The organism is Gallintestinimicrobium sp., assembly GCF_046968865.1.
GTDB lineage: Bacteria > Bacillota > Clostridia > Lachnospirales > Lachnospiraceae > Gallintestinimicrobium > Gallintestinimicrobium propionicum.
The window spans coordinates 1-57,641 of sequence record NZ_JBKVPW010000020.1; the positions used below are offsets into that span (position 1 = coordinate 1).

Here is a 57,641-nt window from a genome sequence, read left to right on the forward strand (position 1 = left end):
CGCATAATAAAGAGCTATTCATATCTCCCCATTTGCGTAGGTTCTGGACTTACGTAAGCTTTGTTATGTCATAAATTTCCATTTTTCCGATTTACAAAAGCTAACTGTCAAATCCATCTTTTAAATCAATTCGTTTTGCTCATCTCTCTACTTATTGTAAAACATTGCCCCTGGGACAAGCCAATACATTTTCAAAAAAAATTACATGAAAATTTCAAAAGATTTAATGCATATTAAAATTTTAAACAATTTTTCTGTTGTTAATTTGGATTTCTGCTTGATATACCACCTTGCTATGAATTTATCTACGGGTTTTCCGTTTTTATTTTTGATGATATATTTTACTATTTTATTTACCACACCTGCTAGCTGATACCCAAAGTATATTTTTATCTTTCTTTTGCGTCCATACTTACCATTCTTGCAATTCTACTTCAGAACCAAATGTCATCTCAAGAAGTTCTGCTGCAATATCTTTACTGCATACCCGCATCAAATTGTCCTCGGCATCTTCCTTTGACAGCAGATTCACACTTCCATACCAGACAATCTCATTATCGATTACGGCATAATGCTCACAAGTCTCTTCTACAAGCCTGATTTCAAAACCGGCTTTTCGAAGTCTCTCCATAAGCTCCATCCGGACATCATCTTTGCCATATTTATAGGCATCCGGATGCCATGTAACAATTGTTACCTCAACTCCCAACTCCCGCCGCTTTCCAAGCATGTTTATAATGCGATCCACTTTTTGATTATTTAACCTCGGACTTGATACAACGACCGCGGAATTAGCCTCCTCAAGATCCTTCCAATAAGTTTCTGCATAGTTTTCAATATCATAGATTGCATTTGCCTTCTGCTTTTCGCCGTCCATATTAACGCAAAGTTCATATCCGATCTTTTTATATGCCTTCAGCCTTGCTGAATACATTTTATCGAACTTTGGAATATGACTGTCCACATAATCATAGACGATGACATTTTCTTTACCATCATAATCCCTGTTAAGTCGCCCGACATACTGCTCCACAACATTTTCTCCTGAAACGGGAGTCGCCATGAACAGAGTATCAAGTCGCGGAAAATCGAAGCCCTCTCCAAGTAAAGAGCCCGTTCCCACAAGAATAAGACTGTCCGAATCATCAACTTTATTCAGTTCTTCCACCTGAGCCCTGCGCGCTTTCGTTCCATTTGCCCCCGTTAGCAAGATCAATCGGTCAGCATATGTCTTAAGCCTTTCAGACAGCTTCTTGGCATGATCAACATATTTCGTCAGTACTACCGGAGTTCTTCCAGCTTGCACACAGTCCGCCACATCCCTGATAATCTGTTCGTCACGAACATCATTATTCCTTATCAGTTCATAGGCATCATTACCATATGGTGTTTTTGACAAATGATGCGGCTTTACTGTCCGGGTAAATCGGGGATATACCAGATGATTAATATTCTGCTCCTCGGCTCTGTCTTTTGCTGTAAACCTATACCTGATAGGGCCGAGCAGAAATTCGTTTATCTTTTCCTTACCATCACCACGTTTCGGTGTTGCCGTCACGCCATACACATACTTTGCATTTATCTCCTGCAGCACTTCTATCGCGCTATCCGATGCTGCGTGATGGCATTCGTCAAAATATACTTGAGCATATTCTTTCAGCTTCGGATGAAATCCATCTTTTTTCTTAAGAGAACGTATCATGGCCACATCCACTATTCCGGTCAGTGTATCATGCGCTCCTTGAAGATTTCCAATCAATGATTTTCTTTTTCGTGTACGCCCGGTCTTTGTCTGATATTCAGGTAGTTCTTCATCAATATCCAAAAACTCCTCCAGACGCTTAATCCACTGGTTCATCAGATCTGCCCTGTCTACAAGTATTAAGGTACTTATGCCTCTTCTTGCGATCATATCACAGCAGACTACAGTCTTACCAAACGCTGTTGCGGCGTGCAGTATCCCGGTTTCATTTTCAAGCATAGTTTCCACAGCCGGAATCTGTGATTCACGCAATTCTCCCCTAAACGAAATATTGAGTTCCTGCCCTTTGGTTCTCTTGTCTTCAATCTTATAACTGATCCCCGCATTATCAAACTTCTTTAGAATTTCTTCCCGAAGTCCGCGAGGCAATACAATATATTTTCCTTCGTCACTTCCAAGGTAAATGAATCTGGATTCATCGTAATTTGGCATATCCATAGCCTGATTCTGGAAATACTGCTTGTTTGAAAATGTTGCCATACGGCGAAGCTGTCTTTTTGTCTTATTGGACATTCCTGTTGAGTCTATGTAAATGCGGTCAGCCAGCACGATACGCACCACGCCCTTAACACTGCCTGCTTCAATCTCAGAATTCTTATCCCATGGCGCATCAGTACCGTTGTCTTCGCTGGTGGATCCCGTACTGTACCATAAAGAAAGATAGTCCTCTATCCCCTGTCTGGTCAGTCGCCTTGTCCCGGCAAGAACATTTAACTGATCTTCATATGCGTTCCAATTTTCATCAATAAAAGCACTGTTTCCGGACTTCAAGGCCATTCCTTGTAAAGGAAGTGCAATAACATTTCCAAGTCCGCCCTCAGGGAGCGCATCCTGCGTCGGTATCATGCGATCATAGTATTTGAAGGACTTAAGATTGACGGATTCAGCTCCTTTCTCTAGCAACGCAAAGCCAAATCTTCTCGCCAATCTGGCAGGAACCATTTCCTTGAAGAATATCCAAAGATGCGCACCGCGTCCCGACCTTGACCGTTCCACCGCAGCGTCCACATCCAGATTCTTACAAATGTGCCGCAAAGCATTTATTTCTTCTTTCCAGCCATCATCAATATTCGCATAATCTTCCTGCTCCGCTCCCTTTGCATGGTTATCAAAATCAAATACAAGTAACTGACAAAGGTTATTTTCAAGCATCGGATATATCGCCACGACATCATTGCCATTTGGATCTGTCCCATTCATATGCGCCTTTATCAAAGGCAGAGTAACCGGCTTGTATGCCCTTAATTCGCAATCCTTACAACGAACTCCATCCTTTTTCTGTATATGGCAGCCACGATCCCAGCGGTTAAAGCACTGCGTATAATACCCGTTCTTCCCCGTTTTGGGATTCGTATAACGAAGATCATACACATCCTTCCTTCCGCGGCAGAACATCATAAAGAAGTCACTTGCAATCTTATCCGTAACATCAAATTTCTTAATACGAGCACCCTGATCAGGATCATACAATTCCACAACTCCTTCAGCGTCGCCTGACACAATATCCGCATACGAAACACCGGCTTCTTCCAAACGCTCTTTCAGAAGTCGGTTTTCATCCTCCAATGCCTGTATCCTGGATTGTAATGATTTGATTGTATCTGAATATTGTTGCGTAGGTTCCTTCATCCTTATCACACTCCCAGTTTCCCCATAACCTCTATCTTCTCGTATTTTCCGGTTTCCGAATCAATAACCATCATCGCAGACTCTCCAATCTGTCTTCCGTCTCTATAGGTAGAGAACACATCTGTCGATATGATGCCGTCTTTTTCAAATATCCTCTCCACCGGAGTATGCCCTACCACCTGTTTGTATATATCTGCTCTGAATATCTCTCTGGTCTCATACTGTGGTCTGAACCATAAGGGTGATTCATCATTCCAGAGATAATTATGTGGAGCATCGTTTACCGCTGCAATAACTTCCTCTATATCAGCATCCAGCAGATCCTTGTTAAGCCATCTTAGGAAATCAGCTGTAAGCCCTCCATGTGAGAAAAGCACATTGTCAATCCGATGCATTATGTTTATCTGTACCGGACTCTTAAGGCGGTTCTCAAGTTCTTCAAGCTTTGACATTACCGTCCTCTCGGCATAGGGAGAATATCCGGTCTCAAGTCTTCCCCACGAGTAGCTGACATCATGATTACCGTAACACCAGAGAGTATCCGGATAGTCCTCAGCAAATGCGATTGCCCGATCAAATGTTTCTTTATATCGTTCTATCTGAAATTCCATATTCCAGTCATCCGGCATATCCATCAGGCACACAGCCCGATCCGCCTTACCGTCTCTTAAGATTTTCTCTGTCCTGTCGAATATCCATGGTTTTAGATGAATATCAGGAATCACAAGTACTCGCATAACTCCATCTCCTAAAATTGATATACAAACTTGTAACAATTTTCTTACAAGTAAATCTCCTTCAACAACTCCACGCCCCTATCTCTGTCAAAAGGCATTCCCATCTGCAAAAGTCGTACCTCCGATTCATCTACTGCACTGATTTCCTCGACATATCTATGTATACTCTCTGTCACCAGCCCTTCTGATTCAACTTTTGTTCCCGCTGTAACAATCTGCAACAATCGGAATACATCGTACTTATGTTTCTTTAAATCCTTTTCATTAACATGCTCGCCGGCTCTTTTTCTGTCCAAAAGGTTAATCCACGCATACATTTTGAACGGAATCAGATGCTCTGCTCCCAGAACACCAATACCATCAACCACTCTGCGTCCGGACATCATAAATTTATAGAAGTCATCGTTCAGAAGAATCGCTGATAAACTGGAAGTATCATCATCAATATGAATCGGAATGATTCCCTCTTCTATTTCAAGATGATATCCCGGCTTTCTTGAAAACAACTCAATCATAGTAGGATAACCGAATTTTCCTTCTGTGAAGCGGTAAAGGTGCATATTCTGTTCATTCTTCCATCCGCACTTATAGCCGCCTTCTTTTATGTATTCCCAGAATACGCTCGCAAATTCCGGGAAGTTATCCTCCATAATCAGGATCATATCAATATCTTTTGTCGCTCGAAATGGCAAGTCTGCCTCTGAGAGTAGAATATCGCAGGCAGTTCCGCCGATAATAGTGTAATAATCCGTATAATCTTTAAATTTTTCTCTAAAAGAGTCTATCCCTGGTACCATTTATAATTCCTCCAACAGTTCCTCAATACTCATTTCTATTCTTTCGTCTTCGTTACCTTTGAATGTACATGCCAGTGAAACAGGATCAACACGCCCTTCTCTTGCAAAATAAGAAGGATTGTATTTCCATAATTGTATCTTCAAGCAGTCGTCTGGGTCTTCAGATCTGGCATCCACAATTTCCAACTGGTCAACAACTTCCTCGCCCTTGTAGATTGCACGTTCCTCTATTCTTGGTGGATTCAATTCTGACTCCTGACTAAGTGCAGTTTCTCCTGCGCTAAATGATTCAAAGGTTGCTTCATATCGCATAATTGTAATCACTTTCTGGACCGGATTAATCAAATATCCTTTTGCATTTTCATAATACTCTTTCCGTGAGTAATTTCTCTTAATAGCAATCTCTGTTCCTGATTTCATCTGCTGGATGAGTCCCATTTCCTCTAATTGCGCTGTTGCTCTTGTAATGGACGTTTTGGTAAGATTCAGCTTGTTCGCAACTTCACTTTTTAACACAGATTCCTCATCACTCATATATAACAATTCAAGGAACACCATCTGTGTTGCCGGCATCATCTTATCCGCTTTGACAAGCTGCTTGCGATACACATCCTGCAATACAATTCCCATAAATGGTAAGAATACATTTCCCGGCAAATTCACAAACGGAACTCCGCTTTTTACCAGAGCATTTCTCATGGATACGTTGTTTAACGCTACTTCATATGCTACAGGGCACTGCAATGCTTCCTCATACTTTGCTTTCTGCTTTTTCATTGCAGCAACACTTAGCTCCGTTTCCTTCATAACATCTATTATGGCAAAGTTAACACCATATATTTCAACTATCATAATATCACGCATAGTCATAAAGATCGGCAATGGTAATTTATTCTTGTATTCTGCTATTTTTACTTTGCAGCCAAAATACTTCTCTAATTGCTTTTTCATATGGCATCTCCTTGTAACACATTTTTATATATAATAACATAATTTATGTTACTTTTCAATTTTTTTGTTATTTCATTGTAATCAGCTTGGTTTCTATGCATGTTTAGGTAAGGTATACGATTATTATTAATAGTACAACCACATAGTATGTATTGCCGTCAAACATCAAATTGATTCCCTTATTTTTATCAATTTTTGATGCAATTACCGGAACTAATAATTATTCTAATAACAATTCGGAACATTTTGATAACATTTCGGTGCATCGTAATGTTCATACTCCTCAACTTCCATCTCGCGACTGCACATGCAACAGTTCCATATAAACAAACCGACATTCAAACCGACATTTTATGCAAACGAAAAGAAGTCCCCGAAGGAACTCCTTTCACCACAAATCATATTCATTTTTATCGAGGGCAGTCCGGTTAATAAATCAGTGAAATATCAAAATAGGGGTACAATGGGGGTACAAATACCATTCTCATTCCCCAAGGGTCTTGATTTCAAGCCATTTCAGGCAAAAGTACGAGTTCTGCCGTGGCAAATAAATAATACTTTTATCTTACCCATTTTATCTCCTCATATCTTCTCAAAGCCTTGTAAATACTGGCTTTCCAGCCTTTATACACTTTTTTCTAAAACGGCTTTTTTTCTCATAAATTCATGCATTTTCTCATGTTTTTTCGGGCATTTTGGTTATAAATGGGTTATTTTTCTTATCCGGAAAGCCTTACGAAATAAGGCTTTCATGAGTTATTTGTGCATATTTTGGGGTTACAAACCGGTTTTTATCCAGTTCTTTCTTCGCTTCTTTCAACCTGGTTCTCTCTTCTGACTGTCATTGACCAGTATCATACCAAGTTCAAATCCGAATGGATTCTTAAGAATCAGATCATCATCTACAGCCATCTGAAATGCCGGTCTTAACACGCCTCTGATCGAATGAATTGAACTGTATCCTCGTCCATCTCTTTGAAGCTTAATCAGAAATACCTTCGCATCAGACAGCTTAACGTCATCCATCTAGTTGTATTTCTAATCATCAATTATTTCCCAGTGTCCATTGGAACCACGACCAACAAATCGGACAATACCTATATCTTTGATGTGACGTTTTACAGTCTTGGAACTTATTCCTAACGTCATTGCCATTTTTTCTGTACTGATTTTATTATCCTTTTTTATCATATTCAATATTTGAATTTCCAACGGATTGCTTTCTTTTTTCTGAGGGACATTCCGAGGGACATTCCGAGGGACATCCTGAGGGACATTGTAATTCAAATTTGGCATCACAACTGTAAACTGGTACCGATCTGATCTAAAAGACGGCTTTTTACTTTCGTCATAGTTGATCTGAAATTCATAGCCGCCGATGATTTTTCCAAATCCACTACCTTTACGTTCCATATATCCCAGCCGATTAAATATATCTGCCAAAACCGGGTTTCTTCTCGTTGACGGAACTGTAAGTGGATCTCTGTCCTGAATAATGGAACCGTCCGGCATGCCTCCTGGCGAATAAATTTCCATACGATCATCGTAAATATCAATATGCACTTCACTACCATTCACCAGATAATCTCTATGAGCCAATGCATTAACCAACGCTTCATGATAACTACGTTCTACATATTCCGGCATTTCTTCTCTGGAATTAGCAGTCTTTCTCCACATTAATTTCGCATTTCTCTTAATAAAAGCTTCTCCATTATCAATTAATGACAATACACTTCCAGAATATTCCGCATCGTCAAATGCATCTATTGTACCACCGCTTTTATTTAATCCATTCCACCGGGTACAAAATAATCTTGACCATCGAATAGGGCTTTCATCTGCAACCAAGGCTCCGGCATTTGTCAAATATCCTTGCTCATTTGCCAACCCAAATGATATAAGATCTTTCTCATCAAAACTATTTCCTGTCCATTTTTTATATCTTTCCCGGAGTTTGGAAAAAGCAAAATCTTCCACCTTATACGTAGAAATCTGTGAATCATAAGATGTATTTCTACCGCGCAATACCAGTCTTTTCAATTCCGTTGATGTTGCTTTCACACTCTCGTTTCCAACACGAACATATGCTTCCAGCACACCATCACCCGAATAATAGTACGGTGTCTCTTCACCTTTGAAGATATCCAGTATAATTAATACTTTTCCATCTTCGACCTGTTCAAATCGAAGACGAAATTCTGGAACTGGATCCATCCTTGTCTTAATGATTTCACTTATTTTCTCAGCATCGCTATTCGGATTCTCAAGTCCTACAATTTCATCATTATCGGCTATTCCAAAGATTAATGTTCCACCAAATGTATTTGCAAAAGCACTTACGCTCTTACACCAACTCTTTGGTTTCTTCGCTTCCAAAGATAGCTTTTTGTCATATTCAGTTGCTTCACCGATTAATTGTTTTATATCCAAGCTTTTCACCAACTTTCTATTAAATTAGACATATTCCCAACTCTTTTCATTATATAAGTCCAACTACATCTTTTGAAAATACTCCTCCGCAATCTTATCCAACTGAGCTGCAATTAATTTAAACTCTTTATTCAAATCCAATGTTTTTACACTAATCTTATTTCCACTCATTACATAACTGCAATCTGGTGTGATTGCTTCCTCTGTTTTTGCATATAACAACATTCCAGATTCTCGGCAGATATATTCCAGTGCTCTTGGAAAGACTGGATTGCCTCCCACTTATACTTTTCATCTTTCCAATGATTTGGAAAATATTCTTTATAAGCAGCAATAACCGCTACTAATTTTTCTTGATCAAACATTTGCATCCTCCATCTAATATATTCCGTCTATAAAGATATAAAAATTATAATCTATCAACATTTTCTTTTCAATTCGATTTATTCACAGAAAAAAGCCATAAGATTTCTCTTTCCAAAATCTTACAGCTTTTCTACCATATTGCGTCCCCAATATCATCTATATTTATATGTAATATCTGCACAAAATACCGTGGGTTATTTTCGGGGTATTTTCTGACCGCCTATGCCCTCCGGTCCGTGATTTTACTGGCTTTTTTGCGAAGCTTTCAAAGAGTGCCGTGGCAAATAAAGAAAGCTTTTATCATTGTTGCATAACCTCGCATTTTTTAGTTTTTCTTGGTATTTCGGGCTTTGTAAGCCTTTGTAAATTTTTGCTTTCTGACATAACCTGAGTATTCCGGGCGATTCTGATTCTTCCGCAATTATCCGTATCGTTTTGCCTTCACATACATTACTTTTGCCGCTAAAAGTACTTTGCTGCATCTTCCATACATAGTACGTTTTACCATTTTTAATTTACCATTTGTTCCTTCAACAAAACCATTTGAAAGTTCACAGGCATCTAATCCAGATTCTTCTGCAGAATGCTAATCAATTCCTCAATAACGATTGGCTTGGATAAGAATCCGTCCATACCGCATTCCAGTGCTTTCTTTTTATCCTCATCAAAAGCATTGGCAGTCATGGCAAGAATTGTAATACCCGCCAGTGCCGGATTATCCAGAGCACGGATCTGCTTCGTGGCCTCATATCCATTCATTACAGGCATCTGCACATCCATCAGCACCAGATCATAATTACCTGGCTTTGAATTCTTAACTTTTTCCACTGCCTCTGCTCCATTTTCGGCAGTGTCAACCAGGAAGCCATATTCATTGAGGATCTCCGCTGCAATTTCACTGTTCAGTTCATTGTCTTCCACAAGCAGTATGTATCTGCCTCTGAAATCCGAACCTGCTGTCGGAAGGATTGCAGTCTCTGCCTCTGCCTGTTTCTGGCCGATCGCAGTCATCAAGGTATCTCTGATATCTGACATGAACATTGGTTTTGCACAGAATGCAGTCACTCCGGCTGCTCTGGCTTCCACTTCGATATCTGACCAGTCATAAGCTGTCAGAATTATGATCGGCGTATCATCTCCAAGGCTGCGGATCTGACGGGTAACTTCAATGCCATTCATATCCGGCAAACGCCAGTCGATGATATAAGCATGGAATGCATCTCCCATTTCCATAGACTGCCGTGCACGGAGAACAGCTTCTTTTCCGGAAAGTGTCCATTCCGAACGCATTCCAACCTTCACAAGCATTTTTGTCACGCTGTCACAGGTATTAAAATCGTCGTCTACAACTAATGCTTTAAGTCCTTCCAGTTCTGCGATCTTCTCTATCCGTTGGTGCTTAGACTGAATCCGAAATGGCAGACGAACAATAAATTCGGTGCCTTTTCCCTGTTCTGTCAAAACCTCAATGGTACCGCCCATCATATTCACAATATTCTTGGTAATGGCCATGCCAAGTCCTGTACCCTGGATCCTGCTGACCGTGGAAGTACGTTCCCTCTCAAAGGGCGAAAAGATCTTCTGTACAAATTCCTGGCTCATGCCGATTCCGTTATCCTTTACCCGGATCTCATACAATTCACTGCCCTTTACTGTCCCCGGGTACTGTCTGATCCGGACAGAAACGGTTCCTCCTGCCGGTGTAAACTTCACTGCATTGGACAAAAGATTCAGCAGCACCTGGTTCAGCCGCGTCTTATCACAATAGACATCCTCATTCGTAATATCCATGGCGTCCATATAAAGTTCCAGCTGCTTCGCATGTATTTGTCCACTGATGATCGTCTTCAGGTCATGAAGTACATCCGACAGACTGACCTCTGTTTCTTCCAGATGGATCTTTCCGCTCTCAATCCGGCTCATATCCAGTATGTCATTGATCAATGAGAGCAGATGGTTGCTGGAGGAAAGGATCTTGCCCAGATAATCCCGAACTCTTTTCTTGTCATCAATATTACTTACAGCCAGTGTCGTAAAACCGATAATCGCATTCATTGGTGTCCGGATATCGTGAGACATATTGGAAAGGAACGAACTCTTTGCCTTGTTTGCTGTCTCCGCAGCACGTACAGCCTCAGAAAGTGCCTGGTTCATTTTCCGGTCAGAGGTCCGGTCTGACATAACCAGGATATATTTCTTTTTCCCGTTTACCTCACTGCCCATTGCAATATTATGGAACCAGCGTTTTTCCCCTGTCTTCAGATGAACATATTCAAAATCCCATTCTCTCTGTTCCTGAACCTGAATTTCCTCCAGATAATTTTTCTCCGGATCTTCCTGTTTCTCTGAATGCAGTTTTCCCAGAATACAAATATCCTTATGAATCTGTTCTACCGTAATCCCCAACAGCTTTTCCACATTTGGACTGACGTAATCTGCCTGATATGTTTTTGCATCCAGCATCAGAAAGACATCATCCACGTTCATGGAAAGCTTTTGAAACAGCTCATCCCGATACAGAATCTCCGTATCCTTTCTTCTGAGATTTGTCCTGTTTTTTTGAATAATAAGACTGATAAAAAGTGCAGCTATACAAAACACGATCGCACTAACAAAGATTATCGTACTACGCTGCAGACGGTTCATGCTGGCATTGACGATATCCGCCTGGACAAGTCCCAGAAACATCCAGTCCTGAATATCTGATTTTTCATAGACCAGATAGTAGTTCCTTCCATCCATATTTAGCAGCATCGCATCGGTACGTCCTGCTTTAAACTTCTCCAAAAGCGCATTGATCTCTTTTTCAGACATATCAGAATGCTCTCTTAGAATTCCGAAAAAATTATACACGTTCCCCCATGCCTCAGAAGAATGATCCACCACAACACGACCATCCGGATGAATCATAAAGCTCTGGGCATTTCCATCGAAAGCAGAAATATCCAGTACATCTACAATATCAGAGTTTTCGTAAGCAATAGCAATCGCATCATATTCAAATCCCTGATAAATTCCATGAGCCTTAGGCGTGGCAAAAATAAGCAGCTGAGATTTTCCGGGAACTGCTGCATTCGCTATCACATCATTTCCCTGCCGGATTTCCTCTTCCATATTTTCCTGTAATCCAAGGTACCCTGTTTCCCCTGTCGCCATCTTGTAGTCCCCGTCAGCTGACAGAAAAAAGAACTCTAAAAATCCTGTATCCTCCTGTGCTTTCTTTATATAGTCACAAATTTCATCTTCGCTCAAAATATCCTGCAGATTCTCTCCCCATATATGAAGATATGTCAGGTTCTTATCTGTCAGTTCTCTCATCATGTTATCAGACTGATGAAAAACCTCCGTCAAATGAGAAACACTTTCCTCATAAACAGTTTTCGACACAAATCTAAAATATCGGAAAACACCCAAAACAATTCCCACCAAAACAGCGATACAGACAACTGCCATGAATTGTTTTCTCCTGACAGGCTTCTTTCTATCCGTATTATGATTTTCAATATCCATTCTTTCCGCTCATTTCTGCGCACGCTTTTTGCGCATGTCGAGTTTGTGTCAGTGCGCGCACACACAAATCTCACGATTGAAAAACTTTATCTTTCAATCTTCTCACCTCAGCGTCATGTAATCTTCAGGCTCTGCAAGAATGGCATTACCATCTGAAACATACCCTGTCCAGGTGTCTTTCACAGTGGTATCTCCTCCATCAAACACAATATTCTCATCTGCCGGATAAGCCTTCATGTGTTTTGATGTCGCGAGACAGGTTACCGTGAAAGTATCCTCGTCCTGAATTTGTTTTCCGTCCTTTGTAACCTTGCTCACGGTGTAACCATCCTCTGTTTCCTTGATTTCCACAGAAATTCCACTGACCACTGGCAGAGAGCCACGATTAAACGGAATAAAGCCTCCCTCATAGCCTTCTACAAAGCTTTTAACTGTCTCTTTCAGTTCAGCACCGCTCATCTTACTGCTGTAAGCCAAAAGATCATTTGGCATGATCATGTCACCTGCCATTTTTTCTGTATAACCGGCTTTCAGCACGTTTCCCGTAAAGCTATTTCCGGTTGCAATCAGCACATCTGACCCATAGATGCTGCGCAGAGTATTTGCCATAACAGAATATGCTGCATTTCCTTCCCTGCTATGAAAGCGGTTGGAATAAGACTTCTGTGAATCCAAAACTACTTTCTCAGAAATGGATTTCTCCTCAAGAAGCTGAGCATTAAACGACTGATAGGCCTGCCCCGCATCGTATTCTCCTGAGATCATCCTGGAAACCACATCCTTGGAAACAGAGAAAAAGTCATTTGACGCAATGCGGATATACATGTGGTTTTCTTCGATCACAGGTTTCACATCTTTCATATATTCTGTAAGCTGAAGAGCTACATCCTGACTGTAGCTTAACAGATCCTGTCCCTCACTGATAATCTGGTTCTGCGCATCCTCTGAAAGCATTGTGCTCAGTACCTTCATTGCTTTCTTTCGACGTGACTCATCCTGTGTCAGATCGCGGTTTAAAGCCACCTGGAAATATGGTGTAGTCATAATCCACTTTTCACCATTCTCCTGAAAGAATGGAAGAAAGGTTGTGTTGATGCCCTGATCCTGAAACATTTTTACACCAGCAGAGCTGCCAAAGTACATGGCAAGCTTGTTACTTTGATACATCTCAACGATATCATCATAATTCATATCCAGATCATCCCGGCTCAGCCCTGTATCCTGGATGAACTGCTCCATACGTTCAAAAGCCTCAGGCCAGACGGTACTGTCCAGGCCTTCTCTCTTTGTATTATCCGGGTCACTGTATGCGGTACGCCACTTGCGTCCGTCTACAGAAGACAATTCTGATGCTGACAGACCCTGCAGTGTCTCCATACAGGTATAATCATAATAATAGTCTGCCGTAAATCCACGAATCCCCACTTTATCAAATGCCTGGCAGGCAGAAACAAAGCTTTCATAATCTGTTGGCAGAGGAATCTCATACTTTTCAAAAAGATCTTTGTTCACTACAAACCCATGGGCATCTGCACACACGGGAAGCCAGTTTACGCTTCCATCCTCATTCATAAAATTGCTGAGGTATGTATCATAGACAGCACCTGCTGCATTGGTTGTAGAAAGATCCATCAGACTGTCTTTCAGGGGACTTGCATCATGCATGGAAAATCGACAACAGGTTATAATATCCGGCAATCCATCGTTTTCCTTAAGGAATCTGTAAAAATCCAGATCATTATTGCCTACAACAAATTCAACCTGGATATCCGGAAGCTGTTTCTGGATGTATGGTGCATATTTTTCATACAGGTTTGTGCTCCATAAATACACAGTGATTGTTTCTGCATCTTCTTTTTCTGCACGCTTCCTGCCACAGCCCGGCAAAAGTGATATAACTGTCACCATCACCAGAAGCACCGGTAAAACTCTGCTCCATTTTTTCTTTTTCATTATGAGCTCTCCTCTGAGTTTCCTTTGTATTTTTCTATTTTACAGCGTCAATTATGTTTCACCAATTTATGGATTACTTTTATCAGTAATTCCACATCAATAGGCTTCGCAACATGCTCATCCATTCCTGCTTCTTTTGCTCTTATTCTGTCCTCCGTAAACGCATTTGCTGTCATTGCAATGATTGGTATTTTTTTTGCATCCTCTCTGTCCAAAGACCGGATCCTCTTTGCAGCTTCATAACCATTTATGATCGGCATCATAATGTCCATAAGAATGACATCAAATTCACCTGATTCACTTTTTCTGAATAACTCAACAATTTCCTGACCATTCCATGCTTTGGTCACTTCAGCACCTTCATTCTGAAGCAAAAATTCAGCGATTTCCATATTCAGCTCATTGTCTTCTGCCAGAAGAACATGCATCCCCTTTATAGATTTTTCGGATACATCCTTCGATTCTTCACGTTTATCCGCATCCAGATCTATTTTAAATGGAACCCGGATCACAAATGTCGTCCCTACGCCTTTTTTACTTTCAAAAGTAATGGTTCCGCCCATTTCCTCGACCAGCTTCTTTGAAATAGCCATTCCCAGTCCGGTTCCGGCAAACTTTGCGCGACTTCCCGTATGTTCCTGTGCAAATGGTTCAAAAATATGCTTCTGGAACTCCTCAGCCATTCCGATTCCGGTATCCCGGCAGACAAATTCCATTGTCGTCATTTCCGGCTGTTCGGACGGGATTTCCACGCAGCTGACATAGATCTGTCCGTTTTCTTTGTTATATTTCACCGCATTCGACAGAATATTCATCATCACCCGTTTCACATATCCCGGACTTCCAATAAAATCACGGTGTGTGATTTCTTTTTTCTCCCACGCAACCCGGATATTCTGTTCTGCCGCCATCTGCTCGATCACAACAAATACTTCCCTGGAAATACTGCTCAGATTAAATGGAATCTCTTCCAGAACAATTTCACCTGACTCCAGCTTACTCATATCCAGGACATCATTTACCAGTTCCAGCAACAGATTCGATGCCTCTTTCACCTTTGTCCTATATTCCGTCTGCCTCTCCATATCATCTGCATAATGGTCTGCCATATTGACCAGGCCTCGAATTCCATTGATCGGAGTCCGGATATCATGGCTCATCCGCTGGAGAAACTCTGTTTTTGCCTCATTGGCAGCCTCTGCCTTTTTTGCAGCTATCAGAAGTTCTGCCTTATATTTTTCGTCTTTTTCCTGTTCCTGTTTCCGGTGTGCCAGATTGGTTCTGTATGTCCAGAACCAAAATATACTGAACATCAGGAAATAAAAGAAAATAACGCTTATCACACCGAATGGAAGGTTATGGAATACTTCCGTATCCGGCAGATACGCATAGATATAATAATCCCTCTGCTTCAGCATGATTCCGTAGCATCCGATTCCTTCATTCTTCAAATGGTAAATGTGCTGACTATCTGTATGCCTCTTCATTGCCTGAACAACTTCGTTGTCAGCCGTATTCTGTCCCAACAAGCTCTCATCATTGCTGGCAACCACTATTCCGTTGTCTGCAACTATAATCGTTCCATCTTTCTGAGTACTATACCCCTTTAAAAGCCCCTGTATTGTCAGAGTATAATTTCTGGTAAATTCAGGAGAGGTGTAATAATAAATCGCAACGATACCTGGCTCATCTTTTCTGGCACAGGCTGCAATGTCAATACGAGATCCGTCTTCCCTGGTAAACCGTTCCGAATAGCTTCTTTCTTCATATCCGGCAAAATCCATGATAATGTCTTTTTGCAAATACGCCGTAATCTCATTGGTCAGAGATTCATCCGTGCTGTATTCACAGTCCGTCTTTCCCTCTGTATCCAGCACAAGGATGCCATCCACCCAGAGAGTTTTCAGGTTTTCTTTCAGGAACTCCCGCCTTAGCTGACCACCGTTTTCAATTTCCATGTCGATATTTGTACTCATCTGTCTGGCACTTTCAATGGCACGAAGAAGACTTTTGGATTCCGAAGATTCATTATAATGGGTGTAGGTGGAACACTGCACTTTTACATAGTTTATAATCTCCACCATTCTTTCTTCTGCTTCCGCCTTTTCTACATGGAAAAAATAAAACAGAGCGACTACAGCTACACAAATTCCAATCAGACCACCGAGCAGATGGATTCGTTTTTCTTTTTTCATTTTCTTAATATCCAAGATCATCCACCTCCAGATACTTTTCCGGATCATCCAGATATTTTCCGATGATTTTCAGGGATGTGCCATCCTGACGCATTTCTTCCAGTGTCTGATCCATCTGCTCACAGATTCCTCTGTCATCCTCTTTTGCGAAAGCAACACCTATTCCGGTGATCATCAGCGGTTCTTCCAGGATGCGGAAGCTTGTGTTATAATCCCCCATATACTGGACAATCGATTCCTCATGTGCGGCAACCGCGTCTACATATCCTTTCCCCAGAAAGGTATAGATCAACTCCCAGTGTGCAAGACTAATCAGATTTCCCAGTTTTGGGATTCTTTCATCTGTCCGGTTCAGAAAGATGCCTTCCGGTTTGGTTGTGGACTGAACAGCCAGGTTTTTTCCCTCCAGGTCACTCAGTTTATAGATATCACTGTTCTCATTTACAGCGACCACCTGACGGCTTGCTATGTATGGTCCTGCCCAGCGATAATCGTCAAGGCGCCCTTCCATGGAAAAACAGCCCATAATACAGTCAATCTCTCCGCTCTCTACCAGTTCCTTTTTCTTCTCCCAGTTGATCTGGACAACGTCCACCTGATATCCCATTCTTTTGAATGCTTCCGTAGCCAGTTCTACATCAATCCCCGTCGGTACACCATCCTCATTCAGATAATTATATGGTGGATAGTTGTCGCTCCCCAGCGTGATGACCGGCTTTTCTGTTTCTGTTTTACTCACATCTGTATGTTTACACCCTGCCAGGGTAACTGTTAAAATTCCCACAAGCAGAATGCCTGCAATCACTCGTTTTCCTTTCATTTTCCTTCCATTCCTGCTTCTATATTTTCATTTTTCATAACTATTCAGAACCCCATTCGTAAAATCGCCGCTCTCAGCTTCTCAATATCAATCGGTTTTGCAATATGTCCATCCATACCTGCATCAAAAGCCTTTTTCCTGTCTTCCTCAAATGCATTTGCGGTCATGGCAACGATTGGAATATTGGCTTTCTTATTATTCTTCAGAGTACGAATTTCCCTGGTTATCATATAACCATCCATTTTAGGCATCTGAATATCCATGAAGATCAGATCATATTTCTTTATTATAGCTTTTACATGTATACAAAAACCTGATTTTATTATACTATAGTGCTCTACTGCACACAAGAAAACATTACCGTTTTAACGCCTAAAAGCAAAAAGAACAGCCGATATCTACATCGAACTGTTCTCCTGCTTTCGAGGTCCAAGCAGCATTGACATCACGGTTTCCTGCTCACCACTGTCCGGATTTCTTTTATAAAAAATCAATCGTAAAAATTTACGATTGATTTTTTTCATCCAACCAAATCTTCTACTATATGTATATTCTCTTTCTGATCCAATACCATAACCTTGCCACTCTGTTACCTCGCCTGTTTCAAAAAAATAAGAACCAGTAAGAGTTTATCTCTTACCTGATTCTTATTATAAAAACTAAGGTGTCCCATAAACACACCTTGTATATCGAATTTATGTTCTTATTTCTTGTATTGTTTTATCAATCTGTCAATTTCCGCATTCATCATTTCCACCACATTATCCGGTCCGACAAGTTTTACTCCCTCTCCGAGACCTATGATCCATGCCAAGAACTGCCTGCTGACTGCTACCTCCACATTAACTGCGAAGCGTTTGTCATCCAATCTGATCATAGATACCTCTTTTCCAAAACGGTCTATCATTACCCCTGCAAATGAATTGTCACACTCAATTCTTACCCATTCTTCTTTGCCTCCATACATGCCAAACATTTTTCTGGCATATGCAGCCATATCAAAAGACTTAAATACCTGCCTTCCCTCTCTTCCTTTTCCATTGGACTTGATATGAAGCATTTTATCTACACGAAAATGTTTGATGATCTTTTCATTACTGTCATACGCAATTAGGTAATAGTTTTCATTATCCCAGGATAAGGACCAGGGGCTGACCTCATAAAGCGCTCCATCATGGCGCAGTTCCATCTTCTTATCCACATTCCATTGAAAATACTGGAATGTTATCCTCGAATTTTCCGCTATTGCAGCATGTATCCTGTCAACATTGTAATAAATGCTTTCATTCATCGTCTTTACACGACCGGCTACAAATACCTGTCTTTGCAGCTGTGATGCTTCGTATTTACTGGCAAACCCCTCTATCTTTTTTATCAGCTCATTTGACTTCTTGGCCGTGATAAATTTCGCTGACTGCACAGAATCCACCAATAATTTTAATTCTGCAAGCTCAAACTGCCTGTTCCCTATATGGTATGAATACGTTCGATCTTCCTGGGTTCCTATAACGTCCAGACCATACACTCTTAAGTTTTCAATATCATTATATAAGCTTTTGCGTTCCGCACTGATATCATAAGCTGCCAGCGCATCAATAATCTCCGGCATGGTAATACTGTGCGTTTCATCCGTCCGTTCCAGTAAAATTTTCATAAGGTATATCAGCTTCAATTTCTGATTTGATGATTTAGGCATATTGTATCCCCCCAACAATAGAATGCACGCTCCGCGAACATTCTATTGTCATGAATAAAACAAAAAACTTCTCTTACAGGATGATGTGACCTTGATGTCTACGAATTATTCCGTGCTGCGCACTCCCACGATCCCAAAGTTCATGATCAGCATTCGCCGTTCGCGATGAGCAGGCTTCGCCTGTTCCCGCTCTCTTGCGCTCATTATATCACGAGCCCGCGCTGACGCGCTTTATCGCCTGCTACGCAGGCTGCTCGTTCTCTAATGGCACAAGAAAAACGAATGCCGCCTTCGGCGTCGCTTGTTTTTCTTGTGTGCTCTCGCTCGCTCACGAGCCCGCGCTGACGCGCTTTACCGCCTGCTACGCAGGCTGCTCGTTCGCTAATGGCACGAGAAAAACAAATGCCGCCTTCGGCGTCGCTTGTTTTTCTTTCGTGCTCATTATATCATGTAAAAAGTTTTTATCATATAGAGAAAAAAGGACGTCCCCACTAAGGAGACGCCCTTTTTTCTTTTACAGCTTATCTGTATTACTTTTCTTCTTTCTTTGCAGCATCCTTTTTGGTATCTGCTGTTGCATCTGCATCTGTTTCCTCTGTTTCTTCTTCAGGAGCATTGTGGGCTCTTGTAACCGTGACAACAACTGCTTCCGGATCTGTCATCAGGTCAATATCCGGATTGGATGCGATCGCAAGATCCTTTACCAGAACTACATCACCAATCTTCATCGACTCTACGTCGATCTCTACTCTGTCTACCAGTGCTGCAGGCAATGCCTTGTAGGAAATCTCTTCCAGCTTCTGCTGCAGGATTCCATCCAGCACTTTCTCATGATTCAGCAAAACTACTTCTGCTACGGAATGTACCTTTTCGTTGCTTACCAGTGCCTGAAAATCAATCTCCGTTACCTGATTCTTCATGGCATCATAATCAATTTCCTTGATCAGCACGTCGTAGGTCTTGCCATCTACTTCCAGCATCAGCTGGCTGCCTTTATTGCTGGTTTTTAACAGGCGCTCCACTTCTCTCTGTCCGATCTTAACCGGAATGGAACCTGTAATTTCTCTGCCAAATACGTTACCAGTTACATAACCTTCTCTTCTGAGTCTCTTTGCTTTTACGTTCTTGTCTCTTGTTTCAGCTTTTAAAGTAGTCATTTATCTTTTCCTCCAAAATCTGAATGCTTAGCGAACCTGGTCATCTATGCGGGTCTGGTTAAGTATCCACTTCTTTGTTACAAATGCATTATAACACCCATTGCATATATGGCAAGTAGAAAATTGTGAAAAATCAGTGAATTCTCAGGCAAGTCTGCCCCACGCTGTACTATCCCCGGCGGCGCCTCGTCTCCCGGTAGCATCTGTCACACACCATAAATGTGCTTCCAACCGGCAGCGGCGCGCCGCAGTAGCGACATTTTCCGATATAATCCTTTTTATTCTTCGCCAGATAACGCATTATCGTCTCTTCGGTCTTTTCCCGCTCCCGCACCAGCCGGTCGGCGTCGATATTTTTCCCCAGTCTCGTTGAAAACTGATAATACAGATCCAGCATCTTATAAAATGTCTCATAGCGCACCAGCCCCGCATCCGTGCACATCATCAGCGCCGGGAAGTGCAGCGCCACATCCGCAGTGTAGGTTTTACAGTAATACAACCACAATGCAACGATATCTCGATTTTTAATATCGATCGAACAGGTCAGCATACGGTACAGCAGATGCTTGTCCTCGAAGCCGTCGATCTCCTTGCGTTCTTTATATGCTTTTTCGTACAGAAAAAGCATTTCCTCGATACTGATCTTTTCAAAGGGAGCAGGTGTCTCCACCGATTTCCAGATTTTCAGCACGGTATCCAGAGGCTCCGCCATATCCAGAAGCACTTGAGGAAAGCCGAGCGTCACATGCTCTACTTCGTCCTCCTGCATCGCCGCGTGTTCCCGGATATAGGAAAGCGCTTCCTTGCCGACCGCATTGATATAGCCCGTATCATAAAGCCCGAACCGTCCCGCGCGCCCGGCGATCTGCCGGATTTCCTCTGTTTTCAGCGGTCTTGTTTCTTTTCCGTCAAACTTCTCTGTTTGCACAAAAACGATCCGCCGCACAGGTAAATTGAGTCCCATTCCGATCGCATCTGTGGAAACGACCACTCGTGTCTCCCCGGCTGAAAACATCCGGATCTGGCGTCTGCGGATTTCCGGCGGCAGACTGCCGTAGATCACACTCGTCCGAATCCCCTGTCGTTCCAGTCTTCCGGCAATATCCAGTACTGCCCGCTTGGTAAAGACGATCAGTGCGTCTCCTGCTCTTACATCATCCGGAAAATCAAACGGCTCTTCTTCGCAGACCAGCGCGGTTTTCCGCTCATAACTGCGGATTTCAAAGGTATCACCGCACAGCTCAATGAGATGTGTCACCACCTTCTGTGCCGCGGGGCTCATGCAGATATGGATTTCCGGGCACTGAATGCCGAGAATCCCACGTGTCCAGGAATGTCCGCGGTCGGAATCTGCAATCATCTGCGCCTCATCGATGACTGCCACATCATAAACCTGATCAATATCGAGCATTTCCACCGTCGAGGAAATCACTCTGCTGTTTTCCTCATAAATCCGCTCTTCACCCGTCAGCATCGTACAGGGGACACCAGATTCCCGCATCTTTTCGTAAACCTCCAGCGCCAGCAGACGCAGCGGACCCAAATAAATGCCCTTGTACGCCGTGCGCAGACGCTGCAGCGCCTGATAGGTTTTACCGCAATTTGTCGGTCCTACATGCAAAATGAAATGCCGCTTCATTTCCAGTGCACGCGGGAATTCCATTTCCGGCCGCGTCGGAACCATATCAATGATCTGGGAACGGATTCCGTTTTCCGCAAAATTTTTCAGAATGCTGCGCATCGGATGCTGGCAGATTTCGCCCGGACGCTCGGTTCTTAAATATTCCAGCAGCCGGCTCGTCACCAGCTCCTGCTCTTCTTCCCGCAGCGTACCGATATCCAGCCGCACCAGCTCCGGCATTAGAATATCTCTGATCTGCATGATTGCATACTGATTTTTCTGTTTTAACGCATAATACGCCATATTCCGGATCTGTCTGTGATATTCCTCCAGATGCGGCTGCGTCAGCTTTCCGGTTTTCGTGCGCTGCATTTCTGTAATCAGACGCCCGATCCGCTGCTCATACGTCTTTTTTCCGTCATTGTTTTTCTTTTTCAGCGCCATCGCGCTGTCTCTATACTGGGAGAAGTAAAACTGCACCAGCTTCTCTTTCTGTATCATGATGTTCCTCTTTCCTTTGGATTGCCATCCGCCGTCTGATCCTAGTACAGCGTTTCGTAAATAACTATACCAATCGCGTAGTATGTGGATTCGAGTGTGCAGGTATAAAAACGCAGGCGTAGCGGGCTACGCTGAGGCTTTTATACCTGTGCAATCGGATTCACAGGCAAGTGAATGGTATAGTTATTTCGAAAACGATGTACTAGCATCGCCCGTTCGCTACAGATTGTCTCTATTTTAAACTTTTTCTCAAAAATATCCACGGGTTCTCATCTTTTTCCGCCTTGTTATCCACTATAAAACCAAGCTTTTTGCACAACCTGAGGGATTTTTCATTGTCCCGGTGCACAACTGCCCGGATTGTCTCAAAAAACAGCTCTTCCCTGGCAACCTGCAGCACGGCTTCACACGCTTCCCGCGCATAACCATGTCCGCGGTACGCAGGCGCAATTACGAAACCAAGCTCCGGCTCTCCATAACCGTCTCTAAGCTGCAGTCCGGCGCGGCCGATTACGGTATGGCTTTCTGCCAGCTCGACCATCCAGATACCAAATTCATAAAATCCGTACTGGTACCGGATTTCATCCCGAATCTGCGCAAGCTGCCTGTCCCGGTCCTCAAACAGCGGTTCCAGAAACGGCGAATCGTCTTCTCCCGACTGTATTTCATATAACGCGTCCAGATCTGCCTCCGTCATTTCCCGCAGTATCAGACGTTTCGTCCGTGCAATTTCCCACGCAATCCCTTCGTGCCGCTGCCACACGCGGTAGAGCCACTGCGCATCCAGGTCGTCCTGCCCACTATCCAGCTCCAGGCACCACCGCGTCTTCGGCGCAGCTTTATCCCGGTTCTGCTCTGTTATCACATACACGCAGCACTGCCCGGCGGCTTCCAGGCGCTCGATCTCTTTTTTTTCATCTGACAGCCAGACGACGGCATCCCGATCGGTCCATTTTCTGATCATCTCTTTACTTCCCAAAACTTTTCCATTACAATAGATACCAGCATAAACAGAAAGGAAACAACAGCCCGAATTACCGGGCTGCGGGTATTTATGATGGCACAGAAAAATCCTATCGTAACTATCACCATGGAAGACGGCAGCATCATGAAAGCGGAGCTTTATCCCGATATTGCTCCCGAATCCGTCAACAACTTCATCAGCCTGATCAAGAAACATTTCTATGACGGCGTTATTTTCCACCGCGTTATCCAGAACTTCATGATTCAGGGCGGTGATCCGGAAGGAACCGGCTGCGGCGGCCCCGGCTACTGCATCAAAGGCGAGTTCAAGTCCAACGGTTTCCAAAACGACTTAAAACATACTGAAGGCGTTCTTTCCATGGCGCGTACCATGATCCCGGACTCCGCAGGCAGCCAGTTTTTCATCATGCATAAGACCTCTCCCCATCTGGACGGTGAGTACGCTGCATTCGGCAAGATCATCGAAGGCATGGAGACGGTAAACGCAATTGCCAAAACTGCTACCAACTACGCAGACCGTCCGCTGCAGGACCAGAGAATCAAAACCATGACCGTCGATACCTTCGGCGTAGATTACCCGGAACCGAACAAACTCAAAGAAAGATAAGACCCTTCACAGGTTACGGCGTGCCCTTTTCGGGTACGCCGTTTTTTATCGTATAGGAAACTTCGTTTCCATACGATAAAAATGCTCCGCGAGGATGCGCACTCGGCGCAAGGGTAGATGGTTGCCGAGGCAACCGCGCCTCGGCGCGAGAATGTGCCAAGGCACTCTTTATTATCGTATAGGAAACTTCGTTTCCATACGATAAAAATGCTCCGCGAGGATGCGCACTCGGCGCAAGGGTAGATGGTTGCCGAGGCAACCGCGCCTCGGCGCGAGAATGTGCCAAGGCACATTCTTTTTATTATTACAGCAGCGGTGCAATCAGACGCAGCACGCACTGTCCAAACTTCATTGCCGCCGACTGCTTCTTCGCATACTGCTCTGTTACTTCCCTGCACACCGGGAAAATATCTTCAAAATCCTCTCGTACCTTCTGCACAGCCTCACACCGATGCAGAAAAACGCCATTTTCAAAATGGAAATACAGACTTCTATAATCCAGGTTGATCGTGCCGACCGTCGCTGTCACATCGTCGCTGACGCACTGCTTTGCGTGGAGAAAGCCCGGTGTATACTCAAAAATCCGCACACCCGCAGACGCCAGCTGTGCATAATAGGAGCGCGTTACCCGATAAACGAGCTTTTTGTCCGGGATGCCCGGCGTAACAATCCGCACATCCACACCGCGCTTCGCTGCCAGGCACAGCTCCCTGCTCATCTCATCGCTGATAATCAAATACGGCGTTGTGAAATAAACATATTCGGAAGCCGCCTTTACAACGCCCATGTACACATTTTCTCCCACCGGCTCGCCGTCCAGCGGGCTGTCTGCATACGGCTGAACGAAGCCGGAGGCACTGTCCGCCGCAATATTCGCATCCGACTGCGCAGCACCAACGTCCCTATCCGCCACGCTGCCCGCCAAACCCGCCTCATGCGGCTGCGCACCATCCTGCAGAAAATACGGTGTATAGTCTGTATCCGTACCTTTAATCGCATTCCACATTTCCAGAAACATCACAGTCAGGCTGCGCACTGCATCCCCTTCCAGCCGGACGCCGGTATCCTTCCAGTAACCATATGGATGCGTGATGTTAAAATATTCGTCCGCCAGATTATATCCGCCCGTAAAACCGATTTTCCCATCGATTACGGTAATCTTTCTATGATCGCGGTTGTTCATAAAAACGTTTAAAACCGGCATCAGACGGTTAAACACGCGACACTGAATGCCTTCCGCTTCCATTCGCTGAATGAAATCCGTATTGATAAATCCGATGCTTCCGATATCGTCATAAAAGAGACGAACCTCCACGCCTTCTTTTGCTTTCCGTGCAAGAATTTCTTTTAACTCCCCAAACGACTGCTTGTCCTCAATCGCATGGTATTCCATAAAAATAAAATGCTTTGCCTGGTTCAGCGCCTGCTTCTGAGCTTCAATCCCCTCCGACGCTTCTTTATAAAAAACGACATCCGTATTCTGATAAATCGGATATTTCGCATAGTTCCAGATATACTCCGCTTCATTCGCCGCCATCCGGTCCGTCTGCTGCAGCTTTATCCGAACCGCTTTGTCCTGTATCAGCAGCCCGTCCAGACTCTGATCAATCCGCTCAAACCGCTCCCGCACCAACTGCGTCGCTTCTTTGCGTCCAAACAACAGATACATGCCGAGGCCCAACACCGGAAACGCCAGAATCAGGATAATCCAAGGCATTTTAAACGCTGCATTTGTCCTGCGGCCATAAAGCAGGATCACGACAACCAGCGTAAGCACGCTGGTCGCAACCGAAATCCATGTCGAATATCGGTTTAATTTCATCGCCTGTACGCAAATCCATATAACCTGTAACAGTACCGACAGCGCAACGAACACAAGCCTTCCAATGCTGTTTTTTACCGCTGTCTTTTGTTCTGTACGCATCTTCATTTTGTCTACCCGTTCCTTTCCATTCCTTTTCTGTCAAACTGCCACGCTCCGAACGCTTTCCACCATCCGCTGCAAAAGCTTCTTCCGCTATCTTAACATGAGTGTACCGCCAGTTCAAGCCGCGATTTACACAGGTCCCCCCGCGTATTCCGAAGGGTTGCGGAATGCGACATGCATGAGTGCTTCATTGATATATGCTGAAATGCCAAAGCTCAAAAGCCGGTCAAGCTCGCACGACAAAGCTTTTAACCCTGGAACCTGTTGATATCTGTTCTGCTCCAACACTTATTTGTGAAAAATACCCCAGAAAAGGGAGGATGCCAGGCAACCCGATGTCGCCTGGCATTTATTATGAAAAAGCTATTTGAAAAGTTGTGTTACTGTCATTGATTGGCTTGCTGTATCTTATGGTTTTAGTATAGAAACGGAAAGTGACGAAACCGTGATGGGCAGAAAAACATTCCGTTAAAGAAATATGAATAAAAAATGAACGCCGCTTATGTGTCCTCGCGGAGCATTTTTATCGTATGGAAACGCAGTTTCCTATACGATAAAAAAGGACGGTCGGAAGATTCCGACCGTCCTGATTGATCTGTTTGAATGATCTGTTACTCGGCTGATGCTCAAGCCTTGTCTACAGAACCGAACAGTTCCATTTTTTCTTTTACAGTAGCCTTGATCGCTTCGAAGCCAGGAGCCAGCAGCTTACGAGGGTCATAACCCTTGCCCTGCTCGTCTTTGCCTTCTTCGATGTACTTTCTGGTAGCTGCAGCAAATGCAAGCTGGCACTCGGTGTTAACATTGATCTTAGCAACGCCAAGGGAGATTGCTTTCTTGATCATGTCAGCCGGGATACCTGTGCCGCCGTGAAGAACCAGAGGAAGCTCACCAGTCAGCTGCTGGATAGCATCCAGAGTTTCAAAGGACAGACCCTTCCAGTTTGCAGGATATTTGCCGTGGATATTGCCGATACCAGCTGCCAGGAAGTCTACGCCCAGATCAGCGATTCTCTTGCACTCGTTGGGATCTGCGCATTCGCCCATACCTATAACGCCATCTTCTTCGCCGCCGATTGCACCAACCTCAGCTTCGATGGAAACGCCCTTTTCATGAGCAGCCTTAACCAGCTCAGTGGTCTTTTCAACGTTCTCGTCGATCGGATAATGAGAGCCATCGAACATGATGGAAGAGAAGCCAGCTTCCAGACACTTGTAGCAGCCGTCGTATGAGCCGTGATCCAGATGCAGAGCAACGGGAACGGTGATGTTCAATTCTTCGAGCATACCGTTAACCATGCCTACAACGGTCTTGTAGCCGGTCATATACTTGCCTGCACCCTCGGATACACCAAGGATTACAGGGGAGTTCAGCTCCTGAGCAGTCTGCAGGATAGCCTTTGTCCATTCCAGGTTGTTGATGTTGAACTGACCAACTGCATAATGGCCAGCTTTTGCTTTGTTCAGCATTTCTGTAGCAGATACTAACATCTTATTTACCTCCATAGAAATAAAATTATTATCTAACCGATGCTATTATACCCTATCTTTTTCAAAAAAGAAATACGGCATACGCATTTTTTTCCTCTTTTTCCACTTTTTCCACTAAACCGCTACATTTCACTGCGCTTCATTTTCTTCTCCCGGCACCATGATATGCAGCGCCTGTTTCTGATTTTCGATGACGATTTCTGTGTGCCTGCCGCCGAATTCGCCGTCCAGCGTCCATGCGACCTCTTCCTCTGTCTCCACCTTCAGCCAGGAGGTTTTAAAGCAATACATCTGCACCGTGTCGATATCGCGCTGCGCCAGGGCAGCAAGCGTCTGATTGAGTTCGTCCAGGCTGCGCGGAACCTTTACGAGCGTCACCTCAAACATTCCATCGCTTAAATCCACATATTTTCCGGTAATTCCCTTAAAACCTCCCACCGAAACAGAATTCGTAATCATTCCATACAAAAAATCGTCCTCGATGACGGTGTCCTGCGTCGTAATTTTCATGTGGTAGGATTTGATATCCCGGAGCTTTTTCATGCCCTCCAGCAGATACGCCATGTGCCCCAGCACATTTTTGACATCCTGACTGGTTTCATAGGACACCTCTGTAAAAAGTCCGAAGGCCGCAATATAAACAAAGGTTTTTTCGTTAAAGGAACCGATATCGCAGGCAAACATTCTGCCGCTGACTGCGATTTTAGCAGCCTCGGCCATGTTTTTCGGAATATTCAGGCTCTGCGCAAAATCGTTTGTGCTGCCTGCCGGAATATACCCGATCGGGCGGCGTCGAACACTCTTCATAATGCCGGTCACCACCTCATCCAACGTGCCGTCTCCGCCGCTGCATACCACGAGGTCATATTTTGCCGTTCTGTCTGCCGCAAGCCCTACGGCTTCCCCTGCATACTGGGTCGGTCTCGCTGTCACGATATAGCCTGCCTTAACGAACGTATCAATGATATCCAGCAGATTATTCCGGATCTGTCCTTTTCCCGCCCTGGGATTATAAATAAAAAGAAGCTTTTTGTCGTCCATCCTTTCCCTCCTTTCTGCTTTTTTATCCTTGTTTCGCCCCTGCGCTCCCGTAAAGTGTACTTGCTTCTATAACAACAAGCTTACTCTGGAAAATAGAAAAAGGGCAGCCACTTTCTGGTGGACACCCTTTCGTTTTCTTTATTCTGCCGCGCTGCTTAAATAATTTTCCATTCCGAAAATCGCGTCGTCTTCATCCGTTCCGTCTGCAATCACGGTTACCTTTTCGCCGGGTGCAAGCGCAAGGCTCATCATTCCCATGATGCTCTTCGCGTTCACTTTTCTGCCTTCAGACTCCAGATAAATATTGCTGGCATGCTTGCTTGCAACCTGCACCAGCATTGCTGCCGGGCGAGCCTCAAGCCCCTGCTTCAGCTTTACTTCCACAGTTTTCTGTTTCATAATAAAACTCCTCCTTTTAAGACCTCATGGCATCCGCCAGTTCACATAATTTCCGCAAACGATGATTTACGCCCGATTTTCCAACTGGAGGATCCAGATACATCCCCAGCTCCTTAAGCGGTGCTTCGGGATACTCCAGACGTACTTCAGCCATCTGACGCAAGCTCACCGGCAATTTTTCAAATCCATATTTTTGCTGCAAAAAAAGAATGTCGTCAACCTGCCTCGCCGCCGCTGTCACCGTCTTGGTAATATTGGCAGTTTCGCAATTGACGCGCCTGTTTACCGTATTGCGGACTTCCCGGACGATCCTGGAATTTTCAAATTCCATCAGCGCCACATGCGCCTCAACCACATTCAGAAAATCCGAAATTCCGGCTCCTTCTTTTATGTAAACCACATAATACTTTTTTCGCTGTACAATCCGCCCTTCGATCTCGAACTCGGTCAAAATCTCCAGAATCTGCTGTGCCTGCAGCGGTCTGCTGCATACAATTTCCAGATGATATCCTTTCCCGGGATTGCTCATCGAACCGGCTGCCAGAAACGTGCCTCGTAAAAACGCTCTCTGGCAACAGGAATTTCGGATTAAAAGCCTGCTCACCGGACATCGTAAACCATCCTGTAGGCTCTCCTCACCGGACGTCGGGCTGCCTGTCTGATCCAAAAATTTGATTCCCTGTAGAATCCTGCGGATCAGTTCCGGGTCATCTATCCGACAGAAATATCCGGTTTGCTGATTTTCCTGTTGTACACGGGTTTCCGTACTTATATTAAATGTTTTCTGTAATAATGTAAAGCATTTTCTCACAACGAGCGCATTTTCCGCATGAATCTGCAGAAAAGTCCCCGTCGCACCGACGCCGATGCTGCCGTTAAAATGAAGAAGTGCTGCCAGCTCCGCCAGCTGGCAGTGCCTTGCCGGACTGATGTGCCGATACAGCTCTTCTTTTACTCCCGATGAAAATGACATATGAAATATCCTTAAATATCCCTGTGGCTCAAAGATACTCCATACTTGGCTTCCCTGTTGCGAAGCTTTCTATAAAGCTCATTGGCCAGCGTTACGCTCCTATGTTTGCCGCCGGTGCAGCCGATCGCCACCACCAGCTGGTATTTGCCTTCTTTAATATAATTTGGAATCAAAAATCGCAGCAGATCTGTCAGCTTGTCCAGAAAAATCCCCGCCTCCGGGAAGCTCATGACATAATCCTGAACGCCCCTGTCGTTGCCGGTCAGATATTTCAATTCATCTATATAAAAAGGGTTCGGCAGGAAACGGACATCAAATACCAGATCCGCATCTGCCGGGATTCCATGCTTGAAGCCAAAAGAAAGAATATTGATCATCAGACTGCTGTACTCTTCATTTTTTACAAAAATCCGATCCAGCTCCTCTTTCAGCTCCCGGGTCAGCAGCTTGGACGTGTCAATCACATAGTCTGCATCCTTCTTAACCTGCTGCAGGATTTCCCTTTCTTTTTCAATTCCGTCTTCGATTCTCGGATTTTCTGCTGAACACAGCGGATGCATCCGTCGGCTCTCTTTATAACGTTTCACAAGTACTGCATCAGAAGCGTCCATAAAAAGAACTTCGAACACCATACCGTTTTGTCTTAAACAGGAAAGTGTTTTTTCTACCCTGGCAAAGGACTGATCCGTGCGGACGTCCACGCCGATAGCAACTTTTGTTATTTCCGTATTCGGTGTGGACAAAAGCTCAACGAACTTGTCGATCAGCTGGATCGGCAGATTGTCCACACAATAGTATCCCATATCCTCCAGCAGTCGCATCGCGGTGCTTTTGCCGCCGCCGCTCATGCCGGTTACCATTACAAATCTCATTTTTCAAAATCTCCCAGGAAAATCACTTCCGGCTCCAGCGTTACGCCGAATTTTTCCTGCACTGTTTCTGTGACTTTCTGAATTAGTCCCGCCACGTCCGCAGACGTCGCATTTTTTCGGTTGATGACAAAACCGCAGTGCTTTTCGGAAACCTGTGCGCCGCCGACACTCGCTCCGGCAAGTCCGGCATCCATAATCAGCTTGCCTGCAAAATATCCCTCCGGACGTTTAAACGTACTGCCCGCACTCGGATATTCCAGCGGCTGTTTTTCCCGACGCTTTGCAGAAAGCTCCTGCATCGTAGCAGAAATTTCGCTTCGGTCGCCTTTTTGCAGCTTTAAAACAGTGCTGAGCACCACACAGGGCTTTGTTTTTACAATGCTCGTGCGATAGCCGAACGCCATTTCTTCCCTGTTGTATACACGACATCTGCCATCCGGTTCCATCACCTCTACCGACTCTGTCACACCCGCAATCTCACCGTTGTAAGCGCCCGCGTTCATCCGGACTGCTCCGCCAATCGTTCCGGGGATTCCCGATGCAAATTCCAATCCGGTCAGCCCTGCTTCCATCGCGCTTCTCGATACAGCGGAAAGCATCGCGCCTGCGCCGCATCGGATCGTAGCTTCGTCGATTTCAGTCTTTAAAAATTCCCCCGCCAGATGCAGGATCGCGCCGCGGTAGCCCCGGTCACCCACCAAAAGGTTACTTCCGTTTCCGAGCAAAAACCACGGCAGCGCCTCTTCCTGCAGCCAGGCAAGCACCTGCGCCAGCTCTTTCCTCGTCTCAATCACAAGAAAATAGCGCGCAGGACCGCCTGTCCGGAATGTCGTATGCCTGTCCATCTGTTCTTCTGTTAAAATCCGCTCTTTCGGCAGAATTTCATTTAATCTGTCACTCAAATGTCCTGACCAGCCCTTCTGCTCCGGCTTTGCGCCGGATACGTTGTTATTTTATGCGGATCTTTTGCAGATGATACCGGTATTACTCCAATACCAGTCTGGCAGCGCCGTAAATACCAGCGTCATTGCCCAGAGTTGCCAGGGTAAACAGTGCGCCGCGGCAGCCCTTGAACGCATATTTCTGGTAATATTTCTGAATGTAATCCAGCAGCACATTGCCGGCTTTGGAAACACCGCCGCCGATTACGAAGATCTCCGGGTTGGAAACATTGGCAACCAGCGCCATCGCCTTGCCCAGATACCAGCCAAAGTCCTCTGCAACCTCGGTTGCTACCGTATCTCCTGCTTTAACCGCATCCCATACGTCCTTTGCACTCAGGTCGTCCTTGCGCATTATGCTCGGACGGTCATCCTTTGCCAGCTTACGCTTTGCCATACGGACAATACCCGTTGCGGAAACATATTCCTCCAGGCATCCGCAGTTGCCGCAATTACAAGGCTCTGTCTCATCATCATTGACATGCATATGTCCGATCTCGCCTGCGGCTCCGGTTGCACCGGCAACCATCTTACCGTTGATGATAATACCGCCGCCAACACCAGTTCCCAGGGTTACTACAACGACATCCTCATACCCCTTTGCGCCGCCCTGCCAGGCCTCGCCCAGTGCTGCTACATTGGCGTCATTACCAGCTTCTACCGGCATATTTAAAAGTGTCTGCAGCTCTTTTTTCAGGCTCATGGTTCCCCAGCCAAGATTGACTGCACCATAAAGTGTGCCCTCAGAGTCAACCGGTCCCGGTGCACCGATGCCGACGCCGACTACCTCTGTACGGTCCATTTTACGCTCATCCATTTTTTTGAGGATGCTCTTTGCACAGTCCGGCAGAATCGCTTTGCCGTCATCCTCTGTCACCGTAGGGATTTCCCACTTTTCCATCAGATCGCCGCTGGTGTTAAAAAGACCAAGCTTTACTGTCGTTCCTCCTACATCTACACCAAAACAATACTTACCCATTTTATTTTCCTCCCGCTTCTCGCGTATTTTCAAAAAGCTTTTCAGCTGTCTGATCTATGATGATGCCTTACTCTTTTGTACGATCCGCCAGCCGCATCGCTGTACGGAGCACTATTGCTTTCATTCCGAACATTTCGATATGCCTGACCGTTTTAGTCCTCATCCTCATCCTCGTCCTCATCCCGCTTGCGCGCAAGGGAATTCTGGACTCTTGTATACAGCTCCTGTGCTGCATTGTATCCCATCTTTTTCTGTCTGTGGTTAACAGCTGCCGTTTCGCAAATAATTGCCAGATTTCTGCCGGGACGGATCGGAATGTTGTGGCAGACAACCTTGTTGCCCAGATATTCCGTATATTCCTCTTCCAGTCCGAGACGGTCGTATTCTCTGTCCTTGTCCCACTCTTCCAGACGGATTACGAGGTCGATATTCTGTGTCTCGCGGACACTCGAAGCACCGAACAGCGCCTTGACGTCCACAATACCAATACCGCGCAGCTCGATAAAGTGCTTTGTGATATCCGGTGCAGTTCCGACCAGTGTTTCCTCACTGACCTTGCGAATTTCTACAACATCGTCCGTTACCAGACGGTGTCCTCTCTTAATCAGCTCAAGCGCCGCCTCGGATTTACCGATTCCGCTCTCGCCTGTAATCAGGACGCCTTCGCCATATACGTCAACCAGTACGCCGTGCACAGAAATGCAGGGTGCCAGCTTGACATTCAGCCAACGGATCAGCTCTGCCGTAAACGAACTTGTCGCACGCTTGGTCATCAGAAGCGGAACGCCTTTTTCAATGGCAATTTGCCGAAACAGCTCATCCGGATGCAGTTCACGACAGAAAATAATGCCGGGAATCGGGTAATCCAAAAGCTTCTCCAGCATCTCCTTCTCTTCTTTTTCCGACATTCTCTTAACATAAGAGTATTCTACGAATCCAATCACCTGCAGACGGGTCGCCTCAAAGTGTTCAAAATAGCCCGCCATAGGAAGTGCCGGTCGGTTGATATCCGGCAACGTAACCTTAATCCCCTTCAGATTGATTTCAGGAGTCAGATTTTCCAGCTTCATTTTTTCCGCAATCTTCAATAAACTGATGCTTGCCATAATCCATCCTCTCTTTTCCAGGACATGCAGACAGTAGTTCCTGACATCAGGAACTCTGTTTTTATGCCATACTTTGTTTTATTTTATCACAGATCATTATTCCCGGCAATCTTCCTCTTGGTGGTTATGAAAAAATTCATAGATTTCTTCCGCCACGGACATTGGCAAATCTGCCTGCATCGCAATCTGCTCTGCCGTCGCGTCCCGGATCTCATAAATCGATGGAAAGCTTTTCATCAGCGCCTTTCTCCGCGCAGGACCCACGCCCGGGATTTCATCCAGCACGCTCTTGACCTGATCCTTGCTGCGCAGTGACCTGTGGTATTCGATTGCAAACCGGTGCGCCTCGTCCTGCACTCTTGTAATCAGCTTGAAGGCTTCAGAATTGCGGTCGATCGGCAGCTCCACATTGTGAAAATAAAGTCCTCTCGTCCGATGGTTGTCATCCTTTACCATGCCGCAGACCGGAATGTTTAAATGCAGCTCGTCCAGCACCTGCTGCGCGATGTTGACCTGCCCGCGTCCGCCGTCCATCAGCAAAAGGTCCGGAAACCGTGCAAAGCTTCCGAACTCCCCGGACAGATTTTTTTCTTCCAGCTCTTTCGTCTCTTTTAAGCCGTGTTCAAAGCGTCTCGTCAGAACCTCGCGCATGCAGGCATAGTCGTCCGGTCCTGCTACCGTTTTGATTTTGAATTTTCGGTAATCGCTGCGCTTGGGCTTGCCCTTTTCATAAACGACCATCGAGCCGACATTTTCAAAGCCGCTGATGTTGGAAATATCGAACGCCTCCATCCGGTCGAGCATCGGTAAATCCAGCAGCTGTGCGATCTGCCGCACCGCACCGACCGTACGCGCCTCGTCGCGCGCAATTCGCTCCCGGTCTTTTTCCAGGACGAGCTTTGCATTTTTTTCCGCAAGCTCCACCAGCTTTTCCTTCTGTCCCTTCCGCGGCACGCGGATATATACCCTCGCGCCCCTGCGTGCGGTCAGCCATTCTTCTAATACCGGTATGTCATCTATTTCTTTCTGTAAAATCAACTCCCGCGGTACGAACGGTGTTCCGGCGTAAAACTGTTTCACAAAATCCAGCAGAATCTGCGCCTTATCCGAATCCTCCACATGCGTCATATAAAAATGCTCGCGCCCGATCAGCTTGCCGCTACGCACGAAAAACACCTGTACCACTGCGTCGCTTCCGTCCTTGTCCAGCGCGATGATGTCCTTGTCCTCCCCGTCGCTGTCCGTGATTTTCTGCTTCTGGGACACCTGCTTTACGCTGTTGAACAGATCGCGGTACCGGGCGGCTTCCTCGAATTCCAGGGCCTCCGCCGCTTCTTCCATTTTTTTCTGCAGATCGTTTAAAATCATATTATAATTGCCGTTTAAAAACTCCAGCGCCTTGTCCACATGTGCCCGGTACTCCTCGCGGCTCACATAATCCTGACACGGAGCCATACACTGCCCGATGTGATAATTTAAGCACGGGCGCTCCAACCCACAGTCCCGCGGCAGTACCCGGTTACAGGTACGCAGTTTGAACAGCTTATTTAACAGCTCGATCGTATCCTTGACCGCCGCCGCAGAGGTAAACGGCCCGAAATACTTCGATTTGTCCTTTTTCATCAGTCTGGAAAACTGCACGCGCGGATATGCCTCCCCGACTGTGACCTTAATATAGGGATAGGTTTTATCATCCTTGAGCAGTGTGTTGTATTTCGGATTGTGTTCCTTGATCAGATTGTTTTCCAGAACCAGGGCTTCCAGCTCCGAATCCGTTACAATATATTCAAACCGGGCTATCTGCGTTACCATCTTTTCAATCTGTGGTCCGCGGTTAATTTTCTCACGGAAATACGACTGTACTCTGCTGCGCAGGCGAATCGCCTTGCCGACATAAATGATATTGTCCTGTGCGTCGTGCATCAGGTACACGCCGGGCTTCTGCGGCAGTTTTTTCAGCTCTTCTTCTATTACAAACATGTCGCGTTCTCCCCTTCTAATACAGCAGGGACTATGTTTCCATAGTCCCTGACAAACGTTCTTTCACTCCGGTTCTGCCGCCATGCTTAACACTTCGTGTATAGCATTTACGATAAGCTTTCCTATTTCTTCTCGTCGTCCGGAAGGGAGGCTCCTGAAAAACGTCCTACCGGTCCTTTATTCTCCGGCTTCGGCGTCGGAGGAATCCAGGGCTTATCCTGTTCCTGGCTCTGTTCGGTGTCAGATGGATCCGCCGGCTGCTGTGTATCTTCCGGCTGCTGTGCATCTCCCGAGAAGAAGCTGTCTTCTCTTTCCTGCTGCTGGCGTGCGAACTCTTCCCATGGCTTCGGCGTGGAAGACTGCGGCTGCGCTGCGGTGTCTGTGCCCGATGCAGGTGCTGTGCCATAGCTGTTTCCTGCGTCGGACTGGCTCGGGTTCTCTGCGTCTGCAGTCTGCTCTGCCGCCTTCATCTGCGCGCCGGCAGTCTGCTCCGGTTCTTCCTGCGGTAGTCCCTTGGCCTGTCTGTAGATCCGCATAAATTCCTTGCCGGTGATCGTCTCTTTTTCAATCAGATGCGCCGCCAGCTGATCCATCACCTCACGGTTTGCGGACAGCAGCTCCAGTGCTTCCTGATAACATTCTTTCAGGATACGCATGACTTCCTGATCGATCTCAGCCGCCGTCGCATCGGAGCAGTTTAAAACCGTCCTGCCGTCCAGATACTGGCTTTCTACGGATTCCAGCCCAATCAAACCGAACTTTTTGCTCATACCGAAACGGGTTACCATAGAGCGTGCCAGACCGGTCGCCTGCTCGATATCGTTCGAAGCGCCTGTCGTTACCGTATCAAATACAATTTCTTCCGCCGCGCGGCCGCCCAGATAGCCGACCAGCATATCATGGATTTCCGCCTCTGTGTTTAAATACTTTTCTTCTTCCGGCACATGCATGACATAGCCGAGGGCGCCCATCGTGCGGGGCACGATCGTAATCTTCTGCACGGGCTCGGAATTTTTCTGCAATGCCGCAATCAGCGCATGACCTACTTCATGATAGGATACGATCTTACGCTCCTGCGCGCTCATGATCCGGTCTTTTTTCTCCTTGCCGACCAGTACCTGCTCGACCGCTTCAAACAGATCCTTCTGGCAGACATATTCCCTGCCCTCTTTGACTGCATTGATCGCAGCCTCGTTGATCATATTGGCAAGGTCAGAGCCGACCGCGCCGCTCGTCGCGAGCGCAATTGCATCGAAATCAACCGTTTCGTCCATCTTAACGTCTTTGGCGTGCACCTTGAGAATCTCTACGCGTCCCTTTAAGTCGGGCTTATCTACGATAATCCGGCGGTCAAATCGTCCCGGACGCAGCAGTGCCTTGTCCAGAATCTCCGGACGGTTGGTCGCCCCCAGAACCAGAATTCCCTTCGAAGTATCAAAACCATCCATCTCAGAAAGCAGCTGGTTCAGCGTCTGCTCACGCTCTTCATTTCCGCCGCCGTATTTGGAATCTCTGCTTCTGCCGATTGCATCAATCTCATCGATAAAGATGATACAGGGCGCATTTTTCGTCGCTTCTTTAAACAGGTCGCGCACGCGCGATGCACCGACACCGACGTACAGCTCGATAAAATCGGAACCGGTCAGCGAAAAGAACGGAACCTTCGCCTCTCCGGCTACTGCCTTTGCCAGAAGCGTCTTACCGGTACCGGGAGGGCCGACTAACAGCGCACCCTTGGGCAGCTTTGCGCCGATCTTCACATAGCGCTGCGGATTGTGCAGGAAATCGACAACCTCCTGCAGCGACTCCTTTGCTTCGTCCTCGCCTGCTACATCCTTAAACGTGATTCCGGTTTCTTTCTGTACATAAACCTTTGCGTTGCTCTTGCCGACGCCCATCGGGCCGCCTCCGCCCATCCGCCGAAATAGCAGACTTAAAAGCAGCCACATAACGACAATCGGAAGCACATAGGTCAGGATCATCGTCAAAATCAGTCCGGAGCTGTCCGGAACATCCTTGCCGTAGCTTGCAACCTTATATTCTTTTAAGTACGCCGTCAATGCATCATCCGACTGTGCCTTACCGGTATAATAGGTTACCTCCGGCATCGCAGAAAACAGTGTCTTCTGGTTTGTCTGCTGCAGTTTGAGATAAATCGTATCGTCATCCCAGGTAACCTCTGCCGCCTTGCCGTCTTCTACCAGCTCCTGAAATTTTCCATAGGTGATTTCCTGATTGGTTGCATTATTGATCATCCGCATAAACAGGCTCATGGAAATCAACGTCACAATCGCCGCAATCGCCAACAGGATCAGGCTCGTCCGCCTCGGATTGTTCTGTTCCGATCCTCCGGAACCGTTCGGTCCCTGGGATCCGTTGCCGGAACCATTTCCATTTCCGCCGTTAAACGGGTTCATATTATTATCCATTCGATTTAACCTTTCTTTTCGTCCGCTTCATGCATGGAAGCCACGATAGTACCATAATTATAGACATTTCGATAGGATAAATCAATACGCAAAGTCCAAAATAGAATTCTGCTCTACGGCTCAAACGCGCTTTTTACCGATATGGATTTCCGGAACCGCCACATTTTCATAAACGATATCCTGATCCTCTCCGCACACCTCTGCAGGGTCTGCGTCATCATCTCCTTTTAAGTGAATCTCCGGAACTGCCAAATTTTCATTTTCCACTTTGTATTTTGCCGCTTTTTCTTTTCTTTTTTCCCAAAACATCATTTCTCCCCCTTGCTTTACAGGAAATTGATAAACAGCGTAATGACAAGGCTGTTGATAAAATCCGCAAACAGGCTGCCCACAATCGGGATCAGCAGATATGCCTTTACAGACGGCACATATTTTTCACACACTGCCTGCATATTTGCCATCGCATTCGGTGTAGCCCCCATACCGAAACCGCAGGTACCGGAACAAATAACCGCCGCATCATAGTCTTTTCCCATGACGCGGAACACTACAAAATAAGTGTACAGAAACATCAAAAGCACCTGTCCTGTCAGCAACAGGAGCATCGGCACAGCCAGCTCCGCCAGCTGCCACAGCTTCAGCGTAATCATCGCCAAACCAAGGAACATGGAAAGGCTGATACCACCAATGCCATTGATTTCCCCCATATAGATAGGAAATTTCCCAGTATATTCACTCAGGTTCCGCATCACGGCGGCTACGATCATCGCACCAATATAAATTGGAAACGTCATTCCTGTCATCGATAAAACCTGAGACAACACCGTTCCGATTCCCATCGCCAGAACCAGCTGAAAGAATGCAGCCGGATACTGTTTTACATGGCGTTCATGTTTTTTATCTTCTTCCAGCAGAAGGCTGTCATCCTCAGGAATCGCCGTTTTCAAAAGATCGCGCTTTTCAACCAGCCGTTCGCCGAGCGGTCCGCCCATCACGCTGCCTGCCACCAGACCAAACGTCGCTGCCGCCGTACAAACCGTCGTTGCCCCTGAAATCCCGAAGTCCTCCAGCACGGGACCAAACGCACCCGCCGTACCGTGTCCGCCCGTCATCGGAATCGAGCCGGTACACATGCCGACCAACGGATCGAGGTGCAAAAACTTCGCCAGGCCTACCGCAGTTCCGTTCTGCAGCACGATCAGACCGATTACCAGTCCCAGAAAGATAATCATGGATTTCCCGCCGCTTTTCAGAACCTTCAGATTTGCCTGAAAGCCTACCGAGGTAAAGAAAAACACCATGAATACTTCTTTTAAAATATCGTCAAATACAAACTCCGCAATTCCCGTCACATAGCAAATACATGTTGCCACTGCAAAAATAACGCCGCCGATTACCGGCGCAGGAATACAAAACCGCTCCAGCAGCCAGCACTTTTTTCTTAAATATCTTCCAAGCATCAGAGCGAGCACTGCAACTGCCATTGTCTGATACATATCCAGTTCAATTCTCACTCTTTTCTCCTCTGCTCTCATAATACCGCTCTGCACCTTTGTGGAACGGAACCGAAATTCCGGCTACAGCAGCGTCTGCGTCCGTAATCAGCTCCACCGGCAGCGCAAAATCCAGCTCCTGCTGTTCCTCAAATAAAAGCGCCGTCAGTTCCTCCACCACCTCTGCAGAAACGCTATCGCTCGCCAACAAGACCGCTTTTACGCCAACCGTCGAAACATCCTCTTCCTGTCCCGGATAGGTTCCAGCTGCAATAATACAGCTGTCATAAACCGGATAGCTCTTTTTCAGACGTGCCGCAGCAGCGCTGTCAACATTCAGGAACCGGATTCCTGTCCGCTGCGCCAGATTCGTAATTGCAGCCGTCTGCACTCCTGCCGTACAGAAAAATGCGTCGATCGTGCCATTTTCCAGCTCCTTCGCAGCCTCTGTGTAATTCAGGGAAACTTCCTCCACCAGCTTTTCGTTCAGACCGTATGCCGCCAGAATCTGCAGCGCGTTCTGCTTCGTCCCGGACTCTTCCTCACCGATGCTGACCCTGTGTCCTTCCAGCTCTTCCACCGTCGAAATTTCAGAGTCTGCGCGCACCACAATCTGACACGCTTCTTCATAAACGCCCGCTACAGCCCCGAATCCACGGATCGGCTCTGTTCCCTGAAACTGCCCGGTTCCGTTCCAGGCATCCTCCAGCAAATCCGCCTGACACAGCGCGAGCTGAATATAATTCTGGGATAAAAGCCGGAGGTTTGCAGCCGATCCGGCGGTCGTACGCACCTCAATCTCCCTGTTGTTCGTCTCGGATTCCAGCTTTGCAAACGCATCAGAAAATGCCTGATACGTTCCTCCAAGTCCCGCAGCACCCATTTTCAGCCGACCGCTGTCCCTGCCGCAGCTAGACAGCAGCAGAAGCGCCGCCAGAAAAATTCCAATTCTTTTTTTCATTCTGTCTCCATTCCTATGCCATCATTTCCACCAAACAATAGAATGCACGCTCTGCAAGCATTCTATTGTCATGAACAATAGAATACACGCTCTGCAAGCATTCTATTGTCATGAACAATAGAATACACGCTCTGCGAGCATTCTATTGTCATGAATCATAGCGGAAAGAGCCTGTAAAATCAAGCGTCAGTTCCTTTCTGCGAAATATCTGCAGATTTTTTCTCAGGAAACGGTAGATTTTTTCTTTCAATGCGTTATATAATTGTGGAAGAGTTTGTCGTGACGAATCCGTCACGATTTTTCAAGTAACTGCTACACTAAAGTTTACACAGGGAGTTTCTTATGAATATCGGTTTTGACAATCAAAAGTATCTGCAAATGCAGTCTGCCCATATCCGCGAACGAATTTCCATGTTCGGGGATAAATTGTATCTGGAATTTGGCGGCAAGCTGTTCGACGACTATCATGCGGCCAGAGTACTGCCCGGATTCGAGCCGGACAGTAAATTGAAAATGCTGCTCCAGTTAAAGGATCAGGCAGAAATCGTCATCGCGATCTCCGCCAGTGCGCTGGAAACCAACAAAACACGCCGTGATCTCGGTCTGACTTATGACCTCGAGGTGCTGCGTCTTACAGAATCATTCCGCAATATCGGTCTTTACGTCGGAAGCGTTGTCATCACACAGTATGCCGGTCAGCCCGCTGCGGACCTGTTCCGCAAAAAGCTCGAAACCCTCGGCATCCGCTGCTATATCCACTATATTATTGAGGGTTATCCGACCAACGTGGAAAAAATCGTCAGCGAAGAAGGCTACGGCAAAAACGATTATATCGAAACCAGCCGTCCGCTCGTTGTCGTAACCGCACCCGGACCCGGCAGCGGCAAAATGGCTACCTGCCTTTCCCAGCTGTATCATGAGCATCTGCGCGGCGTCAACGCCGGCTACGCCAAGTTCGAGACATTCCCGATCTGGAACCTGCCGTTAAAGCACCCGGTCAACCTCGCCTATGAGGCTGCTACCGCTGATTTAAACGACGTCAACATGATCGACCCGTTCCATCTGGAAGCTTACGGCGTTACCACCGTCAACTACAACCGCGACGTTGAGATTTTCCCTGTTCTGAGCGCTATTTTTGAAGAAATCATGGGCGAATGTCCTTACAAGTCTCCTACGGACATGGGCGTCAACATGGCTGGCAACTGTATCATCGACGATGAGGCCTGCAAGGAAGCCTCCAGACAGGAAATCATCCGCCGTTATTACAACTGCTTATGCGACTTAAAGCGCGGAAACTCCACGCCCGCCGTTTTGTACAAGCTCGAGCTTCTGATGAAGCAGGCTGGAATTACCGTTGCAGACCGCAAGGTAATCGCTGCTGCCATGAACCGCGAAGAGGCTACCGGCGCTCCCGCCGCTGCCATCGAGCTTCCTGACGGCACTCTGGTGACCGGCAAGACCTCCGACCTGCTCGGCGCATCCGCAGCCTGCCTGCTCAACGCCTTAAAGATTCTTGCAGGCATCGATCATGAGATCCATCTGGTATCTCCGGATGCGATCCACCCGATCCAGACCCTCAAGATCAACTATCTGGGCAGCCAGAACCCTCGTCTTCATACGGACGAAATTCTGATCGCACTTTCCATCAGTGCTGCAACCAGCCCGGACGCTGCCCGCGCCCTGAATGCGGTTCCGCTCTTAAAAGGATGCGAGGTTCATTCCTCCGTTCTGCTTTCCTCTGTAGATGAGGGCATCTTCAAAAAGCTCGGCATGCATCTGACCTGCGAACCGAAAAATGAAGAGAAAGATGTAAAAAAACAGTAAACAGGATTTCCGGCGGAGTACAAATTCAACATTATTTTGCTCCGCCATGTTTATTATGTAAAAAATGGCACCCACTCTATCGTGGATGCCATTTTTTACAATTTTTCTTTTTACAGCTTCTTTTTATAATGTCCGATGACCGTCACACCCTCGTTCATAACAATAAACGCATGCGGATCGTATTTGAGCACAATGTTTTTCAGCTGACCGACCTCGTACTTGGACACGAGAATGTAAAGCATGTTCGACTTTTCATTCGTGTAAGCGCCCGTGCTTTCCAGACGAGTAATTCCTCTGTCCATCTTCTGCAGGATTTCCTGCTCCAGTTCCATGTCGTCCAGCTTCGTGATAATCCGCACCTCGACGTTAATGTTCTGTGAATGCTCGTGATCGACCGCAAACGCGCTGACCGCCGCGTAGATCAGAGAATAAATCACGGTGCTGACGTCAAACAGGAACAGGCAGATTCCGTAAAGTACAGCGTTCGTGATGATATTGACCTTGCCGACGCTGATATTTTTCTTCCATTTGATCAAAAGCAGCGCAATAATATCAGTTCCACCCAGCGATGCCCCCATCCGAAGCGCCGTTCCCATGCCGAAGCCGCACATCAGGGCACCGATCACCGTGCTGCCCAGAATGTCATTATGTAAAAGCGTCTCCGTCGGAATCGGGATAAACGACAAAAATATCGTCACCGCTGTCAGACAGCAAATCGTTTTTACGAAAAACTGTTTTCCAATATCTTTCATACCGAGTAGAAGCACCGGAATATTGATCGCATAATAAATCAGACCCGCGATATCAAAATTCTGAATCGGCAGATGCAGATAACTGACCAAAATCGTTCGTACAATCTGGGCAAAACCCATAATGCCTCCACTGTACAATCCTGCCGGTACGATAAACAAATTGACGCCCGCTGAATAAATTGCCGCGCCCCCGATTGCGATCGCCAGCCGTTTGGATTCTTCTGCAATTTCTCCTTCCAAACGCTGAAATTGTCCCCGTTTTTCTTCTTTTGTCTTTTCCATTCCTGTCCTCCTGCTTTTCCCTGCAGATTTTTATTGCACCAGGCAATCCCTGTATTCTTATGATGTCGGGGTCAAAAGCCCCTACCTTGATGCCTGCGGATTATTCCGTGCTGTGCACTCCCACAACCCTGGCATCATTCTTATTTTACTATGTCTGCGTTTTAGATTCAACCGTTCCGTCACCGCGAATGGCGCGAGTGAACTGTACAGTTCATCCGCACCTGAACACTGCAATGCTCAGGTGCGAAATGAACCGCCGAAACGTTGTTTCCTGTCATACCGATAAAATTCACTGAAACTGCGTTCGGACTACTTTTCGACGGCTTACGCCTCCTGGTCAACCCTACCCAGAAATGTCAGCAAATAGATGCCGCAGATTCCGACCAGCACATAAATAATCCGGCTGATCCACGTCATATCTCCAAAGATCAGCCGAACCAGATCCAGCCGGAACAATCCGATCAGTCCCCAGTTGACAGCTCCAATAAAGACGACGATCAACGCGATATAATCCAGTGTCTTGCTCATTTTTCAGCCTCCTTTCAGATAGCATGGCACGGCAGCCATGACATAGTCATACAATGCAATGACATAGTCATGAAACGACCCTATCGTTTGAACTGTCTGCCAGCCATTTACAGCGTTTCCGGTTTCCGTCGATTTTATACGCGAAGGGTATAAGTGAACTGTAATGAATTTTGTTACTGTTCACTCGCGCCATTCGCAAAAGCGCATCTTCGATGCTTCCCGCTGCTTTGCAGCTCTTTTTGCTCATAGAATGGCGCTCCCTTCGTACTCTTCTGAGTTCAGATTTTCGTGCAAGCACGGAATCTGAACTCAGAAGAGTACGAGTGAACTGTAACAAATTTTCTCTGCAAAAATACCTTGTCATCCGCTATCCGAAGGGATTATGATAAATGCGCAGCGCCCCTGGCGTATTCCTTATCATGAAAGGAGATTTTTTCCATGGAACAAATGTATATAACACGGCTGGAGCATGTTTGCTCCCGCTTAACCAAAATGGGACTGACTCAGATGATCGTCAGCGATCCTTTGAGCATCCGCTATCTGACCGGCGTATGGGTTGACCCTTACGAACGTCTCTATGCGCTGTACCTGCGCACTGACGGAAAGCATCGCTTTTTCTTAAATAATCTTTTTGTTGTCCCGGATATCGACATCCCGAAAACCTGGTTTTCCGATACAGACGACGGCGTTGCCATTATCGCGGGGCTGGTGGACGGCAACGTAGACATGGGTATCGACAAAAACTGGCCCGCACGTTTCCTGCTCGCCCTGATGGAGCATCATCCCAATGTCCGCTATGTAAACGCATCCTCCTGCATCGACGGCGAGCGCGCAATCAAGGACGAATATGAGCGTCAGAAAATGCGCGAGGCGTCCCTTTTAAACGATGTCTGCATCGAAAAAGCTGCCGCCCACATCAAAGCAGGCATGACCGAGCTGGAATGCGCGGATTATATCCGCTCCCTCTATAAAGAAGCCGGATGTATAGAAAGCTTTTCCACCATAGTTTCGTTTGGTGCAAACGCTGCTGACCCGCACCACGAGCCTGACGACACCGTATTAAAGCCCGGCGACGGCATCGTTATCGATATGGGCTGTGAAAAAGAGGGCTACTGCTCCGATATGACCCGTACCTTTTTCTGCGAAACGGCCGATCCCGACTACGCTGCGATCCATGACCTCGTCCGCAGCGCCAACGAAAAAGCGGAAAGCCTGATTCGCCCTGGAATGCGTTTCTGCGATCTGGACAAGGCAGCGCGGGACGTGATCTCCGAAGCAGGATACGGCGAATATTTCACGCATCGTCTCGGACACTCCATCGGCATGCAGGCCCATGAAGCCGGCGACGTCAGCCAGGGCAATCCGGCAGAAATTCAGGAGGGTATGACCTTCTCTATCGAACCCGGCGTCTATCTGCCCGGCAAATTTGGCGTTCGCGTAGAAGACCTTGTGTTAGTCACTGCTGACGGCTGCGAGGTTTTAAACCACGCCGACAAACATTGGAAAGTCATTGGCTGACCTGCCGCCGCATTCTATTCTCTAAAAAATTTGTACACAACAATAGATGCACGCTCTGCGAGCATTCTATTGTCATGAATAAAAGGTCGCGCTGCGGGCATTCCATTGACACGGGAAAAGGACAGACCATTTTGAATGTCTCACTTTCGGACAGTTCAAAATATCTGTCCATTTTTTTATTTTATGTTCTCATGTAAGCTATAAGTATGTTAGAATAGAAAAAAAACTGATTTTTGTCTATTTATAAACTTACAACCAGTCAAAGGAGCCGTTATGACGAAAAATGACATTACCCGCGGTCTGATCGATTTTGCAGTCAGCCAGTGTCTCAAAAATATAAAAGAAGATCCATACAGAAGTATCCGTCGTCTGGCTGACCTCGGACGTCAGTTTGCCAAGGGACGTTTTCAGGAAGAGCTTTTTTCCCTCTTCCAGAGATTGCTGCTCAACGAAGACGGTCCTTATTATGAAATGCTAAAGCAGCTGGTTTCTTCCGTCGATACCGACTCCCTCAAGACGCTCGGCATCAATATCGGCTATAATTCCTGGACCTGCGGCGCTTCCCGGCTCCGTCAGATCACCGCTGAAAAAGACTATCCGCACTGGCTTGCAGAGATCTCCCTTTCTCCGGAAAGCTCTGCCTCCCAGTTAAAAGAACAGCTCTCCGCCGCCCTGAAAAATGGTACCTACGCGTTCCGTCTCCATATGCCTTCCCAGAGCATTACCACAGACACCAGACAGCTTGGGCTTATCCGTGAATTTCCTGACTGCAGCTTTTTCCTCGACTTCATGGACACCGACTGCACCTACTCGGACGACCTTCTGGAACTCACCTGCAGCTGCGACAACCTCGCATTTCTGGTTCCGTTCGGCTCCCTGCAGAGCCGTCAGCTTGTCGACCTTTTGAATGCGCGCCAGCGTATCTACGGTGTCTGCCGCACATACGACAATACAAACGCGGCTGAAAGGATCTCCGACTCACAGATTTCCGAGATGCTTTCCTGGGGCAGCCCTCTGCTCTTCTTCCTGGCTGCTGCCGATACAACGCAGGATAACCGGCTTCTTGTCGACAATACCATTTTAGACGCCCGTCTTCACCAGACGTATCCGGCGCTTCTCATTCATCTGGACGCTGACGTTGCCCGGATCCAGCAGCTTTTGTTATCGTCCCGGAAAAACCTGTGAAACAATAGAATGCACGCTCTGCGAGCATTCTATTGTCATGAACTATGAGAAACACGCTTCGCGAGTTTCTCAAGTTATCGCGGCAGTCGCCAAGGTCTCGTGCAAGCACGGACTTTGGCTCGTTGCTCGCGTAAATAAAATCTCGCTCCGTTGCTTTACGAAAGCGCAGATTTACCTTTCCATCAAAAAAGTGTATGCTCTGTTGGTTTTCCCAAGAAACCACAGTCCATACACTTTTCTTTTCCCATTTTTAAACTTTTTTATTCTGAAAAAGCGGAATCTCATTCTGCGTGCCGGCTTCCTCCGCAATGATTTTCCGGGCAAGCCCCAGAGAAATATCATGTAAATCCTCTACAAACTCCTCCGGTGTAATCTTACTGCCCTCGCGCAGCCAGTAGACCAGTTCTCCCAAAACGCCCTCGCACAGAAAAGCAATATAAAACTCCTTTTTCCGCCCCTCTTCCACCAGATTCTGTGTCAGGAGCATCAAAACCGGACGAAGCATTCCACAGAAATATTCCCGGAAAGAATTCTGTCCTTCTACCTGAAGCGCGTTCTGATAAAACAGACGCTCCCTGTAAAAATGGCTGCAGAGCGCTTCCAGCATATCCCACTCATTGCGGCAGCTGCTCCACTCCATCCGCTCAATAAAATCCACATAAAAAATCCAGTTTACCAGGTCATATTTGTCCCGGAAATGATAATAAAAGCTTTTCCGGTTCATGCCGCAATCCTCGCAGATATCTCCTACGCTGATTTTGGAAAAAGGCTTTTTCTCCATCAGCTTCTTCATCGATACGGCCAGTGCATTTTTGGTAATGTTGGAATCCGCCATCTCAACCTCCGGATAAAAGCTGCATCAGTAACGGCAGCGCTTTAATAATGCGATACCTGTCGGGTACGGACCGGTATGGACACCGATCGTCGCACCTACATGAAAGACTTCAAATCGTTTGATCTCTCCTTCATAGTCCCTAAACGCAGCCTTCACCTGTTCTTCAAATTTACCGAATTCTTCTTTGTCCAGTCCGCATTCCAGACCTATCCGGTATTCTTTTAAATCAATATGGTCCGCCTCGATATAAGCCTTCGCCTTATCGATCACAGACTGCAGCGATTTTTTTCTTCCTCTGCTGACACCTGCTGAGACCAGCTCTTTATTGACATATTCGATCATCGGCTTGATCTTTAAAACATTGCCGATTGTCGCCGCCGCTCTGCCAATTCTGCCGCCATGCTGCAGATAATCCAGATCGTTCGTTGTAAAAAAGATTCTGCCGGTCGGACGGATCTCTTCCAGAAGCTTCACTGCCTCCTTCAGATCCAGCTCCGCTCCGCGCAGTCTGCAGGCTTCCTCAACAAACATCCCCTGCAGTGCCGTCACTTCTTCCGAATCCACAACCTCGATCTGTGCTTCCGGATAGTCCTCCAGAATCTGGTTTTTCGCATTCATCGCCGACTGAATAGAACCGGAAAATGCTGCATTTAAGCAGATGCACAGAACCGGTACACCATCTTTTACATACTTTTCAAACACATCGACATAATCCTGAACTGAAGGCATCGAAGTCTTGGGGAATGTTCCTGCCCGATCCGCCATCATCTGGTAGAAATCCTCTACGCTGATATCGACGCCCTCTTTCATATAGTTTTCTTCTTCAAAAGAAACATAAAACGGAACAATATCAACTCCCAGTTCCTGCGCACGCTCTTTCGGCAGATCACAGGAGCTGTCGCTCACAATCTGAAATTTCATTTTTCCTTCTCTTTTCTTGCTTTTCTTCGAAAACGACTTATCTCTTGTAGTCAGTCAAACCGTCTTTTAAAATCTCTGCCAGCTGCGCAGGAGTCATCGTCTTGTTCTTCATCTGCTCGATTTCTTCCGCTTTTACACCGATCAGCTGCACCAGCTGTACCTTGCCGAAGGGAGATTCCACCGTTCCAATGTCGTCCTCCTTGGTGATAAATCCGGTGATCGCAGATTTCGATGCGGCATCCAGACCTCTCTGCTGCCCCATCGCCAAAAACTGCCCGGGCGTGAACTGATGTCCGTTGTTGACCGTGATGCCCGCAATCATCTGAAGCAGGCTGCATATATGACGAACCTCCAGAGCAGGATTTCCCAGTCCTTCTTTTTTCAGCTTCAGCGTCAGCTCAAACCCGTATCCGCTCCGCTCCGGGTTGCCGTTCTGCTTCTCGTACAGTTCAGAAAGACCATAGGTTACAAAATGGAAATAGTCCCCGCCGTTATAAACGCTGATCCCGTCCAGCGGCCCCATTTCATCCGGCTTGTAGCTCGCATAACAGCCGAAATGTGCCGGAATCTTCTGATCCGGATAACGCTTTTCAAAGCACGCGGTAATCGCATCCCAACCGGGCGCTTCTTTATAAATAACCTCTTCCGGCTCGCTCTGCAGCATATGCCCCGGATGTACCTTGCCGATCACGCGCTCTGCAACCTTGATCGCCGCCTGTCTCGCATTTTCTTCCCCGGCGCTGACCTTTTCCACACTGCCGACCTTCGGCACCGCGATATCTGCAACAGTTACTGCAAAACACTCCCGGCCAACACAGTCTACATAATAAAAACGGTCTCCGCGGTGCACCGTACCGCACACCACATGACAACCCATCACTACGCTGCCGTCCTTTAACAGAAAGAGATTTTCAATAATTGCCTGAGAAAATTCCTCCTCCCCTGCATTCCGATCCTGAAACTCCATCGGTATTTCCCCCTTTTATCAATATTCCAGTGTATCCAGATACTTCATATAGTTGACGACCATCATCGCAATCTTAAAGGTCATCGCGTCCTCAAAGGTTCTGATATCCAGCCCTGTCGCTTTCTGCAGCTTTTCAATCCTATATACAAGCGTATTTCTGTGTATGAAGAGCTGTCTGCTCGTCTCGGATACATTTAAGTTGTTCTCGAAAAATTTGTTGATCGTTGTCAGCGTCTCTTCATCCAGATCGTAAACCTGATTGCCACCGAAAATCTCTTCGATGAAAATCCGGCACAGATTGACGGGCAGCTGGTAGATCAGACGTCCGATTCCCAGCGTAGAATATGCGATGACATTTTTTTCCGCATAGAAAATTCTGCCAACGTCCATCGCCATCGTCGCTTCTTTATAAGATTTGGAAACCTCTCTCAGCTCCTGCACGACCGTACCGTAGGAAACGCGCACCTTGAGCATCGCTTCGCTGTTCATCATATCGACGATCGTATTCGCGACCAGCTCCAGGGATTCCGGGGAAGCATCGCGCTCCACCGCTTTGATCAGGATAATATTCTTTTCATCCACTGCGGTAATATAGTCACCGTTCTGGCTGCTGAACAGGCTTCGTAACAGCTCCATGCCGCTGCTGTCTTTTTCCAGTCTCGTCTCAACCAGATATACAATTCTCGGTCCCTCCACTTCAATATGAAGCTTCTGTGCCCGGTTATAGATATCTACCAGAAGTAGGTTGTCCAGAATCAGATTCTGGAAGAAATTGTTCCGGTCAAACCGTTCCTTATAAGCAATGATCAGATTCTGAATCTGGCTGACTGCAATCTTGCCAACCATATATGCATCATCATTGTTGCTGCGCGACGCCAGGACATATGCCACCTCGCTATCGTCCAGCACCTTCAGAAAATGATATCCGCCGACCACCTGGCTATCTGCCGGAGATGCGGCAAAGCCCGTAATAATTTCACGGGAAATCTCAATATCCTCAGTCGTTGCAGCCACCTTTATGCCATCCAGGTCGAACACATAAATATCGACCTTGGTAATTGCTTTCAATTCATCGATACTCGTCTGAATGATCTGATTTGAAATCATATCCGTTCCTCTCATTCTGCATTTTCGTCAAAAGTCACAAACTTCTTATCAATTATAATAAAACATCGGCATTTTTTGTGCAAGTTTTTTTTGTTCCGACGGATCGATGCAGCCTTCTGCCCATCCTTTTTCCATCGTCGGTTCACCCTTCTCCGCCGACTTCCAGCTTTACTCCGAAAGTCCTTTCAGGCTTTCCAGAAGATCCAGATCCTCCTGCTGCACTTTGATGTTCGCCATCATCGGTTCCTCCCCCGGACGCTGCAGGGAAATTTCGATTATCGTTCCCGGCTCGATCGGTCTGGAAAGGGCCGCTTTACAAAAAGCGCTGAATTTGGGATGATTTTTTGTAAACGCAGCCTTTGCACTCATTAGTTTTAAAATTGCGGAAGGGTTCATTTGTTTCTCCTTTTCGACTTGTTCTTTTTCCTGTTATTCATTATAATGTAGCAGGACATTGCTGTCTACACAGCTTTCCCAAAATCACGGAGGATTCTGATGAAAAAAACAAATTACCATACACACACGAAACGCTGCATGCACGCCGAGGGTACGGAAGCAGATTATGTAAAAGCCGCCCTGGATGCATGCCTTGACGTCCTCGGCTTCAGCGACCACGGTCCGTTTCCGGACAACCGCTTCGACTCCCGCATGCCCTATGCCGACCTCGATGAATATCTTGCATGTATGGATGCACTGCGCCCGACCGTTCCCTTCCCGATCCTGAAAGGATTGGAAATCGAATACTGCCCTGACAGCCGTGATTATTATTCCTTTTTATTAAAAGAAAAAAAGCTGGATTATCTGCTGCTGGGTCAGCATTATTACCAGGAGGATGACGGTTCCTACGTTCATGTCTTCTCGATTCCTGAAAAAATCGGTACACGCGGATATATCAAATATGCCCATTCCGTCAAAGAAGCGCTGGAAACCGGATACTTCCCGATTCTCGCGCATCCCGATGTATTTTTCAACAATCCCTATTCCTGGGATGACAACTGCGAGGAGGCCTGTGATATCATCCTAAACGCCGCCGTCCAGACCGGAGCTGTTTTGGAATTAAATGCCAACGGCATCCGAAAAGGCATCCAATCCTTAGGAAACGACCACCGCTGGCCTTATCCATACGCTGACTTCTGGAAAAAAGTCGCCAAAACTTCCATTCCCGTCCTGATCGGCTCCGACTGCCATGATCCTGCCTTCATGTGGGATTCCTGCGTCGAGGAAGCCTACCGGATCGCTGCTGAGTGGAACCTGAGTGATAACCTGACGGATACATTCTAAAAAGGCACGAGTGAACTGTAGAATTCAAAAAGAGCCATTGCATTTCGCAATGGCTCTTTGCTATGTTCTTGATTAGTTGGTGATAACCTGCTCGGTCTCTTTGTCGAATACGTGGATCTTCTCAACATCGAATGCAAATCTAACAGTGTCGCCAGGTCTTGCATTGGAACGAGGATCTACTCTTGCGGTCATCGGGAACTCGCCCAGATCGAAATACAGGAATACTTCAGCACCAAGCAGTTCGTAAACCTTGATAGTAGAAGAGAATACGCATTTAGCGGTCTCAATGAACATCTCGGAATCGTAAACGTCTTCAGGACGGATACCCATAACAACAGTCTTTCCGTTGTAACCGCCATCAATCAGCTTCTTAGCCTTTGCAGGAGGAAGCGGGATGGACTGACCAGCTACTTCCAGAGTTACTGCAGTGCCGTTGATTCTTACAACTGCATCCAGGAAGTTCATCTGAGGAGATCCCATGAATCCTGCTACGAACAGGTTCTGAGGCTTCTCATACAGGTTCTGAGGAGTATCTACCTGCTGGATAACGCCGTCTTTCATAACTACGATTCTGGTACCCAGTGTCATAGCCTCGGTCTGGTCATGTGTTACATAGATGATGGTGGTGCCCAGTCTCTGATGCAGCTTAGCGATCTCGATACGCATCTGTACACGCAGCTTAGCATCCAGGTTGGACAGAGGCTCGTCCATCAGGAATACCTTAGGGTTACGAACGATAGCACGTCCCATAGCAACACGCTGTCTCTGACCACCGGACAGAGCCTTCGGCTTACGATCAAGCAGCTGAGTCAGATCCAGGATCTTTGCAGCTTCTTTTACCATCTTGTCGATTTCGTCCTTCGGAACTTTTCTTAATTTCAGACCGAATGCCATGTTATCATATACGGTCATATGAGGATACAGAGCGTAGTTCTGGAATACCATCGCGATATCTCTGTCCTTAGGCTCTACATCGTTAACCACTCTGTCACCGATCTTCAATTCACCGGAAGAGATATCTTCCAGACCAGCGATCATACGAAGGGTAGTGGACTTACCACAACCTGAAGGGCCTACGAAAATGATAAACTCTTTATCTGCGATCTCGAGGTTGAAGTTTTTAACAGCCTCAAAACCATTGGGGTACACTTTGCAAATGTTCTTTAAAGATAAGCTTGCCATTATTTTGCCTCCCTGAAAATTTAATCTCGAGCTTTCTCGATTGAATCTAGATCTAGTATACCGAAAATGCCCGATTTTGGCTATACCAGTATTCCACAAACTTTTTGGAGATGCTTGTGGAATCTGCCAAAAAAGATTTTAACTCCAAAAGTTCATCAGCGTTTTGAACAAAACGTATCGTTTCTATCTATGCACTTTGCCAAAGCACTGTCTGGTTAAATCTGATTTTCGGTTTCAACAGCATCTGTTTCTGTCTTGTTTTCTGCGGATTCTGCTGTTTTTGCCGCTGCTTCCGCTTCCAGTGCCGCCTGCTTTGCCTGTTCTTCCTCTACGATAAAGGACAGGGGAGCCAGGTTCTCGCCATCCTGTACCTGTTCTTCCGGCTCAAAGCGTTTGAAGATCCCGACATACAGCAGACTGCTGAAATATGCGACTGCAGGGACTCCAAGAAGGAACAGAAACGGCAGAGCCTGGATCGTTACCAGTAATAAAGCAACCGGAATCAGATGGATGATCACGATCAGGACGCTCTTAGGCAGGTTCATAAAGCTGATCAGGAACGCGTTCCGGAAGGTATTTTTTACAGTGTTGTCAAATCTGGACAAAACCGGGAAAATATAAAGGCCGGTCAGCAGCAGGAGGAAGGATACGATAAACAGCACCGTTTTCATGATCTTTGCACTGCTTCCTGTCATCATCACCAGCGTGACTCTCCAGTCCACTGCGATAATCGCAATCACAACGAGCATAATCAGCCAGATGATCGTCGCCTGCTTAAAATTCTCTTTAAAGGACTTAAAATATCCTTTTATGATATACGGGTCATCCCCTCTCGCCATTTTGATCGTCACATAATACAGTGCCGTAATCGCCGCCCCTGCCGTAAAAATCGGAATACAGCAGATGATTGTCAGCACGTTCAGGATCATCAGGTTGGCAACCTTACTCAAAAAGACCATGACCGGGCTGTCCAGGTTAAAAAGCTTCATTCATACATTCCTCTCTTCTCTTGTTGTCAAAATTTATCAAAAACCGTTCGTGCGGTTTTAGATCATTTTTTAGCTGTCTATATCAGGAAAATCTGGCGTCAGTTTTCCCCTTTCTGGAAAACATGGTTCAGGAAATCGATCACGCTCTGCTTCAGGTCCTGCCAGAAATGCTGCGCTGTGTTAGCTGCAATCGCTTTGGCAGTCTCCATCACAGTCTCTTTTGCAGGTTCGATCAGCTGTTCCTGAATCGTCTCGCCGAGAGGACCTGCAAGCTGCTCCTGCAGCGCATCCGAAAGGTTTTCTACCAGCGTATCACCGTAGCTTTCATACATTTTCTGTGCAAGCGCAATGACCGTCTCATGGTTTAAGCCGATCCCGTTTAACTGCTGCAGCGCAGAAGCAAGCGTCGTTCTCGTGCTCTCGTCAAGGGAAACGCCGAACTCCTTTTCTCCCTCGCTGATCGCAGCTTTGATATCCTCTGCGTTATCCAGCTCGCCTGCGTCCCACTTTTCTTTTACAAAATCCAGCAGCTTTGCAAAATCCTCATCGCTGATGGATTTGGCGGGCTCTGTCTCTGTCTGCGGCTGTTCCTGCATCTGCGCACTCTCCGCCGTCTGTCCCGGCGCTGCACAGACCGGTACAGCGATGCTGGATACTGCAATCGCCGTCGATAACATCATTGCTGCAATCCCTGTTTTCTTCATATTCTCCTCTCATTCTGCCGCTTAAGCGACAAATGAAACCTAAAACTGCATTTTCTAAAAACTCTGTCCAGCCACCCGGGCTGTATTTAAAATCCATTTTAAAAGGTCTGCATCCACCTCTTCCCGGCCGATTTCATTGACCAGCTCGTGACGCATACCGGGATATAATTTGCACTCCACCTGCGTCATCCCGCTGTTTTGAAAGCTTTCTGCAACCTCCAGAACCGCTTTGCCATAGCTGCCGACCGGATCCTCCTGTCCTGCGACAAACAGCACCGGAAGCTCTTTGGGAATTTTATTGATGCTTTCCGGGTCATGAAGCCTGCCGATCAGTTCAAACAGCGTCTCAAACCCGTTGACTGTAAAGACAAAGCCGCACCGCGGATCATCCAGATATTTTTGAACCTCTTTTTTGTCCCGGGACAGCCAATCCATGCTTCCAACGCCGTCTGTAATCTTTTTCTGATAGCTTCCAAATGCCATTTTGTCCAGCAGGCGGCTCACATGCGCATCCCCCAGAAAAGCCTTCTGAAGCTTCGTCACCGCTTTGGCTGCATTTAAAACCGCCTTCGGCTGCATACCGGTTCCCATCACGATCGCTCCGTCAATTCCGCTGCCGTAACGGCTCAGGTAATTGCGGAGGATGAAAGACCCCATGCTATGTCCCAATAACAGATACGGAACACCGGGATACTGCTCCTGCACTATTTTTTTGAGACGATGAACATCCCGAACTACCACCGTCGCCGGATCATGCGCGCAGAAATAGCCGTAGATTCCGTTTTCCCCGACGCTCTTTCCGTGTCCCAGATGATCCTCCCCGGTCACCAGAATCCCCTGCCTGGTCAGCACGGAGGCCAGACGCTCATATCGTTCGATATATTCCGCCATACCGTGCACGATCTGCAGGATACAGACCGGTTTACCCTCCGGTATCCATTTTACTGCATGAATCTTCGTTTTACCATCTCTTGACAGGAAAAAAATTTCTTCTTTTTTCATATCCCGTTCCCCCGTTTCGTTTTCCCCTCTTTTCCCGGAAACAGCCGCATGCCTCCGTTTACAGACAGAGCCGCAGCAAGAAAAATCCTGCTGCTTTTTCACAGCAAATTCTCTTCTGCGGCCCTCACATTTTTATATTAACATTATATAAAGTTCCGGTCAACTCTAACCGTCAGCAGATCTCTGCTCCGGCAGGCATATTTTTCTCCGGTGTTACCAGCGCAAGATTGCCTTCGGCATCCTCTGCACACAGCAGCATGCCTTCCGACAGAACACCGGCGAGCTTTGCAGGCTTTAAGTTCACTAAAACCATAACCTTTTTGCCTACCATCTCTTCCGCCGTGTAATGTGCGCGGATTCCGGAAACGATCTGTTTTACTTCTTTCCCGATTTTTACCTGGGAGCAGAGAAGCTTTTTGGACTTCGGAACCGGTTCGCATTTGATGATTTCGCCAACCGCGAACTGCATCTTTTCGAAATCTTCAAAGGTGATCTCCGGCTTTTTCGTCAGCTCCATCACGTCCTCTTCTTTTTCTTCCTCAGCCTCTTCCGCCAGTGCCTTACGCGCCTCAAACATCGCTGCTGCCTTTTCCAGAACTTCCTTTACATCCAGTCTTGCGAACAGGATTTCCGGTTTCTCTGTAACTTTGCTGCCGGATATATAGCCGCCGAAGGTCGTGCATTCTTCGAAGCTGCGCAGGGAAGTATTGAGCTGGGCTGCGATCTTTTCCGCAGTGCCCGGCATATAAGGCTCCAGCAGGGACGCACCGATTACAATGCTCTCTGTCAGGTTATACAATACGGTAGCAAGACGGTCTGCTTTTGCAGGGTCTTTTGCCAGTACCCACGGTTCTGTCTCATCGATATATTTGTTGCAGCGCTTGAACAGCGTAAAAATATCGGTGATCGCGTCTGCGACTCTCCAGCCTTCCATCTTTGCCGCAACCTTATCGTAGGTTCCGGTTACAACTGCTTTCAGATCCTCATCAACTGCCTCTGCTGCGCCCTTATCCGCTACAACGCCGCCGAAATACTTGTTGCTCATGGAAATCGTACGATTTACCAGGTTGCCCAGCGTATTGGCGAGATCGGAATTTAACCGTTCCACCATCAGCTCCCAGCTGATTACGCCGTCGTTTTCAAACGGCATCTCATGCAGTACGAAATAGCGGACTGCGTCCACGCCGAAGAAATCTACCAGATCATCCGCATACAGCACGTTTCCTTTGGATTTGCTCATCTTGCCATCACCCTGCAGCAGCCAGGGATGACCGAATACCTGCTTGGGCAGGGGCTCATTCAATGCCATCAGGAAAATCGGCCAGTAAATTGTATGGAAGCGGATGATATCTTTTCCGATCAGATGCAGATCAGCCGGCCAAAGCTTTTTATACTGCTCGCTGCTGTTGCCTTCCGCATCGTAGCCGATACCGGTAATATAGTTGGTCAGCGCATCCAGCCATACATAAACAACGTGTTTCTCATCGAAATCAACCGGGATGCCCCATTTGAAAGAGGTTCTGGAAACGCACAGATCCTGCAGTCCGGGAAGCAGGAAATTGTTCATCATCTCGTTTTTGCGGGATACCGGCTGGATAAATTCCGGATGGCTGTTGATATGGTCGATCAGGCGCTGCGCATATTTGCTCATTCTGAAGAAATATGCTTCTTCCTTTGCAGGTTTCACTTCTCTGCCGCAGTCCGGACATTTTCCGTCCTTTAACTGGGACTGTGTCCAGAAGGATTCACATGGCGTACAATACATTCCTTCATAAGAGCCTTTGTAAATATCGCCCTGATCATACAGGCGCTTGAAAATTTTCTGTACCTGTTTTTCGTGATCCGGGTCTGTCGTACGGATGAACTTGTCATAAGAAGTACCCATCAGATCCCAGATTCTCTTGATTTCTGCGGAAGCCTTATCTACGTATTCCTGAGGTGTTACGCCCGCTTCCGCTGCCTTTAATTCAATTTTCTGTCCATGCTCGTCTGTTCCGGTCTGGAAAAAGACATCATATCCGTCTTTTCTCTTAAACCGCGCGATGCTGTCTGCCAGAACTGCTTCATAGGTATTGCCGATATGCGGTTTGCCCGATGCATACGCAATGGCAGTTGTCATGTAAAATTTTCCTTTGCTCATGCTTCCTCCTTAATGTCGCAACAATAGAATGCACGCTCTGCGAGCATTCTATTGTCATGAATAAAAAATAGGCTTCGCCTATTCAACTCCCCTGCCCCTCAATCTTGAGGGGTG

At 46.6% G+C, this 57,641-nt stretch carries 45 protein-coding genes and 2 pseudogenes; 5 read left to right on the forward strand and 42 right to left on the reverse strand.

Translation table 11 applies throughout. From position 1 onward, the window contains the following. Positions 1 to 412 precede the first annotated feature (412 nt). From ACLTOQ_RS14240 to ACLTOQ_RS14315, 16 genes and pseudogenes are all read right to left on the reverse strand, one after another. Positions 413 to 3,391, reverse strand: a complete 2,979-nt coding sequence (locus ACLTOQ_RS14240; RefSeq protein ID WP_262585774.1) for a TOTE conflict system archaeo-eukaryotic primase domain-containing protein — start codon at positions 3,389 to 3,391, stop codon at positions 413 to 415. 5 nt (positions 3,392 to 3,396) lie between these two features. Then, complete coding sequence (locus ACLTOQ_RS14245; RefSeq protein ID WP_262585773.1) at positions 3,397 to 4,128, reverse strand: metallophosphoesterase; 732 nt, start codon at positions 4,126 to 4,128, stop codon at positions 3,397 to 3,399. 44 nt (positions 4,129 to 4,172) lie between these two features. Continuing rightward, positions 4,173 to 4,925: a hypothetical protein gene (locus tag ACLTOQ_RS14250; RefSeq protein ID WP_262585772.1), complete on the reverse strand. Its 753-nt coding sequence runs from the start codon at positions 4,923 to 4,925 to the stop codon at positions 4,173 to 4,175. Beyond that, positions 4,926 to 5,876 carry a winged helix DNA-binding protein gene (locus ACLTOQ_RS14255; protein ID WP_262585771.1) on the reverse strand — a complete coding sequence of 317 codons (951 nt, stop codon included), beginning with the start codon at positions 5,874 to 5,876 and terminating at the stop codon, positions 4,926 to 4,928. Positions 5,877 to 6,701: 825 nt separating this feature from the next. After that, positions 6,702 to 6,902: pseudogene (locus ACLTOQ_RS14260) on the reverse strand (site-specific integrase); the annotation flags it as partial. A 12-nt stretch (positions 6,903 to 6,914) separates the two neighbouring features. Then, on the reverse strand, positions 6,915 to 8,309 hold the full coding sequence (locus ACLTOQ_RS14265; protein WP_412319742.1) for an ATP-binding protein: 1,395 nt from the start codon (positions 8,307 to 8,309) through the stop codon (positions 6,915 to 6,917). A gap of 170 nt (positions 8,310 to 8,479) precedes the next feature. Next, the gene (locus tag ACLTOQ_RS14270) at positions 8,480 to 8,674 is read right to left on the reverse strand and encodes a hypothetical protein (RefSeq protein ID WP_288837292.1); all 195 of its coding nucleotides are present in this window, start codon (positions 8,672 to 8,674) and stop codon (positions 8,480 to 8,482) included. A gap of 562 nt (positions 8,675 to 9,236) precedes the next feature. Beyond that, on the reverse strand, positions 9,237 to 12,185 hold the full coding sequence (locus tag ACLTOQ_RS14275) for a response regulator (protein ID WP_412319743.1): 2,949 nt from the start codon (positions 12,183 to 12,185) through the stop codon (positions 9,237 to 9,239). A gap of 102 nt (positions 12,186 to 12,287) precedes the next feature. Continuing rightward, a complete protein-coding gene (locus tag ACLTOQ_RS14280; RefSeq protein WP_412319744.1) occupies positions 12,288 to 14,138 on the reverse strand; it encodes an extracellular solute-binding protein in 1,851 nt (616 codons plus the stop codon). 47 nt (positions 14,139 to 14,185) lie between these two features. After that, the gene (locus ACLTOQ_RS14285) at positions 14,186 to 16,354 is read right to left on the reverse strand and encodes an ATP-binding protein (RefSeq protein ID WP_412319745.1); all 2,169 of its coding nucleotides are present in this window, start codon (positions 16,352 to 16,354) and stop codon (positions 14,186 to 14,188) included. Next, a complete protein-coding gene (locus ACLTOQ_RS14290) occupies positions 16,338 to 17,153 on the reverse strand; it encodes a substrate-binding periplasmic protein (RefSeq protein WP_412319746.1) in 816 nt (271 codons plus the stop codon). The genes ACLTOQ_RS14285 and ACLTOQ_RS14290 overlap by 17 nt, the downstream gene beginning before the upstream one ends. Positions 17,154 to 17,197: 44 nt before the next feature. Beyond that, a pseudogene (locus ACLTOQ_RS14295) lies at positions 17,198 to 17,431 on the reverse strand (response regulator); the annotation flags it as partial. 425 nt (positions 17,432 to 17,856) lie between these two features. Then, entirely contained in the window at positions 17,857 to 18,849 is a 993-nt protein-coding gene (locus ACLTOQ_RS14300; RefSeq protein ID WP_117962859.1) for a helix-turn-helix transcriptional regulator, read from the reverse strand. A gap of 530 nt (positions 18,850 to 19,379) precedes the next feature. Then, entirely contained in the window at positions 19,380 to 20,006 is a 627-nt protein-coding gene (locus tag ACLTOQ_RS14305; RefSeq protein WP_412271239.1) for a 50S ribosomal protein L25, read from the reverse strand. Between the two features lie 169 nt (positions 20,007 to 20,175). Continuing rightward, on the reverse strand, positions 20,176 to 22,128 hold the full coding sequence (locus tag ACLTOQ_RS14310; RefSeq protein WP_021914476.1) for an SUV3 family DEAD/DEAH box RNA helicase: 1,953 nt from the start codon (positions 22,126 to 22,128) through the stop codon (positions 20,176 to 20,178). A gap of 232 nt (positions 22,129 to 22,360) precedes the next feature. Next, complete coding sequence (locus ACLTOQ_RS14315; RefSeq protein WP_337755413.1) at positions 22,361 to 23,092, reverse strand: GNAT family N-acetyltransferase; 732 nt, start codon at positions 23,090 to 23,092, stop codon at positions 22,361 to 22,363. Between the two features lie 93 nt (positions 23,093 to 23,185). On the opposite strand from ACLTOQ_RS14315, the gene ACLTOQ_RS14320 reads away from it, so the two are divergent. After that, complete coding sequence (locus tag ACLTOQ_RS14320; protein ID WP_117962195.1) at positions 23,186 to 23,719, forward strand: peptidylprolyl isomerase; 534 nt, start codon at positions 23,186 to 23,188, stop codon at positions 23,717 to 23,719. A 304-nt stretch (positions 23,720 to 24,023) separates the two neighbouring features. Here ACLTOQ_RS14320 and ACLTOQ_RS14325 read toward each other — a convergent pair whose 3' ends face one another. The 14 genes from ACLTOQ_RS14325 to ACLTOQ_RS14390 form a co-directional block, all read right to left on the reverse strand. Continuing rightward, complete coding sequence (locus ACLTOQ_RS14325; RefSeq protein ID WP_337561073.1) at positions 24,024 to 25,649, reverse strand: phospholipase D-like domain-containing protein; 1,626 nt, start codon at positions 25,647 to 25,649, stop codon at positions 24,024 to 24,026. Between the two features lie 623 nt (positions 25,650 to 26,272). Beyond that, complete coding sequence (gene fba, locus ACLTOQ_RS14330) at positions 26,273 to 27,136, reverse strand: class II fructose-1,6-bisphosphate aldolase (RefSeq protein WP_412319748.1); 864 nt, start codon at positions 27,134 to 27,136, stop codon at positions 26,273 to 26,275. A 129-nt stretch (positions 27,137 to 27,265) separates the two neighbouring features. Further along, a complete protein-coding gene (locus ACLTOQ_RS14335) occupies positions 27,266 to 28,177 on the reverse strand; it encodes a diacylglycerol/lipid kinase family protein (RefSeq protein ID WP_412319749.1) in 912 nt (303 codons plus the stop codon). Between the two features lie 138 nt (positions 28,178 to 28,315). Then, on the reverse strand, positions 28,316 to 28,576 hold the full coding sequence (locus ACLTOQ_RS14340; RefSeq protein WP_021914686.1) for an HPr family phosphocarrier protein: 261 nt from the start codon (positions 28,574 to 28,576) through the stop codon (positions 28,316 to 28,318). Positions 28,577 to 28,592: 16 nt separating this feature from the next. After that, positions 28,593 to 29,549 carry a DNA-binding protein WhiA gene (gene whiA, locus ACLTOQ_RS14345; protein WP_412319750.1) on the reverse strand — a complete coding sequence of 319 codons (957 nt, stop codon included), beginning with the start codon at positions 29,547 to 29,549 and terminating at the stop codon, positions 28,593 to 28,595. A gap of 11 nt (positions 29,550 to 29,560) precedes the next feature. Then, positions 29,561 to 30,421: an RNase adapter RapZ gene (gene rapZ, locus ACLTOQ_RS14350; protein WP_262585762.1), complete on the reverse strand. Its 861-nt coding sequence runs from the start codon at positions 30,419 to 30,421 to the stop codon at positions 29,561 to 29,563. Beyond that, complete coding sequence (gene murB / locus ACLTOQ_RS14355; protein ID WP_337425900.1) at positions 30,418 to 31,323, reverse strand: UDP-N-acetylmuramate dehydrogenase; 906 nt, start codon at positions 31,321 to 31,323, stop codon at positions 30,418 to 30,420. The genes rapZ and murB overlap by 4 nt, the downstream gene beginning before the upstream one ends. Positions 31,324 to 31,405: 82 nt before the next feature. Continuing rightward, positions 31,406 to 32,341, reverse strand: a complete 936-nt coding sequence (locus ACLTOQ_RS14360) for an ROK family glucokinase (RefSeq protein ID WP_262585760.1) — start codon at positions 32,339 to 32,341, stop codon at positions 31,406 to 31,408. A gap of 152 nt (positions 32,342 to 32,493) precedes the next feature. Continuing rightward, positions 32,494 to 33,447 carry an HPr(Ser) kinase/phosphatase gene (hprK, locus tag ACLTOQ_RS14365; RefSeq protein ID WP_021914681.1) on the reverse strand — a complete coding sequence of 318 codons (954 nt, stop codon included), beginning with the start codon at positions 33,445 to 33,447 and terminating at the stop codon, positions 32,494 to 32,496. Between the two features lie 96 nt (positions 33,448 to 33,543). Next, positions 33,544 to 35,427: an excinuclease ABC subunit UvrC gene (uvrC, locus tag ACLTOQ_RS14370; RefSeq protein ID WP_021914680.1), complete on the reverse strand. Its 1,884-nt coding sequence runs from the start codon at positions 35,425 to 35,427 to the stop codon at positions 33,544 to 33,546. 122 nt (positions 35,428 to 35,549) lie between these two features. Next, the gene (gene ftsH / locus ACLTOQ_RS14375; protein ID WP_412279358.1) at positions 35,550 to 37,856 is read right to left on the reverse strand and encodes an ATP-dependent zinc metalloprotease FtsH; all 2,307 of its coding nucleotides are present in this window, start codon (positions 37,854 to 37,856) and stop codon (positions 35,550 to 35,552) included. Positions 37,857 to 37,976: 120 nt separating this feature from the next. After that, a complete protein-coding gene (locus tag ACLTOQ_RS14380) occupies positions 37,977 to 38,168 on the reverse strand; it encodes a hypothetical protein (protein WP_147342718.1) in 192 nt (63 codons plus the stop codon). Positions 38,169 to 38,182: 14 nt separating this feature from the next. Then, on the reverse strand, positions 38,183 to 39,370 hold the full coding sequence (gene gltS, locus ACLTOQ_RS14385; RefSeq protein ID WP_412287557.1) for a sodium/glutamate symporter: 1,188 nt from the start codon (positions 39,368 to 39,370) through the stop codon (positions 38,183 to 38,185). Continuing rightward, the gene (locus ACLTOQ_RS14390) at positions 39,360 to 40,310 is read right to left on the reverse strand and encodes a TAXI family TRAP transporter solute-binding subunit (protein ID WP_337561057.1); all 951 of its coding nucleotides are present in this window, start codon (positions 40,308 to 40,310) and stop codon (positions 39,360 to 39,362) included. Before ACLTOQ_RS14390 ends, gltS begins: the two co-directional genes overlap by 11 nt. 342 nt (positions 40,311 to 40,652) lie before the next feature. Here ACLTOQ_RS14390 and ACLTOQ_RS14395 point away from each other — a divergent pair, with 342 nt between their 5' ends. After that, positions 40,653 to 42,134, forward strand: a complete 1,482-nt coding sequence (locus ACLTOQ_RS14395) for a DUF1846 domain-containing protein (protein ID WP_412280138.1) — start codon at positions 40,653 to 40,655, stop codon at positions 42,132 to 42,134. Between the two features lie 110 nt (positions 42,135 to 42,244). On the opposite strand, the gene ACLTOQ_RS14400 is transcribed toward ACLTOQ_RS14395, so the two are convergent. Together ACLTOQ_RS14400 and ACLTOQ_RS14405 are read right to left on the reverse strand one after the other, a co-directional pair. Further along, a complete protein-coding gene (locus tag ACLTOQ_RS14400; protein WP_021914674.1) occupies positions 42,245 to 43,168 on the reverse strand; it encodes a YitT family protein in 924 nt (307 codons plus the stop codon). A gap of 324 nt (positions 43,169 to 43,492) precedes the next feature. Next, positions 43,493 to 43,696 carry a DUF378 domain-containing protein gene (locus tag ACLTOQ_RS14405; RefSeq protein ID WP_021914673.1) on the reverse strand — a complete coding sequence of 68 codons (204 nt, stop codon included), beginning with the start codon at positions 43,694 to 43,696 and terminating at the stop codon, positions 43,493 to 43,495. Positions 43,697 to 44,143: 447 nt separating this feature from the next. On the opposite strand from ACLTOQ_RS14405, the gene ACLTOQ_RS14410 reads away from it, so the two are divergent. Continuing rightward, the gene (locus ACLTOQ_RS14410) at positions 44,144 to 45,214 is read left to right on the forward strand and encodes a M24 family metallopeptidase (protein ID WP_412319757.1); all 1,071 of its coding nucleotides are present in this window, start codon (positions 44,144 to 44,146) and stop codon (positions 45,212 to 45,214) included. A gap of 273 nt (positions 45,215 to 45,487) precedes the next feature. Next, complete coding sequence (locus tag ACLTOQ_RS14415; protein ID WP_021914671.1) at positions 45,488 to 46,399, forward strand: hypothetical protein; 912 nt, start codon at positions 45,488 to 45,490, stop codon at positions 46,397 to 46,399. Between the two features lie 250 nt (positions 46,400 to 46,649). On the opposite strand, the gene ACLTOQ_RS14420 is transcribed toward ACLTOQ_RS14415, so the two are convergent. From ACLTOQ_RS14420 to ACLTOQ_RS14440, 5 genes are all read right to left on the reverse strand, one after another. Continuing rightward, positions 46,650 to 47,234, reverse strand: coding sequence for a TetR/AcrR family transcriptional regulator C-terminal domain-containing protein (locus tag ACLTOQ_RS14420; RefSeq protein ID WP_021914670.1), 585 nt, complete (start codon positions 47,232 to 47,234; stop codon positions 46,650 to 46,652). A gap of 24 nt (positions 47,235 to 47,258) precedes the next feature. Beyond that, a complete protein-coding gene (locus ACLTOQ_RS14425; protein WP_021914669.1) occupies positions 47,259 to 48,155 on the reverse strand; it encodes a DegV family protein in 897 nt (298 codons plus the stop codon). Between the two features lie 37 nt (positions 48,156 to 48,192). Further along, complete coding sequence (locus ACLTOQ_RS14430) at positions 48,193 to 49,122, reverse strand: suppressor of fused domain protein (protein ID WP_412319752.1); 930 nt, start codon at positions 49,120 to 49,122, stop codon at positions 48,193 to 48,195. 18 nt (positions 49,123 to 49,140) lie between these two features. After that, positions 49,141 to 50,229 carry a PucR family transcriptional regulator gene (locus ACLTOQ_RS14435; protein ID WP_021914667.1) on the reverse strand — a complete coding sequence of 363 codons (1,089 nt, stop codon included), beginning with the start codon at positions 50,227 to 50,229 and terminating at the stop codon, positions 49,141 to 49,143. 168 nt (positions 50,230 to 50,397) lie between these two features. After that, complete coding sequence (locus tag ACLTOQ_RS14440; RefSeq protein ID WP_021914666.1) at positions 50,398 to 50,625, reverse strand: hypothetical protein; 228 nt, start codon at positions 50,623 to 50,625, stop codon at positions 50,398 to 50,400. A gap of 99 nt (positions 50,626 to 50,724) precedes the next feature. Between ACLTOQ_RS14440 and ACLTOQ_RS14445 the strand changes: the two genes are divergently transcribed. Then, positions 50,725 to 51,510 carry a histidinol-phosphatase gene (locus tag ACLTOQ_RS14445; protein ID WP_412319754.1) on the forward strand — a complete coding sequence of 262 codons (786 nt, stop codon included), beginning with the start codon at positions 50,725 to 50,727 and terminating at the stop codon, positions 51,508 to 51,510. A 72-nt stretch (positions 51,511 to 51,582) separates the two neighbouring features. On the opposite strand, the gene ACLTOQ_RS14450 is transcribed toward ACLTOQ_RS14445, so the two are convergent. The 5 genes from ACLTOQ_RS14450 to metG form a co-directional block, all read right to left on the reverse strand. Further along, positions 51,583 to 52,692 (reverse strand): ABC transporter ATP-binding protein, encoded by a 1,110-nt coding sequence (locus tag ACLTOQ_RS14450; RefSeq protein WP_117962151.1) that lies wholly within the window; start codon positions 52,690 to 52,692, stop codon positions 51,583 to 51,585. 215 nt (positions 52,693 to 52,907) lie between these two features. Further along, a complete protein-coding gene (locus ACLTOQ_RS14455; RefSeq protein ID WP_021915217.1) occupies positions 52,908 to 53,681 on the reverse strand; it encodes a YesL family protein in 774 nt (257 codons plus the stop codon). Positions 53,682 to 53,779: 98 nt separating this feature from the next. Further along, a complete protein-coding gene (locus tag ACLTOQ_RS14460; RefSeq protein ID WP_262585748.1) occupies positions 53,780 to 54,385 on the reverse strand; it encodes a DUF1002 domain-containing protein in 606 nt (201 codons plus the stop codon). 54 nt (positions 54,386 to 54,439) lie between these two features. Beyond that, a complete protein-coding gene (locus tag ACLTOQ_RS14465) occupies positions 54,440 to 55,489 on the reverse strand; it encodes an alpha/beta fold hydrolase (protein WP_412319755.1) in 1,050 nt (349 codons plus the stop codon). Between the two features lie 70 nt (positions 55,490 to 55,559). Beyond that, complete coding sequence (gene metG / locus ACLTOQ_RS14470; RefSeq protein ID WP_337561045.1) at positions 55,560 to 57,527, reverse strand: methionine--tRNA ligase; 1,968 nt, start codon at positions 57,525 to 57,527, stop codon at positions 55,560 to 55,562. Between the last annotated feature and the right edge of the window lie 114 nt (positions 57,528 to 57,641).

What these genes read in the sequence shown, in the direction of transcription:
- ACLTOQ_RS14405 (WP_021914673.1), bottom strand. Translation starts at nt 43,696, where the DNA reads ATGAGCAAGACACTGGATTATATCGCGTTGATCGTCGTCTTTATTGGA.
- ACLTOQ_RS14360 (WP_262585760.1), bottom strand. Translation starts at nt 32,341, where the DNA reads ATGGGTAAGTATTGTTTTGGTGTAGATGTAGGAGGAACGACAGTAAAG.
- ACLTOQ_RS14395 (WP_412280138.1), top strand. Translation starts at nt 40,653, where the DNA reads ATGAATATCGGTTTTGACAATCAAAAGTATCTGCAAATGCAGTCTGCC.
- ACLTOQ_RS14400 (WP_021914674.1), bottom strand. Translation starts at nt 43,168, where the DNA reads ATGGAAAAGACAAAAGAAGAAAAACGGGGACAATTTCAGCGTTTGGAA.
- ACLTOQ_RS14245 (WP_262585773.1), bottom strand. Translation starts at nt 4,128, where the DNA reads ATGCGAGTACTTGTGATTCCTGATATTCATCTAAAACCATGGATATTC.
- metG (WP_337561045.1), bottom strand. Translation starts at nt 57,527, where the DNA reads ATGAGCAAAGGAAAATTTTACATGACAACTGCCATTGCGTATGCATCG.
- ACLTOQ_RS14420 (WP_021914670.1), bottom strand. Translation starts at nt 47,234, where the DNA reads ATGGCGGATTCCAACATTACCAAAAATGCACTGGCCGTATCGATGAAG.
- fba (WP_412319748.1), bottom strand. Translation starts at nt 27,136, where the DNA reads ATGTTAGTATCTGCTACAGAAATGCTGAACAAAGCAAAAGCTGGCCAT.
- ACLTOQ_RS14325 (WP_337561073.1), bottom strand. Translation starts at nt 25,649, where the DNA reads ATGAAGATGCGTACAGAACAAAAGACAGCGGTAAAAAACAGCATTGGA.
- ACLTOQ_RS14435 (WP_021914667.1), bottom strand. Translation starts at nt 50,229, where the DNA reads ATGATTTCAAATCAGATCATTCAGACGAGTATCGATGAATTGAAAGCA.
- ACLTOQ_RS14445 (WP_412319754.1), top strand. Translation starts at nt 50,725, where the DNA reads ATGAAAAAAACAAATTACCATACACACACGAAACGCTGCATGCACGCC.
- ACLTOQ_RS14340 (WP_021914686.1), bottom strand. Translation starts at nt 28,576, where the DNA reads ATGAAACAGAAAACTGTGGAAGTAAAGCTGAAGCAGGGGCTTGAGGCT.
- ACLTOQ_RS14335 (WP_412319749.1), bottom strand. Translation starts at nt 28,177, where the DNA reads ATGGACGACAAAAAGCTTCTTTTTATTTATAATCCCAGGGCGGGAAAA.
- ACLTOQ_RS14290 (WP_412319746.1), bottom strand. Translation starts at nt 17,153, where the DNA reads ATGAAAGGAAAACGAGTGATTGCAGGCATTCTGCTTGTGGGAATTTTA.
- ACLTOQ_RS14425 (WP_021914669.1), bottom strand. Translation starts at nt 48,155, where the DNA reads ATGAAATTTCAGATTGTGAGCGACAGCTCCTGTGATCTGCCGAAAGAG.
- ACLTOQ_RS14250 (WP_262585772.1), bottom strand. Translation starts at nt 4,925, where the DNA reads ATGGTACCAGGGATAGACTCTTTTAGAGAAAAATTTAAAGATTATACG.
- ACLTOQ_RS14280 (WP_412319744.1), bottom strand. Translation starts at nt 14,138, where the DNA reads ATGAAAAAGAAAAAATGGAGCAGAGTTTTACCGGTGCTTCTGGTGATG.
- ACLTOQ_RS14460 (WP_262585748.1), bottom strand. Translation starts at nt 54,385, where the DNA reads ATGAAGAAAACAGGGATTGCAGCAATGATGTTATCGACGGCGATTGCA.
- ACLTOQ_RS14450 (WP_117962151.1), bottom strand. Translation starts at nt 52,692, where the DNA reads ATGGCAAGCTTATCTTTAAAGAACATTTGCAAAGTGTACCCCAATGGT.
- rapZ (WP_262585762.1), bottom strand. Translation starts at nt 30,421, where the DNA reads ATGAGATTTGTAATGGTAACCGGCATGAGCGGCGGCGGCAAAAGCACC.
- uvrC (WP_021914680.1), bottom strand. Translation starts at nt 35,427, where the DNA reads ATGTTTGTAATAGAAGAAGAGCTGAAAAAACTGCCGCAGAAGCCCGGC.
- ACLTOQ_RS14320 (WP_117962195.1), top strand. Translation starts at nt 23,186, where the DNA reads ATGGCACAGAAAAATCCTATCGTAACTATCACCATGGAAGACGGCAGC.
- ACLTOQ_RS14390 (WP_337561057.1), bottom strand. Translation starts at nt 40,310, where the DNA reads ATGAAAAAAAGAATTGGAATTTTTCTGGCGGCGCTTCTGCTGCTGTCT.
- ACLTOQ_RS14275 (WP_412319743.1), bottom strand. Translation starts at nt 12,185, where the DNA reads ATGGATATTGAAAATCATAATACGGATAGAAAGAAGCCTGTCAGGAGA.
- ACLTOQ_RS14300 (WP_117962859.1), bottom strand. Translation starts at nt 18,849, where the DNA reads ATGCCTAAATCATCAAATCAGAAATTGAAGCTGATATACCTTATGAAA.
- ACLTOQ_RS14270 (WP_288837292.1), bottom strand. Translation starts at nt 8,674, where the DNA reads ATGTTTGATCAAGAAAAATTAGTAGCGGTTATTGCTGCTTATAAAGAA.
- ACLTOQ_RS14305 (WP_412271239.1), bottom strand. Translation starts at nt 20,006, where the DNA reads ATGACTACTTTAAAAGCTGAAACAAGAGACAAGAACGTAAAAGCAAAG.
- ACLTOQ_RS14315 (WP_337755413.1), bottom strand. Translation starts at nt 23,092, where the DNA reads ATGATCAGAAAATGGACCGATCGGGATGCCGTCGTCTGGCTGTCAGAT.
- hprK (WP_021914681.1), bottom strand. Translation starts at nt 33,447, where the DNA reads ATGGCAAGCATCAGTTTATTGAAGATTGCGGAAAAAATGAAGCTGGAA.
- ACLTOQ_RS14430 (WP_412319752.1), bottom strand. Translation starts at nt 49,122, where the DNA reads ATGGAGTTTCAGGATCGGAATGCAGGGGAGGAGGAATTTTCTCAGGCA.
- ACLTOQ_RS14455 (WP_021915217.1), bottom strand. Translation starts at nt 53,681, where the DNA reads ATGAAGCTTTTTAACCTGGACAGCCCGGTCATGGTCTTTTTGAGTAAG.
- whiA (WP_412319750.1), bottom strand. Translation starts at nt 29,549, where the DNA reads ATGTCATTTTCATCGGGAGTAAAAGAAGAGCTGTATCGGCACATCAGT.
- ACLTOQ_RS14255 (WP_262585771.1), bottom strand. Translation starts at nt 5,876, where the DNA reads ATGAAAAAGCAATTAGAGAAGTATTTTGGCTGCAAAGTAAAAATAGCA.
- ACLTOQ_RS14440 (WP_021914666.1), bottom strand. Translation starts at nt 50,625, where the DNA reads ATGAACCCTTCCGCAATTTTAAAACTAATGAGTGCAAAGGCTGCGTTT.
- ACLTOQ_RS14410 (WP_412319757.1), top strand. Translation starts at nt 44,144, where the DNA reads ATGTATATAACACGGCTGGAGCATGTTTGCTCCCGCTTAACCAAAATG.
- ACLTOQ_RS14310 (WP_021914476.1), bottom strand. Translation starts at nt 22,128, where the DNA reads ATGATACAGAAAGAGAAGCTGGTGCAGTTTTACTTCTCCCAGTATAGA.
- ACLTOQ_RS14240 (WP_262585774.1), bottom strand. Translation starts at nt 3,391, where the DNA reads ATGAAGGAACCTACGCAACAATATTCAGATACAATCAAATCATTACAA.
- ACLTOQ_RS14285 (WP_412319745.1), bottom strand. Translation starts at nt 16,354, where the DNA reads ATGATCTTGGATATTAAGAAAATGAAAAAAGAAAAACGAATCCATCTG.
- ACLTOQ_RS14415 (WP_021914671.1), top strand. Translation starts at nt 45,488, where the DNA reads ATGACGAAAAATGACATTACCCGCGGTCTGATCGATTTTGCAGTCAGC.
- ftsH (WP_412279358.1), bottom strand. Translation starts at nt 37,856, where the DNA reads ATGGATAATAATATGAACCCGTTTAACGGCGGAAATGGAAATGGTTCC.
- ACLTOQ_RS14380 (WP_147342718.1), bottom strand. Translation starts at nt 38,168, where the DNA reads ATGATGTTTTGGGAAAAAAGAAAAGAAAAAGCGGCAAAATACAAAGTG.